Origin of the sequence: Glutamicibacter sp. HZAU (assembly GCF_004100365.1) — a bacterium.
Taxonomy (GTDB): Bacteria; Actinomycetota; Actinomycetes; order Actinomycetales; family Micrococcaceae; genus Glutamicibacter; species Glutamicibacter nicotianae.
In genome coordinates this window covers 1-54595 of the sequence record NZ_SCKZ01000011.1, presented here as the reverse complement: position 1 = coordinate 54595, position 54595 = coordinate 1, and the positions used below count along the sequence as shown (strand labels likewise).

At 64.2% G+C, this 54595-nt stretch carries 58 protein-coding genes, 1 tRNA gene and 1 pseudogene (1 of these 60 cut by a window edge); 23 read left to right on the top strand and 37 right to left on the bottom strand.

The genetic code is table 11. The annotated features are described in order from the left end of the window. The 4 genes in view from EKH49_RS15175 to EKH49_RS15160 are tightly spaced (at most 57 nt apart) and all read right to left on the bottom strand, a layout consistent with a single transcriptional unit that may run on beyond the window. A protein-coding gene (locus EKH49_RS15175; protein ID WP_066144536.1) for an iron chaperone crosses the window boundary here: on the bottom strand, window positions 1-443 show its 5' portion. 4 nt of this gene lie to the left of the window's left edge; 443 of the gene's 447 nt are visible here — the first part of the coding sequence; the start codon lies at window positions 441-443; its stop codon lies beyond the left edge, outside the window. 11 nt (window positions 444-454) lie between these two features. Continuing rightward, entirely contained in the window at window positions 455-862 is a 408-nt protein-coding gene (locus EKH49_RS15170; protein WP_128471507.1) for a VOC family protein, read from the bottom strand. 48 nt (window positions 863-910) lie between these two features. Continuing rightward, entirely contained in the window at window positions 911-1255 is a 345-nt protein-coding gene (locus EKH49_RS15165; RefSeq protein WP_052254094.1) for a helix-turn-helix domain-containing protein, read from the bottom strand. A 57-nt stretch (window positions 1256-1312) separates the two neighbouring features. Then, window positions 1313-2530 (bottom strand): MFS transporter, encoded by a 1218-nt coding sequence (locus EKH49_RS15160; protein WP_201739628.1) that lies wholly within the window; start codon window positions 2528-2530, stop codon window positions 1313-1315. Between the two features lie 127 nt (window positions 2531-2657). Here EKH49_RS15160 and EKH49_RS15155 point away from each other — a divergent pair, with 127 nt between their 5' ends. Then, window positions 2658-3167 carry an amino-acid N-acetyltransferase gene (locus EKH49_RS15155; RefSeq protein WP_128471506.1) on the top strand — a complete coding sequence of 170 codons (510 nt, stop codon included), beginning with the start codon at window positions 2658-2660 and terminating at the stop codon, window positions 3165-3167. A 5-nt stretch (window positions 3168-3172) separates the two neighbouring features. Here the strand turns inward: EKH49_RS15155 and EKH49_RS15150 are convergent, their stop codons facing one another. Together EKH49_RS15150 and EKH49_RS15145 are read right to left on the bottom strand one after the other, a co-directional pair. Then, entirely contained in the window at window positions 3173-3973 is an 801-nt protein-coding gene (locus EKH49_RS15150; RefSeq protein ID WP_038993590.1) for a DUF1206 domain-containing protein, read from the bottom strand. Between the two features lie 64 nt (window positions 3974-4037). Beyond that, entirely contained in the window at window positions 4038-4946 is a 909-nt protein-coding gene (locus EKH49_RS15145) for an A/G-specific adenine glycosylase (RefSeq protein ID WP_128471505.1), read from the bottom strand. A gap of 112 nt (window positions 4947-5058) precedes the next feature. Here EKH49_RS15145 and EKH49_RS15140 point away from each other — a divergent pair, with 112 nt between their 5' ends. Then, window positions 5059-5676 (top strand): hypothetical protein, encoded by a 618-nt coding sequence (locus tag EKH49_RS15140; RefSeq protein ID WP_128471504.1) that lies wholly within the window; start codon window positions 5059-5061, stop codon window positions 5674-5676. 4 nt (window positions 5677-5680) lie between these two features. Here the strand turns inward: EKH49_RS15140 and disA are convergent, their stop codons facing one another. From disA to EKH49_RS15125, 3 genes are read right to left on the bottom strand one after another with little or no spacing between them, the layout of a single operon-like run. Then, the gene (gene disA / locus EKH49_RS15135; RefSeq protein WP_038993593.1) at window positions 5681-6754 is read right to left on the bottom strand and encodes a DNA integrity scanning diadenylate cyclase DisA; all 1074 of its coding nucleotides are present in this window, start codon (window positions 6752-6754) and stop codon (window positions 5681-5683) included. Between the two features lie 34 nt (window positions 6755-6788). Then, on the bottom strand, window positions 6789-8183 hold the full coding sequence (radA, locus tag EKH49_RS15130; protein WP_128471503.1) for a DNA repair protein RadA: 1395 nt from the start codon (window positions 8181-8183) through the stop codon (window positions 6789-6791). Window positions 8184-8218: 35 nt separating this feature from the next. After that, window positions 8219-9334, bottom strand: coding sequence for an FUSC family protein (locus tag EKH49_RS15125; protein ID WP_236641194.1), 1116 nt, complete (start codon window positions 9332-9334; stop codon window positions 8219-8221). Between the two features lie 239 nt (window positions 9335-9573). Here EKH49_RS15125 and pstS point away from each other — a divergent pair, with 239 nt between their 5' ends. The 6 genes from pstS (at window position 9574) to EKH49_RS15095 (ending at window position 14670) form a co-directional block, all read left to right on the top strand. Beyond that, on the top strand, window positions 9574-10689 hold the full coding sequence (pstS, locus tag EKH49_RS15120; RefSeq protein ID WP_038993596.1) for a phosphate ABC transporter substrate-binding protein PstS: 1116 nt from the start codon (window positions 9574-9576) through the stop codon (window positions 10687-10689). Window positions 10690-10808: 119 nt separating this feature from the next. Further along, window positions 10809-11744 (top strand): phosphate ABC transporter permease subunit PstC, encoded by a 936-nt coding sequence (gene pstC / locus EKH49_RS15115; RefSeq protein ID WP_038993597.1) that lies wholly within the window; start codon window positions 10809-10811, stop codon window positions 11742-11744. After that, window positions 11744-12883, top strand: a complete 1140-nt coding sequence (gene pstA, locus EKH49_RS15110; protein WP_128471502.1) for a phosphate ABC transporter permease PstA — start codon at window positions 11744-11746, stop codon at window positions 12881-12883. The genes pstC and pstA overlap by 1 nt, the downstream gene beginning before the upstream one ends. A 48-nt stretch (window positions 12884-12931) precedes the next feature. Next, window positions 12932-13711 carry a phosphate ABC transporter ATP-binding protein PstB gene (gene pstB, locus EKH49_RS15105; protein ID WP_038993599.1) on the top strand — a complete coding sequence of 260 codons (780 nt, stop codon included), beginning with the start codon at window positions 12932-12934 and terminating at the stop codon, window positions 13709-13711. 202 nt (window positions 13712-13913) lie between these two features. Continuing rightward, a complete protein-coding gene (locus EKH49_RS15100; protein ID WP_128471501.1) occupies window positions 13914-14390 on the top strand; it encodes a hypothetical protein in 477 nt (158 codons plus the stop codon). Window positions 14391-14472: 82 nt separating this feature from the next. Continuing rightward, the gene (locus EKH49_RS15095) at window positions 14473-14670 is read left to right on the top strand and encodes a helix-turn-helix transcriptional regulator (protein ID WP_128471500.1); all 198 of its coding nucleotides are present in this window, start codon (window positions 14473-14475) and stop codon (window positions 14668-14670) included. Here the strand turns inward: EKH49_RS15095 and EKH49_RS15090 are convergent. The 4 genes from EKH49_RS15090 to EKH49_RS15075 all read right to left on the bottom strand — a co-directional run bounded on the left by EKH49_RS15090 (window position 14667) and on the right by EKH49_RS15075 (window position 18493). Further along, a complete protein-coding gene (locus EKH49_RS15090) occupies window positions 14667-15695 on the bottom strand; it encodes an inorganic phosphate transporter (protein ID WP_128471499.1) in 1029 nt (342 codons plus the stop codon). The genes EKH49_RS15095 and EKH49_RS15090 overlap by 4 nt on opposite strands. A gap of 4 nt (window positions 15696-15699) precedes the next feature. Next, window positions 15700-16314 carry a hypothetical protein gene (locus EKH49_RS15085; protein ID WP_236641193.1) on the bottom strand — a complete coding sequence of 205 codons (615 nt, stop codon included), beginning with the start codon at window positions 16312-16314 and terminating at the stop codon, window positions 15700-15702. Window positions 16315-16552: 238 nt separating this feature from the next. Further along, complete coding sequence (locus EKH49_RS15080; RefSeq protein ID WP_236641192.1) at window positions 16553-17719, bottom strand: MFS transporter; 1167 nt, start codon at window positions 17717-17719, stop codon at window positions 16553-16555. 108 nt (window positions 17720-17827) lie between these two features. After that, window positions 17828-18493, bottom strand: coding sequence for a hypothetical protein (locus EKH49_RS15075; protein WP_128471496.1), 666 nt, complete (start codon window positions 18491-18493; stop codon window positions 17828-17830). Window positions 18494-18653: 160 nt separating this feature from the next. Between EKH49_RS15075 and EKH49_RS15070 the strand changes: the two genes are divergently transcribed. After that, window positions 18654-18726, top strand: a tRNA-Lys gene (locus tag EKH49_RS15070). Between the two features lie 58 nt (window positions 18727-18784). Here EKH49_RS15070 and EKH49_RS15065 read toward each other — a convergent pair. Beyond that, the gene (locus EKH49_RS15065; protein WP_128471495.1) at window positions 18785-19351 is read right to left on the bottom strand and encodes a TetR/AcrR family transcriptional regulator; all 567 of its coding nucleotides are present in this window, start codon (window positions 19349-19351) and stop codon (window positions 18785-18787) included. A gap of 293 nt (window positions 19352-19644) precedes the next feature. On the opposite strand from EKH49_RS15065, the gene EKH49_RS15060 reads away from it, so the two are divergent. Beyond that, the gene (locus EKH49_RS15060; protein WP_128471494.1) at window positions 19645-20556 is read left to right on the top strand and encodes an alpha/beta fold hydrolase; all 912 of its coding nucleotides are present in this window, start codon (window positions 19645-19647) and stop codon (window positions 20554-20556) included. Window positions 20557-20595: 39 nt separating this feature from the next. On the opposite strand, the gene EKH49_RS15055 is transcribed toward EKH49_RS15060, so the two are convergent. From EKH49_RS15055 to EKH49_RS15025, 7 genes are all read right to left on the bottom strand, one after another. Next, window positions 20596-21183, bottom strand: coding sequence for a dienelactone hydrolase family protein (locus EKH49_RS15055; RefSeq protein ID WP_128471493.1), 588 nt, complete (start codon window positions 21181-21183; stop codon window positions 20596-20598). A gap of 18 nt (window positions 21184-21201) precedes the next feature. After that, window positions 21202-21453 (bottom strand): hypothetical protein, encoded by a 252-nt coding sequence (locus EKH49_RS15050; RefSeq protein WP_128471492.1) that lies wholly within the window; start codon window positions 21451-21453, stop codon window positions 21202-21204. Window positions 21454-21528: 75 nt separating this feature from the next. Continuing rightward, window positions 21529-23133: an ABC-F family ATP-binding cassette domain-containing protein gene (locus EKH49_RS15045; protein ID WP_128471491.1), complete on the bottom strand. Its 1605-nt coding sequence runs from the start codon at window positions 23131-23133 to the stop codon at window positions 21529-21531. Between the two features lie 247 nt (window positions 23134-23380). Then, the gene (locus tag EKH49_RS15040; protein WP_128471490.1) at window positions 23381-23818 is read right to left on the bottom strand and encodes a hypothetical protein; all 438 of its coding nucleotides are present in this window, start codon (window positions 23816-23818) and stop codon (window positions 23381-23383) included. A 180-nt stretch (window positions 23819-23998) separates the two neighbouring features. Beyond that, entirely contained in the window at window positions 23999-24700 is a 702-nt protein-coding gene (locus EKH49_RS15035) for a demethylmenaquinone methyltransferase (RefSeq protein ID WP_128471489.1), read from the bottom strand. A gap of 56 nt (window positions 24701-24756) precedes the next feature. Then, a complete protein-coding gene (locus tag EKH49_RS15030) occupies window positions 24757-25740 on the bottom strand; it encodes an SRPBCC family protein (protein WP_128471488.1) in 984 nt (327 codons plus the stop codon). Between the two features lie 11 nt (window positions 25741-25751). After that, the gene (locus EKH49_RS15025) at window positions 25752-26090 is read right to left on the bottom strand and encodes an ArsR/SmtB family transcription factor (protein WP_128471487.1); all 339 of its coding nucleotides are present in this window, start codon (window positions 26088-26090) and stop codon (window positions 25752-25754) included. A 211-nt stretch (window positions 26091-26301) separates the two neighbouring features. Here EKH49_RS15025 and EKH49_RS15020 point away from each other — a divergent pair, with 211 nt between their 5' ends. Then, window positions 26302-27522, top strand: a complete 1221-nt coding sequence (locus EKH49_RS15020; RefSeq protein ID WP_128471486.1) for a GAF domain-containing protein — start codon at window positions 26302-26304, stop codon at window positions 27520-27522. Between the two features lie 9 nt (window positions 27523-27531). Here the strand turns inward: EKH49_RS15020 and EKH49_RS15015 are convergent, their stop codons facing one another. Next, window positions 27532-28431 carry a LysR family transcriptional regulator gene (locus tag EKH49_RS15015; protein WP_236641191.1) on the bottom strand — a complete coding sequence of 300 codons (900 nt, stop codon included), beginning with the start codon at window positions 28429-28431 and terminating at the stop codon, window positions 27532-27534. 84 nt (window positions 28432-28515) lie between these two features. On the opposite strand from EKH49_RS15015, the gene EKH49_RS15010 reads away from it, so the two are divergent. The 5 genes from EKH49_RS15010 to EKH49_RS14990 all read left to right on the top strand — a co-directional run bounded on the left by EKH49_RS15010 (window position 28516) and on the right by EKH49_RS14990 (window position 33224). Beyond that, window positions 28516-29427 carry an EamA family transporter gene (locus tag EKH49_RS15010; protein WP_236641190.1) on the top strand — a complete coding sequence of 304 codons (912 nt, stop codon included), beginning with the start codon at window positions 28516-28518 and terminating at the stop codon, window positions 29425-29427. Window positions 29428-29550: 123 nt separating this feature from the next. Beyond that, the gene (gene adh, locus EKH49_RS15005; protein ID WP_128471484.1) at window positions 29551-31074 is read left to right on the top strand and encodes an aldehyde dehydrogenase; all 1524 of its coding nucleotides are present in this window, start codon (window positions 29551-29553) and stop codon (window positions 31072-31074) included. Between the two features lie 165 nt (window positions 31075-31239). After that, complete coding sequence (gene adhP / locus EKH49_RS15000) at window positions 31240-32265, top strand: alcohol dehydrogenase AdhP (RefSeq protein ID WP_128471483.1); 1026 nt, start codon at window positions 31240-31242, stop codon at window positions 32263-32265. Between the two features lie 71 nt (window positions 32266-32336). Continuing rightward, window positions 32337-32750 (top strand): DUF779 domain-containing protein, encoded by a 414-nt coding sequence (locus EKH49_RS14995; RefSeq protein WP_128471482.1) that lies wholly within the window; start codon window positions 32337-32339, stop codon window positions 32748-32750. 21 nt (window positions 32751-32771) lie between these two features. Further along, entirely contained in the window at window positions 32772-33224 is a 453-nt protein-coding gene (locus EKH49_RS14990) for a pyrimidine dimer DNA glycosylase/endonuclease V (RefSeq protein WP_128471481.1), read from the top strand. Here EKH49_RS14990 and EKH49_RS14985 read toward each other — a convergent pair. From EKH49_RS14985 to EKH49_RS14950, 9 genes are all read right to left on the bottom strand, one after another. Continuing rightward, window positions 33221-34204: a diaminopimelate dehydrogenase gene (locus EKH49_RS14985; RefSeq protein ID WP_128471480.1), complete on the bottom strand. Its 984-nt coding sequence runs from the start codon at window positions 34202-34204 to the stop codon at window positions 33221-33223. The genes EKH49_RS14990 and EKH49_RS14985 overlap by 4 nt on opposite strands. Before the next feature lie 295 nt (window positions 34205-34499). After that, entirely contained in the window at window positions 34500-34661 is a 162-nt protein-coding gene (locus EKH49_RS16740) for a hypothetical protein (protein ID WP_162989147.1), read from the bottom strand. Window positions 34662-34696: 35 nt separating this feature from the next. Continuing rightward, complete coding sequence (locus tag EKH49_RS14980; protein ID WP_038993621.1) at window positions 34697-34975, bottom strand: metal-sensitive transcriptional regulator; 279 nt, start codon at window positions 34973-34975, stop codon at window positions 34697-34699. Window positions 34976-35017: 42 nt separating this feature from the next. After that, window positions 35018-35389 carry a thioredoxin gene (trxA, locus tag EKH49_RS14975; protein ID WP_128471479.1) on the bottom strand — a complete coding sequence of 124 codons (372 nt, stop codon included), beginning with the start codon at window positions 35387-35389 and terminating at the stop codon, window positions 35018-35020. A 25-nt stretch (window positions 35390-35414) separates the two neighbouring features. Continuing rightward, complete coding sequence (locus EKH49_RS14970; protein ID WP_128471478.1) at window positions 35415-36302, bottom strand: sulfite exporter TauE/SafE family protein; 888 nt, start codon at window positions 36300-36302, stop codon at window positions 35415-35417. 9 nt (window positions 36303-36311) lie between these two features. Beyond that, the gene (locus EKH49_RS14965; RefSeq protein ID WP_128471477.1) at window positions 36312-36917 is read right to left on the bottom strand and encodes a rhodanese-like domain-containing protein; all 606 of its coding nucleotides are present in this window, start codon (window positions 36915-36917) and stop codon (window positions 36312-36314) included. A 32-nt stretch (window positions 36918-36949) separates the two neighbouring features. Further along, on the bottom strand, window positions 36950-38347 hold the full coding sequence (locus EKH49_RS14960; RefSeq protein WP_128471476.1) for an MBL fold metallo-hydrolase: 1398 nt from the start codon (window positions 38345-38347) through the stop codon (window positions 36950-36952). A 189-nt stretch (window positions 38348-38536) separates the two neighbouring features. Then, window positions 38537-38983: a hypothetical protein gene (locus EKH49_RS14955; RefSeq protein WP_128471475.1), complete on the bottom strand. Its 447-nt coding sequence runs from the start codon at window positions 38981-38983 to the stop codon at window positions 38537-38539. Between the two features lie 2 nt (window positions 38984-38985). After that, window positions 38986-39636 (bottom strand): GntR family transcriptional regulator, encoded by a 651-nt coding sequence (locus tag EKH49_RS14950; protein ID WP_128471474.1) that lies wholly within the window; start codon window positions 39634-39636, stop codon window positions 38986-38988. A gap of 130 nt (window positions 39637-39766) precedes the next feature. Between EKH49_RS14950 and EKH49_RS14945 the strand changes: the two genes are divergently transcribed. Further along, window positions 39767-42598, top strand: a complete 2832-nt coding sequence (locus EKH49_RS14945; RefSeq protein ID WP_201739627.1) for an FAD-binding and (Fe-S)-binding domain-containing protein — start codon at window positions 39767-39769, stop codon at window positions 42596-42598. A 123-nt stretch (window positions 42599-42721) separates the two neighbouring features. On the opposite strand, the gene EKH49_RS14940 is transcribed toward EKH49_RS14945, so the two are convergent. Continuing rightward, window positions 42722-44182, bottom strand: a complete 1461-nt coding sequence (locus EKH49_RS14940; RefSeq protein ID WP_128471473.1) for an HNH endonuclease — start codon at window positions 44180-44182, stop codon at window positions 42722-42724. A gap of 358 nt (window positions 44183-44540) precedes the next feature. Here EKH49_RS14940 and EKH49_RS14935 point away from each other — a divergent pair, with 358 nt between their 5' ends. Further along, the gene (locus EKH49_RS14935; RefSeq protein WP_128471472.1) at window positions 44541-46022 is read left to right on the top strand and encodes an amino acid permease; all 1482 of its coding nucleotides are present in this window, start codon (window positions 44541-44543) and stop codon (window positions 46020-46022) included. A 21-nt stretch (window positions 46023-46043) separates the two neighbouring features. Here EKH49_RS14935 and EKH49_RS16735 read toward each other — a convergent pair whose 3' ends face one another. After that, window positions 46044-46286 carry a hypothetical protein gene (locus tag EKH49_RS16735; RefSeq protein ID WP_201739626.1) on the bottom strand — a complete coding sequence of 81 codons (243 nt, stop codon included), beginning with the start codon at window positions 46284-46286 and terminating at the stop codon, window positions 46044-46046. 171 nt (window positions 46287-46457) lie between these two features. Between EKH49_RS16735 and EKH49_RS14925 the strand changes: the two are divergent. Together EKH49_RS14925 and EKH49_RS14920 are read left to right on the top strand one after the other, a co-directional pair. Beyond that, window positions 46458-46706, top strand: a pseudogene (locus EKH49_RS14925) (enolase C-terminal domain-like protein); the annotation flags it as partial. Continuing rightward, a complete protein-coding gene (locus tag EKH49_RS14920) occupies window positions 46703-47248 on the top strand; it encodes a gluconokinase (protein ID WP_236641189.1) in 546 nt (181 codons plus the stop codon). The pseudogene EKH49_RS14925 and the gene EKH49_RS14920, both read left to right, overlap by 4 nt. Window positions 47249-47311: 63 nt before the next feature. Here the strand turns inward: EKH49_RS14920 and EKH49_RS14915 are convergent, their stop codons facing one another. After that, complete coding sequence (locus tag EKH49_RS14915; RefSeq protein WP_128471471.1) at window positions 47312-47593, bottom strand: hypothetical protein; 282 nt, start codon at window positions 47591-47593, stop codon at window positions 47312-47314. 312 nt (window positions 47594-47905) lie between these two features. On the opposite strand from EKH49_RS14915, the gene EKH49_RS14910 reads away from it, so the two are divergent. Together EKH49_RS14910 and EKH49_RS14905 are read left to right on the top strand one after the other, a co-directional pair. Beyond that, window positions 47906-49576 carry a thiamine pyrophosphate-binding protein gene (locus tag EKH49_RS14910; RefSeq protein WP_128471470.1) on the top strand — a complete coding sequence of 557 codons (1671 nt, stop codon included), beginning with the start codon at window positions 47906-47908 and terminating at the stop codon, window positions 49574-49576. Between the two features lie 73 nt (window positions 49577-49649). After that, window positions 49650-50687, top strand: coding sequence for an endonuclease/exonuclease/phosphatase family protein (locus tag EKH49_RS14905; RefSeq protein WP_128471469.1), 1038 nt, complete (start codon window positions 49650-49652; stop codon window positions 50685-50687). On the opposite strand, the gene EKH49_RS14900 is transcribed toward EKH49_RS14905, so the two are convergent. Further along, window positions 50684-51985 (bottom strand): D-arabinono-1,4-lactone oxidase, encoded by a 1302-nt coding sequence (locus EKH49_RS14900; RefSeq protein ID WP_236641188.1) that lies wholly within the window; start codon window positions 51983-51985, stop codon window positions 50684-50686. The two genes, EKH49_RS14905 and EKH49_RS14900, sit on opposite strands and share 4 nt — an antisense overlap. Then, on the bottom strand, window positions 51982-53172 hold the full coding sequence (locus EKH49_RS14895; protein ID WP_128471468.1) for an alanine racemase: 1191 nt from the start codon (window positions 53170-53172) through the stop codon (window positions 51982-51984). The genes EKH49_RS14900 and EKH49_RS14895 overlap by 4 nt, the downstream gene beginning before the upstream one ends. 113 nt (window positions 53173-53285) lie before the next feature. Between EKH49_RS14895 and EKH49_RS14890 the strand changes: the two genes are divergently transcribed. After that, window positions 53286-54050, top strand: a complete 765-nt coding sequence (locus EKH49_RS14890) for a hypothetical protein (protein ID WP_038993642.1) — start codon at window positions 53286-53288, stop codon at window positions 54048-54050. Between the two features lie 93 nt (window positions 54051-54143). Here EKH49_RS14890 and EKH49_RS16950 read toward each other — a convergent pair. Further along, on the bottom strand, window positions 54144-54595 hold a 452-nt coding region (locus EKH49_RS16950; protein WP_236641187.1), incomplete at its 5' end, for a hypothetical protein.

Here is a 54595-nt window from a genome sequence, read left to right as displayed (position 1 = left end):
CGGCCTACCGCCTTGGCGACCAGCGCGGCAAGCTTTTCCTCCAGCTGCTCATCAAGCGCGGTAATGGCGAATGACGTGGGCCAGAGCGTGCCCTCATCGAGCTGCGCGACATCGTTGAACCCGAAGGTCAGATAGCGGGTGCCGAATTTCTTGGCATCCTGCATGAAGCACAAGATCTTGCCGTCCAGGGCGTAGGCGGGCATGCCGTACCAGGTTTTCGGTTCCAGTCCAGGAGCCGTGGAGGTGACGATCCGGTGCAGCTTCTCGGCGAGAACCTTGTCGTTCCCCTCGAAGGAAGCAATCTTCTCTTCAACTTCCCTGCGCGCCTGCTCGGCCTTCTCGGCCTTGGTCATGCGCTTCTTCGGAGCTCGCACCTCGGCTGCGCGCTCTTTCATCGCGGCCTTCTCAGCGGCCGAAAAACCCTCTTGTTCCGTACTGCTCATGCTTCGGCTCCCTATGCTGATTGGTTGATGCGGACCATATTTCCCGAAGGATCGCGGAATGCGCAATCGCGCGGACCCCACGGCTGGTCCATCGGCTCTGACAGGACTTCAGCACCCGAGGCGCTCACGGTTTCGAAGACCTGGTCCAGGTCGGCCGTGGAAAGCACCAGCGGACCGATGGTTCCCTTGGCTACCAGCTCGGCCAGGGTCTGCGCATCGGCGTCGGAGCGGCCGGCGCCCGGAGCCGAAAGCACCAAGCTGGTGCCGGTGCCATCGGAGCCCGCAAGCGAGACCCAGCGGAAGCCGCCGTTGGCGACATCTGAAATTACCGTGAAGCCCAGCGCATCGCGGTAGAACGCGAGCGCCTCATCTACATCGAGCACGGTCAACGGGACATGATTGATTGAAATATTTGCCATGGCTCCAGCCTAGGCAGTGCCGCGCAGCGCGCGCTTCTTCAAAACTGCTCAGAATCTCTCGGGACGCAAAAGGATCTTGGCAATGCAGGCAGGGATCTGCTCCGTGGCCGAATGATCCCGTTCCCGGTAGGCGGACGGGGTTTCCCCCACCACTTCGGTGAAGCGTGTGCTGAAGGAACCCAGCGAAGTCCAGCCCACTTGCATGCAGGCATCAGTGACCGAGACTGACGCGCGCAGCAGATGCATGGCACGCTCAATGCGGCGGGTAAGCAAATAGGAATGCGGCGTCTCGCCATAGGCCCGCTTGAACTCCCTGGAAAAGTGCGCAGGAGACATGGACGCCCGCTGGGCCAATGCCGGCACATCCAAAGGCTCGGCATAGTTCCGATCCATCAGGTCCTTGGCACGGCGCAAATGCGCCAGTGTCTTCAGCGCTTCGGCATCCACTGGCTAACCTCGATTCCTGGCCCGCAGCACCAGGATTGCACCGAGCGCAGTCGAGCACAGGTAGATCCCGATGACCGCGATCCAGCCCGCGGTGAATCCACCGGCCGATCCCACCAGCAGGCCCATGGCCAGCGGCCCGACGGTGAATCCGCCGAACTGGCCTGCCGAGACGATTCCGCTGGCGCTGCCCAAGCGGCTTGCCGGGATCGCACGCAACAGGCCCGCCATGAGCACCACCGAAACTCCCAGGGCCGAGGCACCATGCAGGACAACCGCCAGCCAGAGCAGCGCCACCGAATGCATTTGCTGGGCCAGAAGGAAGCTGGCTCCGCCCGCAGTGGCCAGCGATGCCAGCAGCAGCAGGAGCTTGGGCGCTGAAACCCCGCGGGCCATCATCTGCCCCCAGCCGACGCGGGCACTGACCCCAATGACTCCGGCCACCGCAGCGGTCAGGCCGCCGGCCACCAAGGAGAAATCCAGTTCGCGGACCGCAAAGAGCGCCAGATAGACATTGGTTGCCTGCACTCCGACGCCGTTGATGAAACCGAACAGGGCCAGCGCGAAAATGACGAACTTCGTCGAGGGGGCTGCCGCGGCGATCGGCTTGTCCGCATCCGTCTTCGGCTTTTTCGGTGCAGGCACGCTGAGCATTGGGGTGGTGCGGACAACTCGTACGGCGATGAGCGCGAGCACTGCGGCGAGTACCGCGCCAGCCAGCGACGCGCCATGCCAGCCGATGAACGCCGCCAGCAACGGGAACCCCACGCTGCCTACGAGCTGTGAAACCTGCACGCCTGACTGCTTGATGCCGGTCCACGTAATGCGCTGGGCGCTGGGAACCCGCTGGGCAAGAATGCGGTTGGTGACGCCGTTGGGGAATGACTGGGCCAAACCGGCAAGCCCGGATGCCACCAGCAGCAGCACATAGCCGGCTGGGATGGCCGCCAGGCCCAGCGCAACCGCGGTGGTGCCGAAAATCAGCAGCATCAGCCTGGTATCCGGTTGCCTGTCCGAGAACTTCCCGAAGACGGCGTTGCCCAGTGCGGCGCAGCCAAAGCAGGCCGTCGCCAGCAGGCCGAACTGGGATTCGGTGATTCCCAAATCCCTGATGACCAGGTCGCTGGTGGCGCTCAACCCGTAATTAAGCAGGGGAGCGATGCCCACTGCGGAGAGCAGGATGGCAAGCAACCCGAATCCGGGGCGTGCTGTTCTAGCTGTCATCCTCATCCTTGCTCCCGGGGCTTCAATGTTCCCGCTTATTGTGGCAGTTCTGCGTGCAGGATGTTCCTTCCATGACATATCCAGCGACTTCTTCGATTCTGCAAACTGGGAGGCATAGGATCTAAACGTGAACTCTTTTACCGTCCGCTCAGCCAAAACCAGTGATGTCAACGCGATCCGCAATCTTGTGCGTCCGCTGGCCGAGGAACGAATCCTGCTGGATAAGGAAGCGGTCACCTACTACGAGTCCATCCAGGAATTCCTGGTAGCCGAGGATCCGGAGGGCAGCGTTGTCGGCTGCGGCGGGCTGCACGTCATCTGGGAAGACATCGCCGAAATCCGCACCCTCGCCACCTCCGATACGGTTCGCGGCATGGGGGTCGGGCACCTTTTGCTGGGAGAACTGCTCAAACGCGCCAAGGCTGTCGGGGTGTCGCGTGTTTTCTGCCTGACCTTCGAAGTTGCATTCTTCGAACGCCAAGGCTTCAAGGTGATGGCTGACCAGAGCGCCGTGGATCCCGCGGTGTACCAGGAGATCCTGCTCTCCCGGGATGAAGGCGTCGCTGAATTCTTGGACCTTGCACGGGTGAAGCCGAATACCCTGGGCAATACCCGCATGATCATTACGCTGGACTGATATTCCTACTCCATCCGGTCATAGCGGGCGCGGAACATCAGGAAGACCGCGTAGCAAACCAGGCCAGCACCGATGGCAATCAAGGCAACGGGCCCGAAGGGCTGGTCCTGGATGGCCTTCAACGCGCCATCGATGCCGCTGGCCTCTTCCGGGTCGCGCTGCACCGTGGCCACGATGAACAACAGGCCAACTGCACCCAGGACTGCGCCCTTGGCCGGGTAGCCGAGCATGCCTGAGAACTTCACCGCGCGGGAAACCTCCTTGTTTCCAGAACCCCGCAGATCCTCCAGGAACTTCTTGGCGGCTCCCTTGTAGATGTAGTAGCCGGCCATGACCAGCATGCCGAGGCCGATGGCGATCAGCAAGGCTCGGCCAAGGCCTGTCTGCATCAGTTCGCCGCTGAAGCTGCTGGCGGTCTTTCCCGAATCGCTGGGATTCCCCGCGGCGAATCGTCCAAAGGTGAATCCGACGGCCAAGAACGATATCGAAGTAGCCGCGGACTTGAGCCTTTCCTTCAGCTTCTTCTCGGGCAAGAAGGCCTGCGCCATGGACCACAGGCCCAGCAGCAGGGCGCCGATTGCGCAGATCCACAGCAGAACCATGCCGAAGGGCTGGTTTGCCAGTGCGCCCATGGCTCCGCCCTGGTCGGCTTCCGCCTTGCGGCCGGCGGCGACAACAACTGCAAGGACTCCCAGGGTCGCATGGAGAATCCCGTTGGCGACGAATCCCAAGCGGGCGGCGCCCTCGAACCATGGATGCTCGGCTACGTGGCGAACCGTGCCGGCAGGGTCAACTGAAGCGTTCATGGGCTAAGCATAGGTACGCGCTGGCAGATAAAGCCAGCAGGCACCCGCGTGTTCTTTGCCGGTCTCAGGAAGGCAGGCGGATGCCGTTATCCTCGGCGATCGCCAGGCCATCTTTCAGCAGCCCGGCCAGCGCGCGTTCACGCTGGTCCAGCGGAGACTGCAACCGTGCAAGTGCCACATATCCTGCGTGCGATTCCTGGGCCAGATCGGCCAGGAAAGACTGCTGCGGCACAGCCTCCTCATGTTCGCGCAGAATCGCCATGATGGCCCCGCGGACCTGGCGATCGGTACCCTTCCAAGCCTGGCCTTTCGGGGTGTAGTGCGGTGCCGGCTGCCCGCCGGCAACCCATGCGCACTGCTCGAACACCGGGCATTGCCCGCACTTCGGGCTGCGTGCAGTGCATACCAGCGCGCCGAGCTCCATCACGGAGACATTCCACAGATTCGCCGTCCGGTCATCTTCGGGCTGGACCTCCCTGGCCCGGGCGAACTCGCTGGCCCGCGGGCTTGGTTCGGGCAACGCCATGCCGCCAAAGAGCCGGGCATGCACACGGCGGATATTCGTGTCCACGACGACGGTGCGCTCGCCGAAGGCGAAGCAGGCAATGGCGGCTGCGGTGTAGTCGCCGATGCCGGGCAAGGCCAACAGCTGCGCTTCGGTGCGCGGGACCTCGCCGTTGTATTCGGTGGTGATCTCCACGGCGGCGGCATGCAAGCGCTGCGCGCGCCGCGGATAGCCAAGCCGCCCCCATGCTTTCAACGCCTCGGACAGCGGTTCCGCGGCCAGATCCTGCGGCCGCGGCCAGCGGCGCATCCATTCCTCCCACACCGGCAGGACACGAACCACGGGGGTCTGCTGGAGCATGAACTCGCTGACCATGACTTCCCATCCGCTCACGCCAGGACGGCGCCAAGGCAGGTCGCGGGCGTTCTCTAGGTACCAGTCGTTGATGGTGGTGTGGATTTGCTGCACCCCACCACTCTAGGCCAGCGCACGGAAGACCCGGAATCCGAGGGGAACGCGATGCACCCCGGATCCTACGCCATTACCGGGTTCGGGCAGTGCAATGAATTAGCCTTAATCCATGAGCAACGCATCAGGGAGGAAACCATCGGCCAGCGTCTACCGGCGCCGGCGGATTACCGTGGCAGTACTTGCCCTGGTGCTCATCGGCCTGATCGTCTGGGGAGTCGTTGCCCTGGCCGGACTCATTGCCCCCGATGAGAATGAAAGTGCGGGCAATGAACCGAACGCCGGACAATCCCAGCCGGTCCCTTCGCCATCGGCCGAGCCGGAAGAGAATGAAGACTCGGCCAAGATGTGCAGCGGCGACGAGATCGAGGTTACCGCGACGACCGATGCGAAAAGCTACGCCTCGGACAAGAAGCCGACACTGATTCTGGGCATCGAGAATGTTTCCAAGCGCGAATGCGAGGTGAACGTCGGAAGCACGCAGCAGGAGTTCCTGGTTTCCAGCGGTTCGGACCGCATCTTCTCCACCGTCGACTGCCTCGAGAACGCAGAGGACGTAATCCTGCCCTTCAAGCCCGGGCAGAAGGAGAATTCGCGCTTCACCTGGAACCGCGAGCGTTCGGCTCCTGGCTGCAAAGCGGTCAGCGTGCAGCCGCGTCCGGGAACCTACAAGTTCACCGCGGCTGTCGGCGACTTCGTCTCCGAGCCGGTGACCTTCACCCTGGAGTGAGTGCTTAGATGTAGCGGTCCAGCAGCGAGGACTCGGCCATGCGTGCGAGCCCTTCGCGGATGGAGCGTGCACGCTGCTCGCCGACGCCTTCAATTTCCATAAGCTGGCTGGTGGACGCGGACATCAGCAGCTGCAAGTTGTCGAATGCCGCCACCAGGCGATCTCCCACCACCTTGGGAACAGTGCGGATCTGCGAGAGCAGGCGGTATCCCTTGGGGGTCAGCTGGTCGTCCTGGCCAATGCTGGAGTGCGGGAACAGGATCTTGGTCAGCCCGTCGAGCTCGACCAGCTGCGCGTCGGACACTTCATGCAGCGTCTCCAAGGCGTGCTCGATATCCAGCTCCTGGCCCTCGGCGTCGGAATAGTCCCGCAGCAGCAGCTCGTTATCTGCCTGGATGCCGGAGAGCAATTCGGCATGCTGGGCTGCCAGCAGGCGCCCGTCGATGCCCAGCTCCAGCACGTAGCGGGAGATTTCCTCGCTGGTGCGGCGCAGCATCTCGGTGCGCTGCAGCACTGCCAGCACCTCCCGCGCAGTGGCGACATCCTCGATCTCCGCCGCTGACAGGGCGCTGGTGACCTGGTCCAAGCGGTGGCGGTAGCGTTCCAGGGTGGCAATGGCCTGGTTGCCGCGGGCCAGCAGGCGCTCGGCAGGCTCGAGCACATGGCGCTCGCCGTCGGCATAGAGAGTGATGGTCTGCATCGACTGCGACACCGAAATCGTCGGGAACCCGGATTGCGCGGCCACGCGTTCCGCGGTGCGGTGGCGGGTGCCGGATTCCTGGGTTTCAATCTGCGCATCCGGCATCAGCTGCACGCCTGCCTGCAGGATCTGGCGGCCGGTTCCGTCCAGGATGATCGCACCGTCCATCTTGGCCAGTTCGCGGATGCGGGTCGGCGTGTATTCGGTGTTGATCCGGAAGCCGCCGGAGCTGATCGACTCGACGAGCTTGTCGTGGCCGAGCACGATGAGGGCGCCGGTGCGGCCGCGCTGGATCCGCTCCAGGCCCTGGGCGAGTTCGGTACCCGGGGCAATCTGGGCCAGAACGGCAAGGAATCCGGGGGTGGGGTGCGCTTTCAACTGGCGTCCTTTCGGCGGGCGGCAATAATCAAGTTTATCGCGTTGGCTTCTGCCGCTGGTTGAAGGCGATATCCAGGGCCTGGGCGATATTCTCCACCTGGAACACGCGGATGCCCTCGGGGATGTTCTTCAACGGTTCCGGGGTAGCCGGGGCCATTGCGAAGGAGAATCCCAGGCGCTGGGCTTCGGTGATGCGCCGCGAGATCTCGGGCACTTGCCTCACCTCGCCGGCCAAGCCGACCTCGCCGAAGGCCACGAAGTCCTGCGGCAGCGGGAACTCGTTCATCGACGAGGCCAGGGCCAGCGCGCAGGCCAGATCCGATGCCGGTTCGGCGATCTTGACGCCGCCCACCGTGGCGATATAGGAGTCCATGGACGACAGATCCATATGCGCGCGGGCCTGCAGCACCGCCACGACCATCTGCGCCCGTGCCGCATCCAGGCCGCTGGTGGCCCTGCGGGCGGCCGGGGCATTGCTGCGGGAGAGCAGGGTCTGCACCTCGGCCGCCAGCGGCCGGCGGCCTTCGAGGGTGACGGTGATGCAGGTGCCCGGAACCGGGTTGCGGGTTCGCGTGACGAACAGCTTGGAAGGATCGGTCAGCGATTCAATGCCGTCCTCATTAAGGTCGAAGCAGCCCACCTCATCGGTGGCGCCATAGCGGTTCTTCAGCGCGCGCAGGATGCGCAGCCGCGAATGCTTCTCGCCATCGAACTGGCAGACCACATCCACCAGGTGCTCGAGCAGCCGCGGGCCGGCGACCGACCCTTCCTTGGTGACGTGGCCGACCATGATGGTGGACATGGCCCGGGTCTTGGCCGCGTTGATGATCGACGCGGCGACCTCGCGCACCTGGGACACGCCGCCGGCCGCGCCGTCCACCTCTGCCGAGGAGAAGGTCTGCACCGAGTCCAGGATCAGCAGCTGCGGATCGATCTCCTGGATCTGCCCCAGCGCCAGGGCCAGGTCGGTTTCGGCGGCCAGGAACAGCGTATCGGCGATGGCGTTGATGCGTTCGGCGCGGGACTTGACCTGCGCGGCAGATTCCTCGCCGGTCAGGTAGAGCACGCGCAGGCCGGTCTGCGCCGCTTTCGCTGCGACGTCCAGGAGCAGCGTGGACTTGCCTACGCCGGGTTCTCCGGCGAGCAGGATCGCGGCTGCCGGGACCAGTCCGCCACCGAGCACGCGGTCCAGCTCGGACACCCCGCTGGGGCGGAAGGCGGCTTCGGAGCCGTCGATCTGCGCGATCGGCTTGGCCGGGTGGGCGACTTTGGCCGCGGCCACGGTGCGGGCGGAAACGACACCCACTTCTTCGACGGTGCCCCAGGCCTGGCATTCGCCGCAGCGGCCCACCCATTTGATCGTGGTCCATCCGCATTCGGAGCATTTGAACGATGCGCTGGATTTGCTGCGGGTGGAAGTTTTGGCCATGGCTCAATGCTATCGAGCCATGCGGACATTTTTGTTCAGGAGAGCTTGGGCAGCACTTCGATGGCTTCCTCGTGCACGCGGCCGGCTGCCTCGAGCAGATCCACCACCATCGGGCGCAGCAGCAGGACAAGGCCTTCGCCCTGGAGCCCTTCGACTCCCAGTGCGCGCGGATCCAGCTGGGCGGCGACTCCTTCCAGCTGCTGCTGGGCGGACTTCTCGTATTTGCGCTGGCCCGCCACCGTGGTCTCGCGCACCGAGTGCGCCAAGGTGTTGACCGCCTCGGACAGCTCGCGCATCAGCGGAGCCAGGGTTTGCGCGCCTTCCGGGGTCAGCGCGCTGTTACTGAGCACGGAAGCCAGCCGCCGGGCGAAAACCCGCGAGTTGCGGGCGGCCCAGTCGTAGTGGTTGAAGCGCTTGGACAGCCGGTTCAGCTCGTGGCGGTGGCGCCGCCCGGCGGGGGAAATCGTGGCGATTTCCTTGGACGCGCGGAAGGCGGCTGGCAGCTTGTCCAGATGCTTCTGGGTGCCGCGTGCCTTGATCAGCGCGTGGAATGCGGAGCGCCGGTCATCGTCGCGGATGGCCCAGGAGCATTCCAAAAGCGCTTCGGAAAGCTCCTTGAACAAATCCGATAATGCGGAAACCGGACTGCGCCTCGGGTCGGTGGGCCAGAAAATAATGACCAGCAGGGCGAGCAGGGAACCGGTCAGGGCATCGATGGAACGGGCAAATGGGCCGTCGGCGCTGATCGGCAGCAGCACCACCAGTGCCGATTGCATACCCAGCTGGGTGGAGAAGATTGCACCTGAATCCAGGTAGCGGGCTATGACCAGGCTGAGCGACATCACCAGCGCGGCCTGCCAGATACCCTGCCCGAACCAGTGCATGAGGGTATCGCCCAGGGCCACGCCCAGGGTGCATCCCAGGGCGACCTCGGCGGTTTTGCGCACCGTGGTGGAGGCGCCGAAGCCCAGCGAAACCAGCGCGCTGGTGGCCGCGAAAATCGGCTGGGAGTGCCCCCAGATGCTTTCGGCGATCCAGAATGCGCCAATGGCGCCCAGGGTCATGCGCAGGATTCTGGGCAGGGAATTGCGCGAGCGTATCAGCCCGGCGCGATTGCGCTGCGCCAAGAATCCGAATAGTTGCGCTGGCATGCGCTTCACTTTCCGCCCAGTTGCCATGGCTTCAGTCTTCCATGGGTTGGGCGGGCGGCGGCAGAAGCTGCCGGGATATTGCGCTGGTGAGCAGGATCACCTGCCTGTGGATAAGTTGTTAACCTTCTGTTCACCTTTGCCGGGGGAGCTGGTTACTTTCGATCTTTAACGTCGTAGATGAAGCGGAGAGAAGCCGCTGAAAGTTTTACATCGATCTACCAACATGGGGAGTAAATCTCGTGAAGCTCAACCGCTTTGGCAGCGCAGCTGCCGTTCTTTCCGTCGCAGCACTCGCACTGACCGCCTGCGGCTCGGATAACCCAACCGCCGCTGCCGGTTCCGAAGGCGCAGAGACCTCTGCTGCATCCGGTGTCACCGGTACCCTGACCGGCATCGGCGCATCCAGCCAGAACTCGGCCATGGAAGCATGGGCCACCGGCTTCAAGGCTGCCAACCCGGACGCCAACGTGCAGTACTCGCCAGACGGCTCCGGCGCAGGCCGCGAAGCATTCCTGGCAGGCGGCGCGCAGTTCGCCGGCTCGGATGCCTACCTGAAGGAAGACGAGGCCGCCAAGGCCAAGGAAGTTTGCGGCCCAGAAGGCGCATTCAACATCCCGGCTTACGTCTCGCCGATCGCGATCGCCTTCAACCTCGAAGGCGTTGAAGAGATCAACATGGACGCAGCCACCATCGCCAAGGTGTTCAAGAAGGAAATCACCAAGTGGAACGATGAGGCCATTGCCAAGCAGAACCCGGACGTGGAGCTGCCTGATACCGCAATCACCGTTGTGCACCGCAACGACGAGTCCGGCACCACCGAGAACTTCGTCGAGTACCTGAAGGCCGCAGCCGCTGATGTCTGGACCTACGATGTCTCCGGCGACTGGCCAAGCGACATCCAGTCGGAGAACGCCAAGGGTACCTCCGGCGTGGTTTCGACCACCACTTCGACCAACGGCGCCATCACCTACGCTGACTTCTCCGCAGTGGGCAACCTGTCCACCGTGAACGTCAAGGTTGGCGATGAGTACACCAAGATCTCCGCCGAGGCAGCTGCCAAGGCCCTCGAGACCGCAACCCCGGTTGAAGGTGCGGCCGAGAACGACCTGGCCCTGGATCTGGAGCGCGACACCACCGAAGCAGGCACTTACCCAATCGTCCTGGTTTCGTACCACATCTTCTGCAGCAGCTACAAGGACCAGGCAACCGCTGATCTGGTCAAGGCCTTCGGCAACTACGTCATCTCCGAAGACGGCCAGAAGACCGCCCAGGCTTCGGCAGGCAACGCCCCAATCTCGGCATCCATCGCCGAGAAGGCCAAGAAGTCGATCGACGGCATCACCGTCGCCGAGTAGTACCCCGCCGGGCAACCGGCAACAGGTGCGGGTGGCCGAACTCAACCACCCGCACCAGCAGTACCCCTCCACCCCCGCAGTGAAAACTGCATCACCCCCGTTTCGTAAAGGCTCTAGCCATGACTACCAATGCTTTGACAAGCAAGTCATCGACTTCCGGCCGCGCTGGTGACAAGGTCTTCTCCGGCGCCGCACTGGCTGCCGGTGTCCTGATCCTGATCACGCTCTTCGCGGTCGCGGTCTTCTTGCTGATCCAAGCCCTGCCGACGTTCTTAGCCGATCCGGCTGAGATTTCCGGCGGCGAAGGATTCTTCGCCTACATCTGGCCGATTGTCATCGGCACCGTTATCGCAGCGGCTATCGCGCTGCTGATCGCCACCCCGATCGGCATCGGCGTGGCACTGTTCATCTCGCACTTCGCTCCACGCAAGGTCGCCGGCCCGCTGGGCTACCTGATCGATCTGCTCGCCGCGATCCCCTCGGTGATCTACGGCGCGTGGGGCTACATGGTGCTCGCTCCGGCTCTGGTTCCAGGCTACGAATGGCTGGCCAAGAACCTGGGCTTCATCCCGCTCTTCGAAGGCCCGGCCAGCCAGACCGGCAAGACCATGCTCACCGCCGGCATCGTGCTGGCAGTGATGGTGCTGCCGATCATCACCTCGCTGAGCCGCGAAATCTTCCTGCAGACTCCGAAGCTGCACGAAGAGGCCGCCCTCGCCCTGGGTGCAACCCGCTGGGAAATGATCACCACCGCGGTGATCCCCTTCGCCCGCCCGGGCATTATCTCCGCCGTCATGCTGGGCCTGGGCCGCGCCCTGGGCGAAACCATGGCCGTCGCGCTGGTGCTGTCCACCGGTAACCTGATCCCATCGCTGATCAAGACCGGCAACCAGACGATCGCCGCGGAAATCGCCTTGAACTTCCCTGAGGCCTTCGGCCTGCGCCTGGCAGAGCTGATCGCCGCCGGCCTGGTCCTGTTCCTGATCACCCTGGTCGTGAACATGATCGCTCGTGGAATCATCGCCCGCCACAAGGAATTCTCGGGAGCCAACTGATGAGCACCATGACAACCAACCAGAACAGCACCTCGGGCAACCCGACTCCTCCGGTGCGCAAGCGCAACTCCCTGGCCAAGGGCAAGCTGCCGAAATGGGCCATCTGGGCCATCGCCGCAGGCTCCATCATCATCGGCGCGGCAGCGTCCACGCTGACCGGCTTCAACGTGGCCTCCTTCGCCATCTACTCCGCGATCATTTTCCTGGTGGCCGCCTCGGTAATCACCACCGTTGCCGAAGGCAAGCGCCGCGGCAAGAACGCGATGTGGACCTACCTGATCTACGCCGCCTTCATCGTGGCAGTGATCCCGCTGGTATCCGTGCTCTTCACGGTGCTGGAAAAGGGCATGCCGGGCATGAACAGCCACTTCCTGTTCAGCTCCATGAACGGTGTGACCGGCGCGGTGGACAACGAAACCGTCGCCAATGGCACCCCGGTGGTCGGCGGCGCGTACCACGCGGTGATGGGCACCTTGCTGATCACCCTGTGGGCTACCCTGATCTCCGTTCCGGTTGGCATGCTGACCGCTGTCTACCTGGTGGAATACGGCCAGGGCAAGGCGCTGTCCAAGGCGATCACCTTCTTTGTCGACGTGATGACCGGCATTCCCTCGATCGTCGCCGGCCTGTTCGCGGCGGCCTTCTTCGGCATGATCCTGGGCCCGAACGCCCGCATGGGCATTGTCGCAGCGGTCGCGTTGAGCGTGCTGATGATCCCGACGGTGGTCCGCTCCACCGAGGAAATGCTCAAGATCGTCCCGAACGAGCTGCGCGAGGCATCCTACGCACTGGGCGTGCGCCGCTGGCGCACCATCCTGAAGGTGGTCATCCCGACCGCGATCTCCGGTATCGCCTCCGGTGTCACTCTGGCCATCGCCCGCGTGATCGGCGAGACCGCACCGATCCTGGTCACCGCCGGCATCGCAAGCAACATCAACCTGAACGTCTTCGCGAACTGGATGTCCACGCTGCCGACCTTCATCTACTACCAGATCCTGACCCCGACCAGCCCGACGAACATCGACCCGTCGGTGCAGCGCGCCTGGGCCGCAGCCCTGCTGCTGATCCTCATGGTGATGGCGTTGAACCTCCTCGCCCGCCTGGTCGCTTCGATCTTCGCCCCAAAGAAGGGCCGTTGAGCCTAGGCTCCGGTCCGGACAAACCCAAACTTTTTCAAGGATTACATCATGGCAAAACGCATCGACGTCAATGACCTGAACGTCTACTACTCCAAGTTCCTCGCCGTTGAAGGCGTCTCGATCAACATCGAGCCGAAGTCGGTTACCGCATTCATCGGCCCATCGGGTTGCGGCAAGTCCACTTTCCTGCGCACCCTGAACCGCATGCACGAGGTCATCCCCGGAGGCCGCGTCGAGGGCCAGGTCCTGCTGGACGGCGACGACCTGTACGGCGCGGGCGTTGACCCGGTGACCGTGCGCAGCCAGATCGGCATGGTCTTCCAGCGTCCTAACCCGTTCCCGACCATGTCCATCAAGGACAACGTGCTGGCCGGCGTGAAGCTGAACGGCAAGAAGATCTCCAAGTCCGACGCCGACGCGCTGGTGGAGAAGTCGCTGCGCGGGGCAAACCTCTGGAATGAGGTCAAGGACCGCCTGGACAAGCCGGGCTCGGGCCTTTCCGGCGGCCAGCAGCAGCGCCTGTGCATCGCCCGCACTATTGCGGTCAAGCCCGACGTGATCCTGATGGACGAGCCGTGCTCGGCACTGGACCCGATCTCCACCCTGGCCATCGAGGACCTGATCAACGAGCTGAAGAACGACTACACCGTGGTGATCGTGACCCACAATATGCAGCAGGCCGCCCGCGTGAGCGACAAGACCGCGTTCTTCAACATCGCCGGCACCGGCAAGCCGGGCAAGCTCATCGAGTACAACGACACCGCAGCCATCTTCTCCAACCCGGAGCAGAAGGCCACCGAGGATTACGTCTCCGGACGCTTCGGATAAAGATTTCGGATACCGCCGCTCCTTGAGCGGATGGTAGACGGACCGGAAGGGGGGTCTTCCGGGGATCCTGGAGGGGATCACCGCCAGCGGCGCACCGATTGCGGTGCGCCGCTGCACTTTAACCATTCACGTAAAGCTCCCTTGACTGTAAAGCGACCTTGTCAGTAAAGTGAGGTTTACATTTATCGGAAAGGGGGCAGTGGTGGATTCAAAAGAGTCAGTTGGCCAGAGTAAATGGGGTCGTTCGCGATTCGGCGGATCGACAGCCCTGCTGATCATCCTGTCACTGCTCGGGGGGCTGGTGCTCTGCGCTGCCATGACGCTGATCTGGTGGACATTCGGCCCCGAAGCCGATCAGCAGCGCAAGATGCTGTCCGGACTGGTCTTTGCACTGCTGATGCTGCCCGCTGCGTCCGCCTTGTGCTGGGTATTCATGCTGGACAGGGATACTCTGGCCGGAGCCGTGCGGGATCCGGAATCATCCATCGAGGGAAAATGGTACGAAAAGGCGGTTTTCGGAGCATTTCATGATCTGATCGCCCTGTGCGGATTGGGCGCCATGGCGCTGGGTTTGCTGCGCATTGACGTAGAACCAGTGATGCTGCTTGTCGGGGTCGTTCTGCTGGCTGCCGTAGACGTGCTCGTGCGCTACCTGGTGATCAAGAAGGTGGAAGGCTGATGCACAAGCGCGATTCCGATTCCCGCGCCGTAGCATCGGCCCGCTCGCGCTTCGTGCAACCGAGTAAGCGAGCCGAAAGCTAATGGAGAACAATCTCAGTGAATACCGCAGGGAACGCGGGTTCTCCCAGCAGGCATTGGCGGATCTGCTCGGCGTCTCGCGCCAAACTGTCATTTCGCTCGAAAAGGGCCGCTACGACCCGTCCTTGCCGCTGGCCTTCAAGCTATCTGCGGTCTTCGGCTGCAGGATCGAAGACCTCTTCGTTCCGGGTGAAGACTAGGCGTTGCCCAGCAGCGGGTGCACCGCCAGCGTGAGGATCGCGCCGCAGGCAACGCAGACCACCGGGGTCAGCACCCAGTGCAGCAGCACCTTGGTGACATTGCGCCACACCACCGATTCGAAAGCCTGGTTATTGCCGGCTCCGACGATGCCGCTGGTGACCGCCTGGGTGGTGGACAGCGGCAGGTGCAGAACCAGCGAGCCGAGGAACAGCATCGCCGCGGCAACACCCTGGGCGATCATGCCGCGCAGCGGATCGAAGTTCACCAGGCGGCGGCCGAGCGTGTAGGTGATGCGCCATCCGCCCAGCAGCACGCCAAGACCCAGAGCGGCGCCGGCGGCCAGCTGGATGGCCCAGGTCATCGGTCCCGGGTCCATCGCATGCCCGGTGATCAGCACCAGTGCGATCATCGCGCCGGTGCGCTGGCCATCTTGCAGCCCCAGCCCCAGCGCTACCGCACAGGCGGCAATGGCCTGGCCTGCGCGCGAGCCGTTGTTGACCGAACGCGAGGAATTATGTCGCATCAGCCAGGTCGCCGGAATCACCAGCACATAGGACAGCAGGTAGGCAATCACCGGGGTGATCAGCAGGGGCAGCAGCACCGAGCCGAGCAGCAGACCCCAGGCTCCGGACATCGACAGGTCGCCCATGAAGGCTGAAGCGCCGCTGGCGCCCACCAGTCCGGAGAACAATGCATGGGTGGAACTGACCGGCAAGCCGCGCCACCAGCAATACAGGCCCCAGGCTCCGGCGGTCAGCAGGCCGCAGATCAGCAGCTTCAGTCCGACGACGCCATCGGGGACGTTGAAGTTCAGCTTGTCCACCAGCGCCACGCTCAGCCCCGAGGTGGCTAGGGTGCCGAGGAAGGCGAAGAGCGCCGCCACGGAGACCGCTATGGCCGGGCGCAGCGCCCTGGTGCGCACCGAGGCCGCAACCGCGGTGGAGGCATCCCTGAAGCCGTTGAGCACGCCATAGCCCAGCGTGAGGACGATCGCGATTCCGGTGAGGACCGAAAGGATGGTCATGTCCCTAGGACTCCTTCACCAGCACGCGACCGAGGTGGTCGGCAAACTGGCGCAGGGTGTTGGCCGTGAGCATCAGGTGGTCGGCCACGCGCTGGTGGCGGTGGATCGTGCCTGCCTTGGCAAACTTCGAGATCTCGTTGACCCACACCAGGTGGGTGCGCGCCGCGCGCTTGGAGAACTGCAGCATCTGCAGCCAGTTGTCTTCCAGGTCATCGAGGTTGTGCAGGCGCTGGACCGAATCGGAGGCCAGCTCGGCCAGCTGCGAAATGAGTTCGAGCTGCTCCGAGGAACGCTCGGAGAGCGGGGTGGAGCCAACGGTCATGATCAGCTCGCCGGTGCCGCGCAGCTGCTCCATGGTTTCGTGCAGCAAGCGCGAGAGGGTGTACATGTCTTCGCGGGGCAGCGGGCTGATATAGCTGGTTCGCAGGTGGGTGAGCACCGCGTGCACCAGGTCGGAGGCCTCGGCTTCCGCGGCGGCCAAATCCCGCAGCTGATCTGCACGGGTGTCGGGTGAGCCGATCATTTCGGCGACATTGGCAACGGAGGTGCGAATGGTCGTCGCCAACCCGCACAGCAACTCGATGCCGCGCGAGGCGGAGGGAAAGATCTGGAACTTCACGTTTTGGCGCACCATTCGATTCGACTGCTATTGGTACCAACGCAGAACAGTTTACGACGCGGAAGTGAACGCCGGGTACTTGATGGTGCCGGACCGGGAACGCCTCTCGGCGGAAGGCCGCTCGAAGCGGCAGAATTTTGGAGCCCGGGGTTACCAGCAGCCCGGCACCGGTATCTAGTGTTCTCGCCTGACCGGTGCGCTGTCAACCGCCGGGGCGGTGCTCGTGCGGTTTCTCACGCTACCGGCGCAGGCCCTTTTCCGCTCCGCTCAAGCAGAGCAGCGCGCAGCAGAACCAGATCGCGCCAGCTGGACCCAACCCGGCGGCGACAGTGCTTGAGATAACCGGCAAAGCTACTTGTCCGACCCGGTTTCCCATGAGCCTGACGGCCAATGCGGCGCCGCGGTCCATCGCCGGCACCGACGTGGAAATCATCGTCATGGTCATCGGCTGGCCCAGTCCCAGGAAGAAGCCGCCGACCAGCAGTGCCACCCCGGCGGCCCACAGCGAATCGATGAACGCCGGAGCCAGGGCGATGGCGATGCCCGAAGCCCACAAGCTGGTGACCAGCAGGTGATTGCGCTCGAAGTGGGCCGAGAGCTTCGGGATGAACAGCCGCGAAATAACCGAAGCGAAACCTCGAATGGCCAAAAGCACACCAACATTTTCCGGTGTGACGCCATGTTTCTCCGCCACCAGCGGCAAGAACGCGGTGAGAATGTCCAGCATCGCCAGCAAGGTCATCGAGGCGAACATGTGCGAGGCCATGCCCTTGATACGCAGCACCGAGGGAATGGAGGCCTTGGACTTCGGCGGACGGGTCTGCGACGCCGTTTTGGAGATCTTCGGCTGCCAGCTCGGAAGCAGGAAGGGGATAGCCAGCAGTGAGCAACCGGCGGCAATCCACAGCGACAGGCTGATATCGGCGACACGCTCGGCGGAGAGCGCGTCGGTGCCGGAACCGAGCACCATTCCGCCGATCAGCGGCCCGATGAATTGCCCAGCGGCATAGGCCGCAGTGAACCAGCCGAAGCCCTTGTCCAGATCGCTGTCGGGGAAGAACCGGGCAATCGACGATTGCCCTCCAATGGTGAACATCAAGTGCCCAAGCCCCAGCACGGCGCTGGCCAGCGCCACGGTCAGCGCATTCGGCGAGAAATTGATGCCGATGCCGCCGGCGGCCAGAAGGGCGACGCCGGCAACCATCAGGAAGCGGATCCTGCGGATGCGCGAACTGACCCGGCCCAGCATCATCGCGGTGAACAGCGGAAGGATCGCATAGGCGGCAGTCACCACGCCGACGGTAAACGCGCCGGAGCCGAAGGAGATGAGCTTGTAGGTGGTGACCGGCCGGATGAGGTTCAGCGCTGTTTGGGATAGCAGCGCCGTCGCGATCAAGATCAGCAACCAGCGTACGAGTCCTGAAGAGTTGGTCCTCGATGCGGCGCCCACACCCACCTGCCTAGAATTGAGGGGTAACTTCCTCAATCCATCCTAATGGCGCGGGAGCGCCTTTCAGTCCAATGCGTCCTGGCGCCACAGCCGGGCGCAGACTTCCAGATCAGCGGCCGTAGACGTCAGCGCCTTGGCCTGCTGCGTCAGCTTCGTTCCCCGGTCGCTGTTGGAGAAATCTGCGGCATCGGCATGCTCGGTCATGCCCAGGGCCACGACCCGGCAATAGGCGGCAGTGCGTTCCAGGGCGTGGGCGAAGTCTCCGTTGAAGGCGCCGGAGAGAATCGACCCGGTCATCTTCTTCATTTCTTCGGCGGTCGGCGGTTCGGCCACCCCGGCGACGATGCGTTCGACCTGGGCACGGTGGGCTCCGGCCTGGAACCGTGCCGCGTGCACTTCCGGCTTGCCCATGGTGGCCGCGCGTACCGCATACAGGCGCCACAGCGCACCGGGCAGGGAGTGGGCGGGAGCTTCGCTCCACAGCTCAGCGAGAACTTCCAAGCCCTCTTCCTCGGCAACGGCGATCAGCCGGCGTGAAACTTCGGGATCGTTGTTGGCAATGCCGCGTTGCACGAAAGCCTGGGCGGACAAATGGGCGGCCTCGGAGACGCGCGCCGGGTCAGCGCCTCCTTCGTAGGGCTCGAAATCTGCCGGGGCGAAGGGGCGTGGCTTGTGATGGCGGAACCCCGCATCCTGGGCTACTTTTGATCCTGCACGTGCACCTCTCATGCGCTCCAGAATACTCGCTGAACCTGAGTTCTCAGCCAACAGGTGATTTAGCTTGCAAACCGCAAGATCAAGCGGGAATTACGGGCTGCCACGGTGCGGATTACGCCGATTAATGATCATGCCGGTCCATCGGGTAGTATGGATTTTGGCCTTGTGCCGTGCGCCTTTAGCTCAGCTGGTAGAGCACTGGACTTTTAATCCATTGGTCGCGGGTTCGATCCCCGCAGGGCGCACAGAAGACCCCTTCTGGTTTGGAATCATCCACGCCAGGAGGGGTTGCTTTTTGCCGCGCTAGCCATCGAGGCAGGCAGCCAGGGCGCGGCGGACGACAGGCGCGAAATCCATTGAGTCGTCGACGGTGATCCGATGCAGCAGCGCGCCGTCGAGCGTGGCCATGATGAATCTCGTGCAGCCCAGAGGGTCTTTGGCGCCCAGTGCGGCCAGTGTCGCGGTTGTCCAGTTTTCGAAGATTTTCCGATTGTCCTTCAGCGGTGCGACGAGTTCCGGGGAATGCGTCAGGTCGATGAACAGCGTATAGCGCGCCAGAGTCCGGGTGCGGAAGGGCCCGCTTTGGACTTCCAGAAGCCTGGTGAAGGCTTCCTCGGCCGCCACCCGGTCGAGCAGCGGAGCGGCCTGCCCGAAGTCTTCGCGCTCACGTTGCGCCAGATGCGAAGCGACACCCTCGATCAGCGCCTGGCGGGTGCGGAAATAATTCGAGGTGGATCCTTGGGGCAACCCGGCGGTGCGGTCGACGCGCGCGTGGCTCAGCGCCCTGACTCCCTGTTCGCCGAGGATCTGGAGCGCGGCGTCCAGCGACCGTTCTATGCGCGGCCGTCCGCCGGAATTCGAGGTATCCATGCACCTATTCTGCTTTACTATAAAAGTAGTGACAAGGCACTGTGAACGTAGTATCCTGCGAGGGTGGGATGAAAACCCAGCGCTGAGGATGACCTGCGACGTGATTTGCCGCGGTGCGCATCCGGCCGCAAGATGCCGAGCCGACGCACTTGCACTGCCGTCCCGAACCCGGCCCGACGCGGGCCCCGGATACGGGATGGAGCAACCTTTCAGGACCTTCACGCTCCCTGCAATTTGGGCTCGATGGCGAGCCCGCAGGGTTCGCGTGGATCGAGCTGTGGCGGGGATGCAGCATGAAAACACAAAACCAGGCCATGCCGGCCTTGCCGGAGGTGCAGGGCGTCGAACACGAATATGTCGAGCTTGCCGACGGGCACATGCATGTGGCAACCATGGGGGCCGGTGCGCCGGTGCTCCTGCTGGCAGGATTCGGCCAGACGTGGTGGGAATGGCGGGAGGTGATGCCCGCCCTTGCGGCCGCCGGATACCGTGCCATCGCCCCGGACCTGCGCGGTGAAGGCTGGAGCCAGCTGCCGTACCGGAACATCGACCGGACGAGCCGGTACCGGGACCTGCTTGAGCTGTTGGAACGGCTCGGGTTGGGCGCAGTCCGCGTGGTCAGCCACGACATGGGGTCGATTTCCGCATTCCAGCTGGCTTTGGAGCATCCCGGGATGATCCAGAGCCAGGTCATGATCGCCGTGCCGCCGCTGCAGATGCGCTTCCAGCTGGGCATGGTGCCCGGAATGCGGCACCTGTGGCACCAAGAAGCGCTCTCGACACCAGGCCTGGGCCCATGGCTCATGCGTTCGGGACGGATGGCCCGCCACTTCTTCTCTCCGGTCTTCATGGTGAAACCGCTGGACCCCGACGTATTCGAGCAGTATGCCTCGGTGATGCGCTGCGAGGCCAACGCCGGAGCGGCTGAACTGCTGTGCCGCCGGATGGTCCTGCCCGAGCTGGGGAGGATCATCAGCGGAAAGTACCGCGCGGACCGGCTGGCCATGTCCACGCTATTCGTCTTCGGCGCCGATGATGCCGGTTTCCCGCCGGCTATCACGCAGCGGATTTTCTCCGGCACCACCGGTTACGGGACTGACGTGCGCCTGGCGACGATCGATCAGGCCGGGCATTTCGTGGTGGACGAGCAGCCGGCGGCGGTTTCTGCGGCGATCATCGGCTTCTTCGCTGCGCTGGGAGAATAGCTGCTGCAGCAGTGCCAGCTACTTGGCCGGCGGGCGTCCTCAGACGTCGGCCAAGAACTTCTTGATGCGCTCCATCACCAGTGCGCGAGCCTGCGGGTCGTGGGACGGAAGGGAGCTGTCGGTGAACAGGTGCTTGTCGCCGGGGTAGGTGAACAGCTCGGCCAGTCCTGCGCCCTCGTTGCTGGCGAAGCGCTGCGCCGCTTCCAGATCGCCTTCCTTCGCGAAGAACGGATCCTGGTCCATGCCGTGGATCTGCACCGGCACACCTTCCGGCCACGGCCCGAAGCTCCACTCGGCGTCCAAGTCCACAAAGGATTCCAGCAGGACCGCGGCGACGGCGCCGGGGCGTTGCTGCGCGCACTGCTGGGCCAGTGCGGCACCCCACGAAGTGCCGATGTAGACCAGCTCTGAGGGGAGGTTCTTGAACAGCTTGTCCACGCGTTGCTGGATCTTGTCCTCGCCGACCTTGTTGGCCAACTGGATGCCGGCTTCCACATCCTTGGGAAGCTTGCCCGCGAACAGGTCCACCGGGTGTACCGTGTGGCCGGCCGCGCGCAATTCAGCGGCCATCTGCTGCACCCCAGGCGTCAGGCCCTGGACGTGATGGAAAAGAACGATCGTAGCCATGGGTGCTCCTATTGGTTGCTAGCGTTCGTCGACCAGGTTCTCAATGCGCCGCGGCAGGTGCTCAATGGCCACGTCCCAGCCGGGCATCTGGCTATTGATTTCCACGCTGTAACCCTCAACCAGCATGAATTCTGCGCAGGTGAGCGTCTCCTGGCCGGAACCCGTTTCATAGATGAAGGCGCGTTTGATGTCCTGCCAGAGCAGGGTCGCGGACTGGTCGATCACGAGGCCGGTGTTGACGACTTCGACGGTGCGCTGGGGATAGGACATGTTCAACTTGCTTTCGGGGTCCTCGGCGGTGTGCTTTGAACAAGTCTAGACCGGCAGCGCACCGCCGTGGGGTTATCAAACCGGATCCGGATAGGATTTCGCCAAGGTTCCCCCGGGGCCGGTTTCCAGCAAATAGTCCAGATCCAGCTGCGACAGGAAATGCTGATCGTGGCTGACCACCAGCAACGCACCCTTGTAGGCACCGAGCGCCTCGCTGAGCTGGCGAACGCTGTCCACATCCAGATTATTCGTGGGCTCGTCGAGGACCAGCAGCTGCGGCGTGGGTTCCGCGAGCAGCAGCGTCGCCAGATAGACCCTGAAGCGCTCGCCGCCGGAGAGCGCCGCCAAGGGACGGTCGGCGCTGGCTCCGCGCAGCAGCAGCCGGGCAAGCATCTGGCGCACGTCGTTCGCGGTTGCCGTTGGCGCCACCGACGCCACATTCTCCATGGCGCTCAGTTGTCCGTCCAGGCCTTCCAGGCGCTGTGGCAGATACCCGACCCGGTCCACGAAAAGCTTTCCGCCCAGACCGCTGCCCGGAGCAACGCCTGCGAGGATCTGCCTGAGCAGCGTGGTTTTCCCCGAACCGTTGGGTCCGACAAGTCCTACGCGCTCGGCTCCCTGGATGATGAACTGGTCTTGCGCTGAACCCAGCACGGCAACCTGCTTGCCGGCGGGCAGCTTCGGATCTGGCAACTCGATATTGATGTGCTCGACCTGGCGTACCCGCTGATCGGCTTCGTCGAGTCGTGCTTGGGCGGAATCGACCTTGCCATCCAGGTGCGATCGCATTTTCCCGGCGTTTGCCTCGGATTTCTGGCGAAGATGGTTCGCCAGGATCTTCGGCATGCCCCCGGAAAGCTGGGTGGCCCGTCCCTTGCGCTTGGCACGGGCCAACTTGGTTTCGGCTTCGACGCGCTGGCGCTTTTCCACCTTCAGCGAGGCTTGGGCGGTTCTGGCTGCCTGCTCGGCTGCCAGCTGCTCGGTTTCCAGCTGCTCGCGATATGCGCTGTAGGGTCCTCCATAAACCCTGAGCTTCCCGTCGTAGAGCTCCACCGTGTGCTCCATGAGCTCGAGCAGCTCGATATCGTGGCTCACCACGACCAGCGTGCCCTTCCACGTGCGGACCAGCTCGTAGAGCAATTCGCGGGTGGGACGATCGAGGTTATTCGTCGGCTCGTCGAGCAAGGTGATGGGTGAATCGGCGATGCGCAGCCCGGTCACTGCCAGCAGCATCGCTTCGCCGCCCGATAGCGTGGATGCCTTCCGGCCCAGATCCAGGCCGCTGAAACCCAGCGGCTCCAGTTCGGCGCGAACCCGGGCTTCCACATCCCAGTTGGCGCCCACTGCATCGAAATGCGCGGGGTCCACACTGCCGGACTCGATGGCTTCCAAGGCTGCAAGGATCCGCTGTATCCCGAGCAGCTCGGCGACGGTAGCGTCCTGTTCCAAAGCCAGCGTTTGCGGAAGGTAGCTCAGCGGTGCGCTCGATTCCGCCGTTCCGCTGGTTGGGTGCAGCTGCCCGGCGATCAGTTTCAGCAACGTCGATTTGCCGCTGCCATTGGCGCCGATCAGCCCGGTCCGTCCGGAGGGAAAAGTGACGTCCAAGTTGGCCAGGGCGATTTCTCCCGAGGGCCAGGCGAAGCTGAGATGGTTCAGGGTAATGGGTGGTGTCAAAGGCATGCAGGTTCCTCCCGCTAATGCGAAGGGGCTGCCGACTTGGGGGATCACAGAAATGGCTCAACCTCGAAGAGGGGCCGGAAAAGAAAAGGATACCGAAGCCGGTAGCCGAAATGAACAAGGTGCACCGGTCAGAATCGGTGCGGGGTCATCGGCTGGCTTAGTAGGTATCCATGCCCACAAGTGTAGCAGGGCGGAGAACAGGAATTAACCCCTCAGCACCAGAAGGTCGGGAGCCGTTCGGGAAGTCCTAGATCTCAAATGTCCGGATCACTTTGTCGCTGAGCAGGACCTGGTACGGCAACTGCTTCAACTGCGCAGCGTCGATTTCGATGCCGCGGCTTTGGGCCGCAGCGGCAATTTCGTCCCACGGATGCTCACCAGGGTTTTCCGGGTCGTCGACCCGCACCAAATCGAGAATTTCAGCAATCAGCTCATCTGACGACCGCCTCCACCTGGCAGGTCCGGGCCCATGGGATATGGCTGTGAAACCACGAGCCAGATCCAAACTGATCATCGACCCATCGCTCATCAAAATGCACTGCGTGATTTTCACGCTGATGCTTGGCCTCAAATTGTCCGTCAGGGTCTCATCCATGTCGCAGACTGCCGCCAATGCTATCGGCCTCAGCTCGCGGTCCCCGTGCAGCGGAGCATAGTGGAATTCCATGTCTTCGAAATCGCTCATGATCGAACCGGCCTTTAGTCGCAGTGGGTGCATTTTGGAAGGCCGCGGATTCCGGCTCACGGACACAAGCATGTCAGCTGAGCTGGAAGAATAACACCATCCAGGTTCGCGCATGAGTTGCTTAAAGTCGTTTGGCCCGCATCCGGTGGATGCGGACCAAGAAGAAATTCTGCGGAAGCCCTACTTCCAGGCGCGGTGAACGGCGACGATGCCGCCGGTCAGGTTCCGGTATTCCACGTTCTTCCAGCCGACGTTGACGAACTTGGCGCCCAGCTTTTCCTGGTCTGGCCAGGCGGCAATGGACTCAGCCAAGTAGGCATAGGCGGAAGGGTTAGGCGACACCAGGTAGCCCAGCGCAGGGATGACGCGCGGCAGGAACTGCTGGTAGGCCACCTTGATCGGGGTGACGGTCGGGGTGGAGAACTCGGCGACGACGATGCGGCCGCCGGGCTTGGTCACGCGGCGCATTTCCGACAGCGCCTTCTCGGTGTCATCGATATTGCGCAGGCCATAGGAAATGGTCACCGCGTCAAAGGTGTCATCTTCGAAAGGAAGCTCATGGGCGTCGCCGTACACGAAGTCCAGCTGCGGGTAGCGCTTGCGGCCCTCGGCGAGCATGCCGTTGGACATGTCGCAGGCGGTCACCTTTGCGCCGGCTTCGGCCAGCGGGACCGAGGAAGTCCCGGTACCTGCGGCCAGGTCGAGAATGCGCTCGCCGGGCTTCGGCGCGATCGCCTCGGTGGTGATCTTGCGCCAGTAGTTCACGATGCCGCCGGTCATCAACGTATTGAGCAAGTCGTAGCGAGGAGCCAGCTTGTCAAACATGTCCTGAACCTGATCGGCCTGCTTATCCAGGCCTGCGCGCGCATTCTGAGAACTCATGGGTCTAAGTCTTTCATATATGCGCGCGCCAAGGCGCCGGATGTGGGGCGAATCGCTTAGAGAATCGATTCCAGCCGGGCGTAGCTGGCTTCCATGCCATCAGCCATTCCGGTGGCGAGCATCGCGTCGCGAGCGGCCTTGTCGCGGTAGGTGACCAACGTGGTCACCAAGGTGCCGCCGGTGGTGCTGGTGAACGTCAGCTGGTTGACGGATCCGGGTACGCCGGAACCGAGCATTTCCTCTCCTCCTTCGAGCTGCTCGGTGCTCGCTTCGTAGTGGCCCTCAACGCGTTCGAGGATCTTTCCGCTGAATCCGAATCCCTTGCCGCCATCGTCAGGGACCCACCACAGCAGGTAGCTCTCGCCGAGGCCGGAGGCCAATTCGCATTTGGTCATCTTCCAGCCATCGGGACCGTATTGCCAGCGCTTGACCAGTTCCGGATCGTGGTGGGCGTCCCAGACCTGCTGGCGGGTGCCGCGAACCAGGCGGCTGACGCGAACCTGCGTGTCGTTGAGCAGTTCGGCTTCGGTGGAGAAGTTCTGCGCGTAGTCGCGCAGGTCGATGAGCACCTGCTCGATCTGGCTCATTGCCGAGCGGGTTCCGTCGATCATTCCCATGGCGACGACCTGTTCCAGGTCCGCCGCCGAAGCGTAGGTTCCGGTGACCGTGAGCTTCGTGCCTTCGGGCAGCGGGTCGAAGGTGAAGACCAGCTTCGAGGTGGGAAGGTCGACGTTTGGGCTGCCGTCATTGTGCGCGAAACCATCGATGACCTCGAAGAACTTGTGCTCGACTACTTCATTCCATTTCCAGTATCCGTGGAATTCCTCTCCATCCGGAGAGGTCATGTGGTAGTTCGAGCGGCCGCCGGCAGCGGCATCGTGGCGGGTGAAGGTGGCCGGGTACTCTACCGGGCCCCAGAACTTCTCAATCTGGCGCGGGTCGAGGTAGGCGTCCCAGAGCCGGGCCACGCTGACCGGGAATTCGGCGTGGACGGTGAGGGTCAAGGACTGGGCATCTTTGTCAATGGAGGTGGCGGGCATGTGAATGCTCCTTAGGTGTCCTCGGTGGCAAGGAAATCGTCGAGCCGGCCAATAGGCTGGCGCCAGATCTTCTCCAAGGAAGAGAGTAGTTCTTGTGCGTGCCGGATGGTGTCCGGCTGCCCGCGGACGACGCGTTCGCGGCCACGTGCGATTTTCCTGACCAGGCCTGCGGCTTCCAGAACGGCAACGTGCTTCTGCACTGCGGCAAAAGACATGTTGTAGCTTGCCGCCAGATCCGAAATGCTGACCTCGGCGTGAAGCGTCCGCCGCACGATGTCCCTTCGTGTGGCGTCTGCCAAGGCGCGGAAGACCTTGTTCACCTGTTCTTCGCTCAACTCATATACAACCATTTGGTTGTATATTACCCCCTTCCGTGCATCAGGTAAAGGGGTAACGGGGAAAAGGATTTATAGTCTACTTTTCATCTATTTTTTGCCTGCAAATAAGGTGAATTATCCACTAATAATCCTCGTGTGGCAGGACGGGCTCTTCTCAAGGCCTCGCCCGTCGCCTACGCTTGTGGGAACTGCGGAAATCGAGCCTTGCTAGCGAGGAAATTGCATGAGTGGGTTTGCCATTGATTGGCCTGGCGCATCGCGTCGCGCTCAGCATGCCCATGAGCTCTTGGGCTCCAGCGGAGCCGGAGTTGCCGACCTCCCATTGCGTCAGGATGTGCGGGATTCCTGGAAGCGATCGCTGGAAAGCTCCGCTGACCTGCGCGTCCCGTCGGTACTTAGCGATGACCATCTGCGTCTGGCACGCGAACGAAGCGAACTCCAGCGGATCTGGCCAGTTTTCGAAAAGCTCTTGGTCCCGTCCGCCATGGACGCCAATCTCCTGGTGGCCCTTGCCGATGCCGGCGGAACCTTGCTGTGGGTAGCGGGTGGAAATGGCGCCAAGAGCCAAGCTGAAGGCGTGGGCTTCATGGCGGGTGCCGACTGGGCCGAGAAGAGCGTGGGCACGTCCGCGCCGGGGATGGCGTTGGCAACGGGCGCCGGCTCGCAAGTTTCCGGTGCTGAGCACCTCTACGAGCAGGCCCACCGCTTCAGCTGCTCCGCGGTGCCGATTCGCGATCCGCGCACGGGGCAGGTGATTGGCGCAATAGACCTGACTGGCGGCCCGGAGGCCATCGCCACGCACTCGCTGCCGTTGCTGCAAGCAGCGGTCATGGCCGCGGAAACGCAGCTGCTCTTGCCCGGCGCCGGCGTCGTGGCCGATCCCGACTACCTGGACTTGGGGCGCTCCGACGGAGCCCACCTCGGCTCGACGCCCGTATCCCTGCGCCATGCGGAGATCCTGACGCTGCTGGCGCATTATCGCGAAGGCCTGAGCACCGCGCAGCTGGTCGAGGAGCTGTTCGAGCGCCCCGATGCCGCGGCCGAAGGCACCGTCCGCGCCGAAATCGTCAGGCTGCGCAAGGTGCTTGCGGGTTCCCCGGGTCGCAACCTGACCTCGCGCCCCTACCGCCTGCAGTGGGACCTGCAGACGACCTTCGGCCGGCTCAGGCAAGCGCTGGAAGGCGGCGACCTCGAATCCGCCCTGCCGCTGTACTCGCCGGGACTGCTGGCCCGCTCCCAAGCACCTGGCATCGTGGCGCTGCTGCATCGGACGGAAGCGGCGCTGCGCGAGATGGCGCTGGACCGCGGCACCGCCCGGCAGCTGCTGAACCTGGGCCGCCAGCTGGCCGACGCGGACCTGTTGCGGGCAGCCCTGCGCGAGCTTCCTGCGCAGTCGCCGGCGCGCTCCTTGATCGTCGCCGAGGTCGAGGACCTCGAATCCTGAGCTCCCGGATTATCGCAGTTCGCGCATCTTCTGCAGGACCAGGGCCAGTGCCGGCCACGCGCTGCGTCCGGCACGGGTCCGGGCGAAGGCCCGCAGCCGCAAATCTGGCCGGTGCAGCGGCAGGATCGACAGCCCTTCGCGTGCGGGACGGTTCTCGGGCAGCAGCCCTACCCCCATCCCGGCAAGGACCAGGTCCTCGACCAGATCGAGGCTGTCGGCGTGGTGGCGCACCCGCGGGCTGAAGCCGGTCATCGAAGACAGCAGGCGCAGCACCGTCTCGTCAGCGATATTGCGCGAGTTGCCGATCCAATCCCGTTCCCGGAAGGCTGCCAGCACGCCGGCCGCTTCTGGCGGCGCTCCCGCGCCCAGGCGCGCTGCATCGGCCGCGGGAACACCCAGTCCCCAGGGGGTGCTCCACAGCTCAAGGGTGTCGACTTCCGGGCCGATCGTGTCCGGGGCCAGGTTGTAGTCGTAGGTCAGGGCCAGGTCGATGTCGTCGGCGGCCAGCCGTTGGAGCGCCTCGGCAGGTTCCAGTTCAAGCACCACGATCTGCACCGCCGGGTGGCCGCTGGCCAGCTGCTGGATGATCGGCATCAAGGTGGTGCGGATGGCCGTGGCGAAACCCGCAACCCGCACCGTGCCCGACGGGGCCGCCTCGGGATCCAGATCCAGCCGGGCGGCATCCACTGCACCGAGGATGCCGCGGGCATGCTCGGCGAGCCGGCGGCCGGCTGGCGTCAACCGCACCCCGCGGCCGTCGGGAGCCAGCAGCTTGACGCCGACCTCCCGGGAGAGCTGTGCGATTTGCTGGGAGACCGTTGAGGTGGTGGTGCCCAGCACGTCGGCCACCGCCCGCATCGAACCGGTGCGGGACAGCTCGTACAGGTATTGCAGGCGGCGGGTTTCCATGGAGAACATTGTCCATGAATCCTGAACGATATGTCGATAATTCTCGCGTGGACATGGATGGCCTGGGTGGTCTCTACTGGATCCATGACTTCAACCCCTGTGCGCGCCGTGAATTCAGCTGGTGCCGGATCGCTGATGGCCGTGGCCTCGATGAGCTGCGTCCAGCTCGGGCTGGCTGCCTCCATCGGCCTGGCCGCAACTCTGGGCTCCGACGGCGTGGCATGGCTGCGGCTGGCCTGGGCCGCGGTGATCCTTGTGGCCTTCGCCCGGCCCTGGCGGCTGCGCTTCAGCCGCTCCACGCTGGTGATGTGCGCGCTGCTGGGGCTGGCTACCGCAGGCATGACGCTCTCCTTCATGCGTGCCGTCGAGACGATCCCGCTGGGCACCGCCAGCGCCCTGGAATTCACCGGGCCGCTGGCCGTGGCGCTGGTCCAGGGGAGGGGTGCCGGGCGCTGGTGGGCCTTGGCCGCGGCGGCCGGGGTGCTGGGCCTGACCGAACCCTGGAGCGGATCGGCCGACCTGGTCGGCGTGCTCTATGCCCTGGGCGGGGCCGTCTGCTGGGCGGCATATGTGCTGCTGACCCAGCGCGCCGGAGATGCGGTGGACGGGGTCGGGGCCCTGTCGGTATCGATGCCAGTCGCGGCACTGGCTGCCACGCTGGTGGTTGGCCCAGGGGTAGCGGGGCGGCTGGACCTGCCGGTGCTGGCCATCGGCCTGGGCTTGGCCCTGCTGCTTCCCGTCGTGCCCTTCTGCCTGGAGCTGCTGGCCCTGCGCCGCCTGGCCGCCTCGGCTTTCGGCACCCTGATGTGCCTGGAACCGGCAATCGCCGCCACCGTCGGCGTGGTCTTCCTGCACCAGGTGCCCAGCATGGCGGCCCTGGCCGGGCTTGTGCTGGTGATCGCCGCAGGCATCGGAGCGGCGCGGACCGGGCGGCGCGAGAAGGCTGGCGCCGAGCGCGAACTGCAGCCGGCAGCGCCGGCTCGCCAGCCCGTCTGAGGCCCGTTCCGCCGGCCCGGAACGCTGCAACCTTCCTGCAACCTTTGAGTGACTAGAGTCACATTCAAGGTTCCGCGATGAGGCAATCGCGGCCAGGACATCCGATGAAGGAGACGTGGAGCAATGGCGGTTTACGCAAATCCGAATACCGATGGGGCGCTGGTAGATTTCAAGCCACGCTACGAGAACTACATCGGCGGCGAATGGGTGGCCCCGGTCAAGGGCATGTACTTCGAGAACATCACCCCGGTCACCGGCAAGGTCTTCTGCGAGGTGGCCCGATCCACCGCGGAAGACGTCGAAGTCGCGCTGGACGCGGCGCATGCGGCGGCACCGGCCTGGGGCAAGACCAGCCCGGCAGAACGCGCAGTCATCCTGAACAAGATCGCCGACCGCATCGAGGAGAACCTCGAAATGCTCGCCGTCGCCGAAACCTGGGATAACGGCAAGGCGATCCGCGAGTGCCTGAACGCCGACCTGCCGCTGGCGGTCGACCACTTCCGCTACTTCGCCGGCGCCATCCGCGCCCAGGAAGGCAGCCTCTCCCAGCTTGACGACAACACCACCGCCTACCACTTCCACGAGCCGCTGGGCGTGGTCGGGCAGATCATCCCGTGGAACTTCCCGCTGCTCATGGCAGTCTGGAAGCTCGCACCGGCCCTGGCCGCCGGCAACGCGATCGTGCTCAAGCCAGCCGAGCAGACCCCGGCCAGCATCCTGGTGCTGATGGAACTGATCGGCGACCTGCTGCCGGCCGGCGTGCTGAACGTCATCAACGGCTTCGGCGTGGAATGCGGCAAGCCGCTGGCCTCCAACAAGCGCATCCGCAAGATCGCCTTCACCGGCGAAACCACTACCGGCCGGCTGATCATGCAGTACGCCTCGGAAAACCTGATCCCGGTCACCCTGGAACTGGGCGGCAAGTCCCCGAACATCTTCTTCGAGGACATCGCCGCCAAGGACGACGCCTTCTACGACAAGGCGCAGGAAGGATTCACCCTGTTCGCGCTGAACCAGGGCGAAGTCTGCACCTGCCCATCGCGTGCACTGGTCCAGGAAAGCATCTACGACCGCTTCATGGGGGACGTCGTGGCCCGCACCAAGGCCATCAAGCAGGGCAACCCGCTGGACACCGGCACCATGATGGGCGCCCAGGCATCCAACGACCAGCTGGAGAAGATCCTCTCCTACATGGACATCGGCAAGTCCGAGGGGGCCAAGGTGCTGCTCGGCGGCGGGCGCGCAGATCTGGGCGGGGAACTCTCGGGCGGCTACTATGTGCAGCCGACCATCTTCGAAGGCACCAACGAGATGCGCATCTTCCAGGAGGAGATCTTCGGTCCGGTGGTCGCGGTGACCAAGTTCAAGGACTACGACGACGCGATCTCCATCGCCAATGACACGCTGTACGGCCTGGGATCGGGCGTGTGGAGTCGCAACGGCAACGTGGCCTACCGCGCCGGCCGAGCCATCCAGGCAGGCCGCGTGTGGGTCAACCAGTACCACGCCTACCCGGCGCACTCCGCCTTCGGCGGATACAAGTCCTCGGGCATCGGACGGGAAAACCACCTGATGATGCTGGACCACTACCAGCAAACCAAGAACCTGCTGGTCTCCTACTCGGAGGACAAGCTCGGCTTCTTCTAAGCCGGGGAAGCACCATTCCACCCGAACCGCCCGGTTCGGAAATCCATCCCACGAACTTCAAAGGCGCGCGGTCCGCCCAGGACCGCGTCCGGGGCACGATTGGCCTCATTTCCTGGACCCGCAAGGGTGTCGCGCGCCTTTGAAGCCATGCAAAGGACAACGTACATGAGTACCATGAAAGCCGCAATAGTCGAGAACTTCAGCGATGACCTGAAGGTAGGGGAGATCCCGATCCCGCAGCCCGGACCGGGCCAGGCCCTGGTCAAGCTCATCGCCTCCGGCGTCTGCCACACCGACCTGCACGCCGCAGAGGGCGACTGGCCGGTCAAGCCGAAGCTTCCGCTGATCCCCGGGCACGAGGGCGTGGGCACCGTAGTCGCCGTCGGCGAGGGCGTCACCGAGGTCGAAGAGGGCGATGTGGTCGGCAACGCCTGGCTGGCCAGCGCCTGCGGCAGCTGCGAATACTGCCGTACCGGCTGGGAGACGCTGTGCGAATCCCAGTCCAACGGCGGCTACTCGATGGACGGCTCCTTCGGCCAGTACATGCTGGTGGACGCGAAATTCGCCGCCCGCATTCCCGAGGGCTCGGACCCGCACGAGATCGCCCCGGTGCTCTGCGCGGGGGTGACCGTCTACAAGGGGTTGAAGATGACCGGGGTGCGCCCGGGCCAGTGGGTCGCGATCTCCGGCATCGGCGGGCTGGGGCACATCGCGGTGCAGTATGCGGTGGCCATGGGCATGCGCGTGGTCGCGATCGACGTGGCCGACGACAAGCTCGCGCTGGCCACCAAGCACGGGGCGGAGCTGACGGTGAACGCGTTCGCGCAGGACCCTGCCGCGGTGATCCAGGAGAAGGTCGGCGGGACCCACGGGGTGCTGGTCACAGCGGTGCACCCGGCAGCGTTCGGGCAGGCCATTGGCATGACCCGGCGCGGGGGAACGATCGTGTTCAACGGCCTTCCCGCCGGCGACTTCCCTGCCCCGATCTTCGACATCGTGCTCAAGGGCCTGACCATCCGCGGCTCGATCGTCGGCACCCGCCAGGACATGATCGAGGCACTGGACTTCTATGCGGCCGGCAAGATCAAGCCGACCTTCCACACCCGTCCGCTGGAGGACATCAACGCCGTATTCGACGAGATGCGCCACGCCAAGATCGACGGGCGCGTCGTCATCGACTACACTGCATAGCCCGGTGCGCGGCCCGGCGGGAGCTTCCTGCCGGGCCGCGCGCATCGGCCCACCATGAACAGGAGCAGGCCATGAGCACCGTCACCGAAACGCGCGCCGCCATCGAGGGAGAGGATTTCTCCCGGGTGGCTTTCACCTCCGACGCCCTTCAGCTGCTGCGCAAGCTGTGGGGGATCCATGGCCCGCTGATGTTCCACCAGTCCGGCGGCTGCTGCGACGGGTCCTCGCCGATGTGCTATCCGGCCGGCGAATTCCGCACCGGCGGATCGGACATCCTGCTCGGCGTGCTCGCCCTGGACGATGCCGAGGGTGCCGCTTTGGGCGAGATCGAGTTCTGGATGTCCAAGGAGCAGTTCGAATACTGGAAGCACACCAAGCTGACCGTCGATGTGGTCAACGGGCGCGGCTCCGGCTTCTCCGTGGAGGCCCCTGAAGGCAAGCGCTTCTTGATCCGCAGCGAGATCATCGAGTTCCCTGCCGGCTAGCACTGGCACTAGTCTGGGCCTATGCGCCTCTGGTCCCTGCACCCTTCATTGCTCGACCCCAAAGGGCTCGTCGCCTGCTGGCGTGAAACCCTGCTGGCGCAGAAGACGCTGGCGGGCCAGACCAAGGGGTATACGGAGCACCCGCAGCTGCTGCGGTTCAAGGCGCAGCCCGCTCCGCTGGTGCATCTGGGCGGCTATCTGCAGGGCCTGCTAGACGAGGCCGATGCCCGGGGCTATAGCTTCGACGCCTCCAAGATCCTGCATCCGGCAGCACCCGCGCAGCTGCAGAAGATCCCGGTCACCGGCGGGCAGGTGCGCTTCGAGCGCGAACACCTGCTGCGCAAGCTGACCGTCCGGGATCCTGCGCGCATCGTCCGCCTGGAACCAGCCGGCCAGCTGGCCCTGCATCCGCTGTTCGTGCAGGTCCCGGGACCGGTGGAGTCCTGGGAGAAGGACCCGCTGGCCGCTTCCTAGAGCAGTTCGGCGCGCAGCTGCGCTGCCGACTTCGGCGAGAGCAGCCCCGGGGCAACGTCGAAGACGGTCTGCGCGCCGGTGATCCCGGCCTGGTTCATGCGGTGCACGGCGCGGGCGTAGGCAACCAGAACGCTGGAGGTGAACTCGGGGTTCGAACCCAATGCCAGCGAGTACTCGATGACCTGCTTCTGCTCATCGCTGGTGTTGCCGGAGCGGATCACGAACCCGCCGTGCGGCATGTCCGCATGCTCGGCCGCCAGGGTCTGCTCGTCGATGAATTCAACCGTGGTGTCGTACTGGTCGAAGTAGTGCTCCATGGTGACGATCGCTTCGCGCACCGCCTCGGCGTCCGCGCCGTCCTCGAGTACCACGAAGCATTCGCGCTGGTGCTTTTCGCGGGTGCCCAGGGCCGGGCGCTCGCCGGCCCGCACGCGGTCGATGGCTTCCTGGCTGGGGATTGTGTACTGCACGCCGGCGGCGACACCCGGCACGCGGCGCACCGCATCCGAGTGACCCTGGCTCAGGCCGCGGCCCCAGAAGGTGTAGGTTTCGCCGTCGGGCAGCAGCGCCTCGCCGTACACGCGGTTGATCGAGAACATTCCCGGATCCCAGCCGGCCGAGATCAGCGCGGTCTTGCCGGCGGCCTTGGCCGGGACTTCCACGGTTTCGAAGTATTCCGGGATGCGCGCGTGGGTGTCGAAGCTGTCCACCGTGTTGTACAGCGCCGCGTACTTCGGGCCCTGCTCCGGCAGGTCCGACTTCGAACCGCCGCACAGGATGAGCACGTCGATCTGGCCGGTGTGCTGCTGAAGCTCGGTGATGGCGAAACGCGGTGCCGGGCTGGCCAGCTGCAGGTCCTGCGGGTCGCGTCGGGTGTAGACGCCGACCAGCTCCATGTCCGGGTTCTTCGCGATCGCGGCCTGCACGCCGCGGCCGAGGTTGCCGTAGCCGGCGATGCCAATACGGATTCTAGAGGTCATGATGATGGGATTCCTTTGGGGTCAGCCGGAGCGCGGTGCCGGATGCCTCGCTGACCCGCGGAGCATCCGATCTGCAGCACGCGCATGGTCATTACCTCGGATTATTCCAAAGAACTCTGACACTAGGTAAATGCGAGCTGACTATGTCGCCTGGGTATCCTGAACGGGCAGGCAACTGCCACGGCTCATCGTTGCCACAATGGTTGGCTTATCGGAACCATTGTGTGAACAACGCGAGCTGCTGCGGCCCCCGCGCAGGCATCTGTGGTGGATGGGCGGGGGACGAAGGCCGGATCTAGCGGCCGAACAGGCGGCTGAAGAAGCCGGTTTTCTGCTCGTTCTCGTGGCCCTGGCAGCGGTCGCGGGCGGGAACGCCGCGCATGACCGAATCAACGTGCTGGCCGCAACCGGCCCATGTGGTCTTGCCGCATTTCTTGCAGGAAACCTGTCGGCACATCGGGTGCCTCCTTTTCTGGCGTGATAGCCGTAGATCTATGAAAGTGAAAGGAAGAGCTTTTCCAGCTCCTCGATGGTCAAGCCGTCTTCGGCTTCGGCGGTCTGCTCCGGATCAACCAGGCAGTGCTGCATGGCCGAGGAAACGATGGCGAATCCTGCGCGGTCCAGAGCGGTGGATACGGCGGAAAGCTGGGTCACCACATCGCGGCATTTGCCGTCGCCCTCCACCGAGTTGATGACGGCATCTAGCTGGCCGCGGGCCCGCTTCAGGCGGTTCAGGATTCGCTTGCGTGTGGCTTCATCCGCATTGCGCATGATCTGCTCCATTCAAAAATGACCGTGGGGCGGACCCCGGGGTTATGGCTCGGACGTCTGAGCGGCGGCCAGTTCGGCGTGGACGGCGTCCATGTCCAGGTTCTTCAGCGAGGCGACCAATTCTTCCAGGCCTCGGGAGTCCAGTGCGCCGGGCTGGGAATAAACCAGCACGCCGTCCTTGAACGCCATCAGCGTCGGGATGGAAGTGATCTGGGCGGCGGCCGCCAAGTCCTGCTGCGTCTCGGTGTTGACCTTGCCGAAGACCACGTCCTCGTGCAGGCCGGCCGCGGTGTCGAAGATGGGCGCGAAGTTGCGGCACGGGCCGCACCAGGCTGCCCAGAAGTCGACCAGCAGCATCTGGGAGGACTTGACGGTTCCAGCGAAGTTCGTCTCGGTCAATTCTAGCGGTTTCATGGGTATTCCTATGGGTAGATGCGAGCTAGCCCGCAGTCGGGGCCGGGCCAGCGGGGGCTTTGCGCCAGGGGCAGATGGCGGCCAGCGCCGGGATCTTGGTGCACAGCACCCAGGCGATGACGGCAACGGCGGCGGCACTGGCAAGGACGAGTCCTGCCGGATGCGGCAGCTCCTGGGACAGGACGAAGATGCCCATGGCCAGGACGAAATAGCCGAATCCCCGGCGCAGCTTCTGCTCCGGAACCCGGGCGGTCAGCCGTGCCCCGACCAGCGAGCCGATGATCGTCGCCGCGGTAATGGACAGCGCCAACGGCCAGTTGACCGAAGTGGAATTCAGGTGCCCCAGCATTCCGGAGGCCGAATTCAGCGAGATGACCAGCAGGGACGTGCCGACCGCGTGCTTCATCTGCACCCCTGCCAGCAGCACCAAGGCCGGGACGATGAGGAATCCGCCGCCGGCTCCCACCAATCCGGTAACCATGCCGACTGCCAGTCCGACGGGAATGTACAGCAGCAGCGACCGCCCCTTGGCCGCGGCATCGTTGTCCTTCTTCCGTCCGCGGATCATGTTCCGTGCGCTGGCCAGCATGATGATGGCGAAGGCCGCCATCAGAACGCCACCGGGAATGGCGGCGCTGGCCAGGCCGCCGAGCAGCGCGCCGCTCATGCTCGAAGCGGCGAAGACCAGGCCTGCGGCCCAGCGGACATTGCGGGCCCGCGCATGCGGCAGCAGACTGGCCAGCGAAGTCACGCCCACCACGAACAGCGAGGTGGTGATGGCCTGCTTGGCGTCCATCCCCGCCACGTAGGTGAGCAGTGGAACCATCAGGATGGAACCGCCGCCACCGAACAGGCCGAGGGCCAGGCCGACGACGACCGACAGGGCCAGGACCAGAATCAATAAGGGTTCCACTGCCGGCGCCTACTTGCCGTGCGGGTTCAGCTGCTGTCCGGCGTCGGGGATCTGCGCCAGCGGGTTGGCCTTGCCATGGGCGCTTGCCTTGTTCCACGGCATCTTGGACAGCACGCTGGCCATGGCGCAGGAGTTGCTGGCCGCGGAGTAGACCAGGCCCGCTCCGATGCCCGCGGACAGGTAGCCGAGCTTGGGGCTGGCCAGCTTGGAGCCGATGAAGCCCAGCAGCACCAGCGAGCCTGCGGTCATGCGGACCTGGCGGTCCATGGCCCAGCGCTGGGTGCCGCGCACCACCTCGCCGCCGGACTTCTCCCAGGCGGAGATGCCGCCATCCAGCACGCTGCCGGATTCGATTTGGAGGTCGGCCAGCTTCTGCTGCGCCTGCCCAGCGCGGGTGCCGGACTGGCAGACCAGCACGATCTGCTTGGCCAGCTTGCGGGTCACGTCGTGGGCGTGTTCCGCTACCAGGTCCAGCGGCAGGTTGTACGAGCCGGGGATGTGCACGGATTCGAATTCCGCGGGGGTGCGCACATCCAGGACTGCGACGGCCGAATCCTCGGTGGCCAGCAGGTTCTTCAGGGTCGCGGCGTCCATGACGTTGATGGGGGCGCTCATATTTCGGGTGCTTCCTTGGGGTTCGGGATGGGTCAGGCGTTGGTCTTGTGCATGGCTGCGGCCCAGCCGGCATAGCTTCCGGCCAGCTCGATTACGTCGTAGCCGGCATCGCGCAGGGCGCTGGCGACGATCGAGTTGCGCAGTCCGCTCTGGCAGTAGGTGACGATCTTGCCGTCGGCCGGCAGTACGTCGAGGGACCACAGGGCGCGGCCGCCGGAGATGTGCTTGGCGTTCGGGATGGCGCCGGCGGCGAACTCGCTGCGGTTGCGCACATCCAGCAGCAGCGCGTGCTCGAAATTCTCCAGCTCGGCCGGGGCCACGCTTGGCGGGGTGAAGGCCGGCAGCCCCTCGAGGCTGGTCGCGTAGCCGGACACCGCGTCGATGCCCACGCGCATCAGGTGATCGCGCATCTGCTGCGCGGCTTGGAGGTCCTCGGCGAACAGGATCAGCTGGCGGTCATCGGCTTCCGGGTCGAAGGCCCAGGCTCCGAAGTTCGCCATCTTGGCGATGGCGGGGATGGCCAGCGCGCCGGCGACGGTGCCCTCGGCCACTGCCAGGTGTCCGCGGGTGTCGACGAAGACCGCGTCATTCGCGGCAGTCTGCTCGATGATCTGCTCCGCCGTGAACTCGACGAGCTCGGGCAGGGGGCCGAGCACCTTGGCGCCATCGCGGTTCTGGCGCTTCATGCGGGCGAAGTAGGCGTGGGCGTCGGGCTGGCCGTCGAGCAGCTCGGCGATGAAGCCTGCCTCGTCGTTGCTCGCCAGGTAGCTGCCCCACCAGGCGAAGTTGCGTTCGTAGCCCACGGTGGTGGAGGGCACGGCGCCCAGCGCCTTGCCGCAGGCGCTGCCCGAACCGTGGCCCGGGTAGACCTGGATGTGGTCGGGCAGCTGCAGGAAGACGTTCTTCAGCGAGGCGAAGAGCTGCTTGGCCCCGGCGAAGCGGGTGTCCACGCCGCCGGCCGCCTCGTCCAGCAGGTCCGGGCGGCCCAGGTCGCCGGCGAAGATGAAGTCGCCGGAGAGCATGTAGCCGGGCTGGTCGCTGAAGGCGCCGTCGGTGATGAGGAACGAGAGGTGCTCCGGGGTGTGGCCCGGAGTGTGGCGCGCGGTCACGGTGATGTTTCCCAGGGTGATGGTGTCCTTGTCCATCAGGCGTTCGGCCTCGAAGCCGTACTGCCAGTCGGCCCCGCCCTCGCCCGAGACGTAGGTGGCCGCTCCGGTGGCGGCGGCCAGTTCGCGGGTGCCGGAGAGGTAGTCGGCGTGGATGTGCGTTTCGGTCACCGCAACAATGCGCATCCCGTGCTTGGCGGCCAGCGCCAGGTACTCGGAGATGTCGCGGCGGGCATCGACGACGATCGCCTCGCCCTTGGCCTGGCAGCCGATGAAGTAGCTGGCCTGCGCCAGGTCTTCGTCGTAGAAGCGTTCCAGAAGCATGGGATGTCCTTTCGTGGGGGTGTCTGGAACTACCCTAAGCTATACCCCCGGGGGTATGTCAAGAATAGGGGTGGGGGTATGCGTGAAGGCGTGTCGAATGACTGTGCTGATGGTGGTGGAATCTGGTGGAAAATCCCGCGTCAGGTTGCGGCACTCAACGCGGAGCCTTCCTGCCTGCCAGGCAGGGCGCTACAGTCTCGGGAAGGTGCGCATCCACCGGTCCAGCTGCCCCAGCTGCACCGGGTCCAGGGTGGCAAGAAGCTGAAGATTTCCGTCCTCGCCGGGATGCAGGATGCCCGCGTGGTCTTCGGGAACGCCGGCCAGCGCTTCGCCGGCTGCGGAATCCGCCGGAGCGCTCGCCGGGGTGGAGATGAAGAACAGTGCGGGCGAGCCGGTCCAGGTTTCATGCACCGACAGCGTGCCCTCGGTGAAGCGCAGGGTTTCTTCAAGCTCCAGCCAGCCGGTCAGCCCGCACGTAGTCAGGTCGATGCCCGGTTTGGGAGTGGTCTTCCTCCAGCCGGCTGCGAGCGTGTGCGCCGAGAACTTCACCGCGCCCAGTTGCAGATCCGGGATCCGCGACAGGAGCGAGTCGATCTGATCGAAGCTGACCTGCGGCTTCCGGCTGAACAGTCCCATGCCTACAGGCTCTCCAAATGCTCGGCCAGCTTGTTGCTGGCGGTGCGCAGGTGTTCTTCCAGCACCTTCGCGGCGGCGGCCGCCTCGCCCTCGGAGATCAGCTGCAGCAGCCGTGCGTGCTCGGCGGCAATGTCCTTGGTGGACAGCAGCGTGGCATCCTGCACGTGGGTCATGCACAGGCGGATCTCGTCGGTCAGCTGCGCGTAGATTGCGCTGGTGCGCCGCGAGCCGAGCGCCTGGACCAGGGCGGCATGGAAGCGGATGTCGGGATCGATGATGTCGATCGGCGAAGCGCCGACCAGTTCGGTGATTTCCGCATTGGCTTCCCGTGCCTCGGACGGGACCTCGCGTTGGGCGGCCAGCAGGCGCACGGCCTCTGCTTCGATGATGGCGCGGGTGCGGTAGATATCGAGCGCATCGCGCGCGGAGAGCAGCGTGACCCTTGCGGTCTGGTGCGCATTGCGGGTCAGCAGGCCGCTTGCGACAAGGTTCTCCAGTGCGGCCCTGGCGGTTGGACGGGCAACTTCGTATCGCGCGGCGACATCGACCTCGGCCAGCGGGGTGCCGGGTGCCAGTTCGCCGCTGAAAATCCGGGCGCGCAGTGACCGGATGACCACCTGGACTACGGAAACGACACCTAAACGGGCTGCCACAAGGGTCCTTTCGAGCCGCGAAAAATATGCCTAACAAGTATCCCACGAATCGTACTACTATGGCATGTGTACTTGTAAGACAATTTCCGTATTCGGCAAGCGCCGCTTGCCAACTGCACAGGAGCGCACCATGGCATTGAGCACGCCAGCACTCGGAGAAACGACGGTTTCATCCGGAATCCTCGACTTGGTCGGCGACCAGGACCGTGTCAAGACCCGATCCATCGATCGCGTCGCCTATGCCTCGGATGCCTCGCACTACCTGTACACCCCGCAAGCTGTCGTGCTGGCCAAGGACGCAGCGGAGGTCTCCGCGCTGCTTGCAGCGGCCACGCGGAACAACCAGCCGGTCACCCTGCGCTCCGGCGGCACCTCATTGGCCGGACAGGCCAGCGGCGACGGCCTGATGATCGACGTGCGCCGCAACTTCCGCGGCATTACCGTGCTCGACAACGGAGCACGCGTGCGCGTGCAGCCAGGCGCCACCGTCCGCCAGGTCAACGCCCGCCTGGCCGTCTATGGCAGCAAGCTCGGGCCGGATCCGGCCAGCGAGGCGGCCTGTACCATCGGCGGCGTGATCGCGAACAACTCCTCGGGCATGGCCTGCGGAACAGAGCTCAACACCTACCGCACCCTGGAATCCATGACGTTCGTCCTGCCTTCGGGCACCATGATCGACACCGCGGATCCCGAGGCCGACCGCAAGCTGGCCGCCGCCGAGCCGCAGCTGGTCGCCACCCTGGACAAGCTGGTCAAGCGCGTGCGCAGCAACCCTGCATCGGTGGCCAAGATCCAGAAGCACTTCGGGTTGAAGAACACCATGGGCTACGGCATTAATGCCTTCCTGGACTACGACACCCCGGCCGAGCTGCTGGCCCACCTGATCATCGGGTCCGAGGGCACCTTGGCCTTTGTCGCCGAGGCGGTCTTCCGCACCGTGCCGATCCGCAAGCTGGCCATCGCCACCCTGGCGGTCTTCGACAACCTGGATCTGGCCACCCGCGCACTGCCCGAACTCGTGGATTCCGGCGCAGCTACGCTGGAGCTGATGGACTCCACCTCGCTGCGCGTGGGCCAGTCGCTGCCCGGCGTGCCCGATGCCATCATGGGCTTCGAGGTCGACCAGCAGGCCGCCTTGCTGGTCGAATACCATGCGGACTCAGAAGAGGAGCTGGCAGGGCTGCGCACAGCTGGCCAGTCGCTGCTCGACGCCGCGGCCTTGCGCGCCCCGGCGATCCTCTCCCCGGATGCCAAGAACCGCCAGGCCGCGTGGAAGTTCCGCAAGGGCCTGTATGCATCGGTGGCCGGCGCCCGCGCCACCGGTACCACCGCGCTGCTCGAAGACGTCGTCGTCCCGGTCGAGACCCTGGCTGAAACCTGCGGCAGCTTGCAGGAGCTGTTCACCGAGTACGGCTACGAGGATTCGGTGATCTTCGGCCACGCCAAGGATGGCAACATCCACTTCATGCTGACCGACCGCTTCGAAGGCGATACGGCGCTGAACCGCTACAACTCCTTCAACGACAAGATGGTCCAGCTGATCCTGGACAAGGACGGCAACCTCAAGGCGGAGCACGGTACCGGTCGCGCCATGGCGCCATTCGTCCGTGCGCAGTACGGCGATGAGCTCTACGAGGTGCACCTGGAACTGAAGGCAGCCTGCGATCCGCGCCTGATGATGAACCCCGGGGTGATCATCGACGAGGACCATGCCGCGCACATCCGCAATATCAAGCTCAACGAGACCATCGAGGTCGAGGCCGACCATTGCGTGGAATGTGGCTACTGCGAGCCGGTCTGCCCGTCCAAGGACCTGACCTTGACCCCGCGCCAGCGCATCGTCGTGCGCCGCGCCATCGCCAAGGCCGAAGCCGAGGGCAACACCGAGCTGGCTGCCGAGCTTGAGCGCGACTACGAGTACAACGGCGTGCAGACCTGCGCCGTTGACGGCATGTGCGTCACCGCTTGCCCGGTCGGCATCAACACCGGCCTGCTGGTCAAGCGCCTGCGCCGCGAAGACGCGCACCCTGTGCTGGAAGCCGGCTTCAAGGCCGCGGCCAAGGGCTGGGGCGGGGCCACCCGGGCTGGTTCGCTGGCCCTGAGCGTCGCCGACAAGTTCCCGACGTCGCTGGTCCGCGGCGTTACCGATGTTGCCCGCAAGGTGGTCAGCACCGACGTCATGCCGCGCTACGACGCTGAACTGCCTGCCGGCGGCAAGGCTCGCAAGCCGATGGCCGGGAACCTGGGGGCCGCGGGCACCGAGCCGCTGGCCATTTACCTGCCTGCCTGCGTGAATTCGATGTTCGGCCCGGCCGGCGACGGTGAAGGTGTTGCATCGTCGTTCACCCAGCTGCTGCACGCCGCCGGAGTCTCGGTTTACGTCCCCGAGGGCATTGAATCCACCTGCTGCGGCACCCCATGGACTTCCAAGGGCTACGCGCAGGGCCATGAAATCATGGGCCAGCGCGTGCTGGAAGAAGTCCGCGCCGCCATGCCTGGCAAGAACCTGCCCATCATCTCGGATGCCTCCAGCTGCACCGAAGGGTTTGCGCATACCCTGGCCGAGCACGGCTATGAAGTGGTTGACCTGCTGGCGTTCACTTCGCAGCACCTGCTGGACAAGCTGCCAGAGCTGCAGAAGATCGCCTCGGTCACCTTGCACCCGACCTGCTCGTCCACGCAGATGGGCCTGAACGCGGATATGCAGAAGATCGCCGAGGCTGTGGCGGATACCGTGAATACGCCGGTGAACTGGGGCTGTTGCGGTTATGCCGGCGACCGCGGCATGCTGCATCCAGAGCTGACCGAGTCGGCTACCGCTCGCGAAGCCGCTGAGGTCCGTGAACTGGATGCGCAGGAACACGCTTCATGCAACCGCACCTGCGAACTGGGCATGACCCGGGCGACGGGCAAGGAATACCGCCACATCGTTGAACTGCTGGCAGAAGCCGCCAGCAAGTAGATTCCGGAACCAGGTCGCCTGGGAGGCAACTTCCAGGCGGCTTCGCCATGTCCTGCTACCCGACGCCAGCGGGTTCAAGCGCATTGCGAGCCAGGAGCGTGCGCAATAGTTGCCTGCCGCGTCTCAGGCAGCGGCACATTCTGGGCCATCAGGCGGTCTCAGCCGTTCTTTGAGTTTTTGCAGCCACGTGCCGTCGCGCATCAGTTGCGGGAACGGCTTGTGCGCGTACCCGGTGGCTGGGGGTGCGGTGGATTTGTAGGACATGGCCGAGCCGGGGCAGATGGTGATGCTGTGCCCGTTGCCGTAAGTCGTGTATTCGTACCATCCGGCGGCTTGCTTTGCCTTGTTGCAGGCCGCGCAGCGGCCATCGCCGTTGGACACTGTGGTTTTGCCGCCGCGGGCGTATTGCTTGACGTGGTCTATTTCTTCCACGATGCCGTCGCAGAACGGGGTTCGGCAGTGCCGGTCGCGTACGGCGATGAACTTCTTGAGCTTCTCCGGGAAGATCCGCGCCTTGGAATCCATGGAAATCAGTTCCTGGTCGCCCGGCGCGGTGTAGAAGCGGGCGAGTTCGGTGCGCACTTCGATTTGCTCGATGTTTTCGCGGGTGAGTTTCGCGTCCATCTGCTCGAAGGTCAGCTCGTTAGGGATCTGGTGCCCGCCGATCCATTCGCGCACGCTTTGGGCAGGGATGTAGCCGTAGCCTTCCAGGAGTGCTGGTTCGCGTTCGCCAGCGAACAGGGCGCGGTCGGTCATGATCACCCCGATGTTCAGGGCGACGGGCATTTTGGAGGGTTCGCCGATCATCATGTAGCTGAAGAGCAGGTCGGCGCGGATCTGGGTGCGGGTGCGCGGGTCGCCTTTCTTGCGCAAGGTCTTGGATTCCTCGTCCAGGTAGCGCTTGAGACACATGCCGGGCAACAGGGGGTATTCGCCACGGATCTTGATGCAGCCGCGCTGCTGGTCGATTTCCAGGGTGAGGTTGCGGTCTTCCTCGACGGTTTTCTGCTTGATGGATTCCTGATCAGAGGTGTAGGAAAGGACGAACTTGCGCACGGTTTGAGTGATTTGGCGGGTGCCCATGGAGTCGAACATGTCGGGGTTCTGGGCAAAGTACTGGTCGAATTCGGTGCGGCGCTGGGCTCTCAGTTCCTGGAGCGGGGTCAGGATGGCTTGGGCTTGCGCTTCGGTGAATTCTCCGCGGGAGCAGGCGGCGGCCAGGTGAGGGGTGTCTTCGAAGAGGATGCGGCAGTTGACCAGGTAGTTGCGCATGCCGTGCGGGGATTGCTTGCGGGCCATGGCGACGCAGGCGGCGGCGCCGCGGGTCTGGTCATCCATGTGGACGCCGCGTTCCTCGTGGTCGCGCACGAAGTCCTTCTCGATCTGGTGGGAGAGGCAGGCCTGCCGGTAGCGGATGTAGGAGGCGAGTGCTTCGAGGCCTTCGATGGCGTGGGCGCATTCGGCTTTGGTGCCGTGTTCTTCGAGCTGGACGAGGTCGTCGTTCAACTGCTCCAGATGCAGGTCGAAGGCATCTGGGGGTGCTGGTGGGGTCTGGCCGTTTCCGTGCGCCTTTGCTTCGGACATGTTCTAATTATACTTCTCCTATTCGAATATGTCTTCTAATATTGTGGAAAACCTCGGTGGTTTTCGATGTACGCAGGGAGGATTGGGGTGCCTGCGAAGCGGGTAACGGGCAGCGATTCGTGCATAATTATGCACTCCAGATAATGAATTCCATCTCAGTGCACGCGTTCCGCCTGGACCGCGAATTCAGTTAAACCCCAAGAAGGGGCCGCAATTGGCGAGAAATTGGTGGATTCTGGAAAAGCTGGACCCGATCCGGCCGTGACATGATATTCCAGTTCAGAACTTCCACGCGCAGCGTCCGTCCGCATCCAAGGCCGGGGCGAGGCGGCAAGACCACCCCCATTGAGGATCCGCGATGAATCGCAAACCATTCGTGAGCGCCGGCCCGGCGACTATGCTGGGCGCGCAGCTGCGCCGCCGCAAGTCGATCACGAATATGATCGCCGAGGCAGAAACCAATGCAGGAGCAGGCCAACTGCGCCGCACCCTGGGCATGTGGCAGCTGACCATGATCAGCGTCGGCGCCACCATGGGCACCGGAATCCTGGTGATCCTTGGCGATACCGTGCCGATCGCCGGTCCGGCCATCTGGATCTCGTTCGTGATCGCGGGCATCACCGCGCTGCTTTCGGCGATGTCCTACGCCGAAATGGCCGGCATGGTCCCGGTATCCGGCTCCAGCTACTCCTATTCCTATTCGACCATGGGCGAAGGCATCGCCTGGATCTGCGGCTGGTGCCTGGTGCTCGAATACGCCGTGTCCGTGGCCGCGGTGGCCGTCGGCGCGGGCCAGTACGTGAATGAAACGCTGCGCGCCTTCGGCATGGAGCTGCCTGCGGCGCTGGCCGGCGGCCCGGCCGAGGACGGGGTGGTGAACCTGCCGGCGCTGATCGTCGTCGTGCTGGCCACCGTGCTGCTGGTGCGCGGGGCGCGCGAATCGGCCATCGTGAACTCGATCGTCGTGGCCATCAAGGCAGGCATCCTGATCTTCTTCTCGGTCGTCGCCTTCAGCGCCTTCAACGCGGGCAACTTCGAGCCACTGCTGCCGATGGGCGCGGCCGGCGTGACCGCGGCGGCATCGAGCGTGTTCTTCTCCTATATCGGCTTCGACGCCGCCTCGACGGCCGGCGAGGAAGCGAAGAACCCGAAGCGCGATCTGCCCCGGGCCATCATGCTCTCGATGCTGATCGTGACCATCACCTACGTGCTGGTGGCAGTTTCGGCGATCGGCGCACGCGAATGGAACTGGTTCGAAGGCGCCCAGGCGCCGCTGGTGCAGATCGTCGGCGACCTGACCGGCCAGCCGATCTTCGTGCTGGCCTTCGCGGTGGCCGCCGTGCTGGCCATCGCCTCGGTGGTGCTGACCGTGCTCTACGGGCAGACCCGCATCCTGCTGGCCATGTCGCGCGACGGGCTGGTGCCGCCGGTGTTCGGCAAGGTGTCGAACCGCACCGGTACCCCGGCCGCCGGCACCTGGATCACCGGCATCCTGGTGGCGATCACCGCCGGGTTCATCCCGCTGGGCGCGCTGGCCGACGCCACCAGCATCGGCACGCTGTTCGCCTTCGCGCTGGTCGGCGCCTCGGTGATCTACCTGCGCCGCAAGCAGCCGCAGGCCCCGCGGACGTTCAAGCTGCCGCTGTATCCGGTCACCCCGATCCTGGGCATCTTCGCCTGCCTGTTCCTGATGAGCCAGCTGGGCTGGCACACCTGGCTGGTGTTCATCATCTGGATGATCGCCGGCGCGGCGCTCTACCTGGGCTACGGACGGCGCCATTCGCGCCTGGGGCAGCTCAGCGCGCAGGACTACGCGGCCAGCCACGCAAACGCGCGGTAGCCGCACAGCACGCTTCATTACCTAGTAGCTGAGCCCGAAACCGTACTCGAACAGCGCGTCGTCGGCGGTTTGCGCATAGCCAGGCAAGTCGCTGAACTGCTCGGTGATCGACTCGCGGGTGCCGGCCAGCGCGAACGGCATGCGTCCCTGCGGGGCGAACTTGCCCGAGAGGCTATCCATCAGCGCGGTGTCGGACGTGCCGAAGCCGGCGACCATGGCGCCTGCATCGCGCAGGCCGCTGGCCTCGTCCATGACGAATGGCATCGGAAGTACACGTGCAGCACGACCTTGCTCGAGTCATCGACCTCGCTCATGACCTGCTTGATGGTATCCAGCGAGGGGCCGATCTCCCAGGACTCGGACGGCCATCCCGGAGAAGTCCAGGATGCTCGATTCCCATGGCAGCGAGCCGCCGAAGCGCAGGCCGTCTTCGGTGGATTCGCCGCCCAGCTGCACGTGGGCCTGGCCATCCACAACTACGGCATCCAGGAGTACATGCAGCACTCGGACGCCACCAACACCGTCTTCGAGCAGTCGATGACCTTCAAGGACGGCTACCTGCACCCAGGCGACAAGCCTGGCCTGGGCGTCGAGTTCAACGAGGAAGCCGCGCTGTCCTACCCGTACCAGCAGGCCTACCTGCTGTACAACCGCCTGGTTGACGGCACGGTGCACGACTGGTGAGCGAGGCGATCATGGACAAGCCGCTGTCGGCGCCATCGGGCACCGGGGCCGGACGCATCGTGGTCATGGGGGTCTCCGGCTGCGGCAAATCCACCGTGGGCGAGCTGCTGGGCCAGCGGATCGCCGCGGAGTTCCTCGACGGGGATTCCCTGCATCCGCAGGCGAATATCGCGAAGATGTCTGCCGGCATCCCGCTGGATGATGCAGACCGCGAACCGTGGCTCGGCGACATCGGCAAGCGGCTGGCCGCCGAGGATGGCAAGCCGCTGATCATTGCGTGCTCTGCGCTCAAGCGCAAGTACCGCGACCAGATCAGGGCGCAGGCGCCGGATACGGTGTTCATCCATTTGAACGGCAGCTTCGAGCTGCTGTCCCAGCGCATGGCCGAGCGCACCGGGCACTTCATGCCGGTGGAGCTGCTGAAATCGCAGTTCGAGACGCTTGACGAGCTGCAGGCTGACGAGCGCGGCGTGGTGCTGGATATTTCGGCCTCGCCTCAGCAGCTGGTCAACGACGCCGCCGATTGGCTGGGCAACGCCTAGCCGGTTGGCGCGAAGCTGGGGGAAGATCCGGGTTGCCCGTATCTTCCCCCAGCTTTTTTGCGCCTAGATGCCGCCGGTTTCGGCCGGCTGGTTGCTGATCATCGAGCGCTCGGCCACCAGGGTGCTGATGAGCAGCATGGCCGCGGCGGCCAGCCAGGGAACATAGGGCAGGGAGTGCTCCGGCGGCAGGCCCGAGAGCAGCCAGCGGGCCGCCAGGAACGCGGCCGATGCCAGCGCCAGCGACACGGCGAAGGCGATGCCCCGGTGCTTGCGGTCCACGCCCTGCCATGCGCGGACTTTGCCGCCGGCCGGTGCGCCAGTGGTGATCCCGAAGAACTTCAGCATGCGTTCCCTCTCGATAACGTTCGATGGTTGCCTTATAAGGTTCAAGTCAACTAAGAGTTATCTCGATCGTATCGTGAATGGAATTTGCAGTACATGGTACTTTTGGAGGAGTTCGCCTCCCTGGCTTTCCGGGTCGCGGTCACCGGATCCTAGCGCCGAGCAGGGTTCCTGCCTTATCATCAGTGAGTCAGGAACACGGCTCCAGCTGGTTCCGGCGCTCTCAAAAGGGGCGATACCCGTTGCGGTAAAGCAACCGGTAACGGCAGACATATATGGAATTTCTTCAGCACGATTTCTTGAAAAGAGTCCATAATGTCCAGCGTTTCAGCTGCCATTGCCCATGCCCTCAAGCCCCTGGCCCCGCGAATTTTCGGATTGATGGGCAACGGCAACGCCCACTTCCTCGACGCCGCGGTGCGTGCAGGCTTCGACTACACCGCAGTGCGCCATGAATCGGCCGCCGTTTCGGCCGCCGACGCGTACTTCCGCATCTCCAACAAGCTGGCCATCGCCTCCACCACCTACGGTGCCGGCTACACCAACACCACCACTGCCCTGGCCGAGGCCGCCGCGGCGCGGACCCCGCTGCTGTTCGTCACCGGCGACGCGCCGACGTCGGGCCTGCGCGGCTGGGACGTGGACCAGGCCGCGATCGATGCCGCGGTGCGGGCGCCCCGCTACGTCGTCGACCGCAACACCCCGGGTGCGACCGCCCTTGAGGCGGCGGCTCATGCGCTGCGCGAGCAGCTGCCGGTGGTCCTGGCCATTCCCTACGACCTGGCAGCGCTGGATTCCCTCGAAGAGCAGCTTCCCGATTTCGCCTCCCTGCGCAGCACCCCGCCGGCGCCGCAGCTGAACTCCACCCAGCTGGAGCAGATCGCTGCCAAGCTCAACGCCTCGCAGCGCACCCACATCCTCTATGGCCGCGGCGCAATTGATGCCGCCGAGCAGGTCCAGGCGCTGGCTCAGAAGCTGGGGGCCACCGCCTCGGGCACGCTGCTGGCCCGCGACCTGCTGGACTACGAGTTCGACCTGGGCATCACCGGAGGGTTCTCCACGGAGGCCAACGCCGCGATCATCGCGCAGGCAGATACCGTACTGGTGCTCGGCGCCTCGCTGAACCAGTTCACCATGCGCTTTGGCGAGCTAGTGGCAGACGATGCCACCCTGATCCAGATCGATCTGGGATGCGCGGCCACCAATCCGCGCGTCGACTACTTCGCCACCGGCGATGCGGCCCTGGCTGCCGCGGACCTGCTCGGTGCCGTGGAGCAAGCCGATGACGCATGGCGCGCAGGCCTTGACCTGTCCGAGCTGCGCAGCCGCCCCGCCGGCGACGAGCAGGCCTCCGACGGGCAGCTGGATCCGCGCCGCGTGGCCAGCGAGCTGCAGGGCATCCTGCCGGCCAACCGCGTGCTGGTGCAGGATGGCGGGCACTTCATCGGCTGGGGTCCGATGTACTGGTCGACTTCCGGTGCGCGCTCCCTGGCCTGTGTGGGAACCGCCTACCAGTCCATCGGCCTGGGCATCGCCTCCATGGTGGGTGCGGCCCCGGCGGCGGAAGGCCGCACGGTCGTGCTGGCCGCCGGAGATGGCGGATTCCTGATGGGCCTGGCAGACCTCGAATCGATCGTGCGCACCGTGGAAAGCGGCGTCATCGTCATCTACAACGACTCCGCCTATGGTGCGGAAATCCACCAGTACGGATCCGTCGGCCTGCACGAAGATCCGATGCTGATCCCTACCGTGGATTTTGCCGGCATTGCCAACTCCATGGGAGCGACCGGAATCCGCGTTGGCTCGCTGGAAGACCTCGCCGCCGTGCAGCAGTGGGTTGATGCAGGCGCCCGCGGCGTATGCCTGGTGGACGCCCGGGTATCCACGCATGTGCGTGCCCCGTATATGGAAGAAGTCCTTTCCGCGAACAAGAAGGCCGCTGCGGCTGCGGCATTACAATCCGGTAAAGGTGCTGGAAAGCGGTAGCTGAACGTCGTAGGGTGGATGGGTGCGCAAGTTATTAGTCGGAACAGCGAGCCTGGGTTTAGGGGCACTTCTGATGCTCCCCGCAACCGGCGCACTTGCCGCACCCACCGGACCCGGCGACCCAGCAGGCGCCAATGCCGCGCAGCTTTCGGAGACCTCGCTGCGCGTGGCAACCATCCAGGCAAATCTCACCGGCGAAACCCCCGAAGAGCTGCCCGCGGCCCTGATGCGCGGAACCGACCGGCAGGCAGCCCAGGTTGCGGACAAGATCAGCAGCGCCAACGCGGACGTGGTGGTGCTGACGGATATGGACGCCACCCAGGAGGCAGTTGACGCGCTCAATGAGAACTATCTGAACAATCTGGGCGACGACCGCGCCGACGTGGACTACGGGTATTCCTATCTGGCGGTGGGCTCCAAAGGCCTGCAAAGCGGCGCCGACTTGAACGCCGACGGCGTGATCGGCAGCGCCGAGGACGCGTGGGGCCAGGCCGCATTCGCGGAGCAGGGGTCGATCGTCGTGCTGTCGAAGTACCCGATCGCCCAAGAGCAGGTCACCAGCGTCTCCCAGCTCAAGTGGCAACACGTTGCCAACGACATGCTGCACCACACCGACTTATCCGGCGTGCTGGCAGCGTCCATCCCCGTGATGAGCACCGGCCTATGGGACATTCCCATCCAGTACCGTGGCGAGCCGGTGCATATCCTGGCGACGCAAACCCAGCCGGATGCGCAGGATGAGGAATTCGCCAAGGCACGCCAGATGGACGAGCTGAAGGTCATCGACGGCTATCTCTCCGGCGAGAACTATGTTCGCACCGACGACGGCGAACATGCAGAAGGCGTGGGCGAAGACCGCTTTGTCATTGCCGGTGCACTGGGCCTGCAAGATGGCTCCGCTGATCGCGTTGACCCTTTCCTCAAGGAACTCAAGCACGAGAACGCTGTCAATGATTCGGGCAGCTACCTGGTGCCGAGCGAAACCTGGCAGGTATTGGGCCAGGGCCGCATCAAGGAGAACCAGCCGAGCACTTCCCAGGCGTTGCCGGGAACAGTCCCCGACTTCGCGAAGGAATCAAGCCCGCTGATCTGGGCCGACATCCAATTCTAGGCGCCGAGCAAGCTGCGCAGATACGGATTGAGGAATCTGCCCTCCGGATCGGCAGCCTGGCGAACCCGCGTGAAATCGCTGAACTTCGGGTAGAGCTGAGCCAATTCCCCAGCCTGAAGCGTATGCTCCTTGCCCCAGTGCGGCCGGCCGCCCAGGGAGCGGAAGATCTCTTCCATGGCTGCAAAGTATCCCGGAGCCTGATCACGAATGTAGCGGTGCACGGCAATATATGCAGTTTGCCGGCCGCTGGCAGTTCCCAGCCAGGTGGAATCCTCGGCCGCGGTGCGCACCTCGACAGGGAAGAAGACCCCGGTTCCCGAACGCTTGAAGTACGCCCGCACGCTGGCGAAAGCCTCATCGAAGTTGGCCAGCGGGAGCGCATATTCCATTTCGGTGAAACGCACCCGCCGCGCACTGGTGAACACTTCGTTCCACGGTGCGATGCGGCTGCTTTCGGGCAACGCGGCGCACGCCACCGTGGCCAAGGCCGGCGTGGTCTTCGGCAGCGCCGCGCTCACCGAGCTGAGCAGCTGCAATGCGCCATTGGAGACAACTTCATCATTCAGCCAGCGGGCTGCCGCCGGCGGCTGCTCGGTCGGGACTTGGCCGTCGAGGCGGGTATTGATCTTCACCTGGGCCTTGCCGGTGCCCGGGAACCAGAAGAATTCCAGATGGTCTTCTTCCCGTGCGCGCTCGACGAAGCTTTCGGCGATCAGCCCGATGGGTTCGATGATTTCCTCCGCACGCATCATGTAGTGCGGGACGCAGCGCAGCCGCACGTGGGTGAGCACCCCCAGCGCTCCCAGGCCAAGCCGGGAGGCCTCGAATAGTTCGGTGTTCTCCTGAGAGTTGGCACGCAGGTGGGTGCCATCGGCCAGCAGGAGCTGTACCCCGGTGACCGTTCCGCTGAATCCGCTGAATCCCAGGCCGGTGCCGTGGGTTCCGGTGCTGATGGCTCCGGCTACAGATTGCTTGTCGATATCGCCCATATTCTCCAACGCGAGATTGAAGGGCTTGAGCAGTGCGGGGATCTGCCATAGCCGGGTCCCGGCGCGGAAGGTCACCTCGTGGGTGAGGGCGTCGACTTCCTCGATTCCCTGGAAGCCATCCAGGTTCAGCAAGATGCCGTCTGTAGCCGCTAGCGGAGTGAAGGAATGGCCTGCGCCGACGGTGCGCACCGGCTGCTCCAGGTCGGCGGCCAGTTCCAGGACCTGCGCCAATTCCGCGATGCTGCGCGGGGAGCGGATGGCTGCCGGGTGCGCGACAACGGTGCGCGCGAAGTTCTTGAAGGTGCTCACAGGAATGCTTTGCCTTCCCCGCGGTAGGTGGGCCACTGCTCGATGATCTTGCCCTTGGAATACACCGCCATCTTATTAACCCGTTCCGCAGGTTCGCCGGCCTTGGCATGGCGCAGCCAGACCGTTTCGCCAATGGCGATGCGGTGTGCGCTGGGGCCGGTGAGCGGGGTCTGCACCTCGCCGGCTCCTTCCATGGACAGATAGCGCAGCTTCTTTGGGTGCTCGATTCTTGGCAGCCGGTCCTTGCCGGCTGGACCCGATGCGGTCCAACCGCCTCCGAGGATGGTGACTGTTCGCTCATCGGGACGGCGGACCACAGGGAAGCCCAGATACAGGGCAGGGGCGGGTCGGAATGCGCGATAGGAATCGAACAGCGCGGGCGCGAACAGCCCTGAACCCGCGGCAATCTCGGTGATAGCGGGTTCTTGGACAGTGCTTTCCACCGAACCTGTGCCGCCGGCATTCACGAAACGCAGCTCGCCCAGCTCCCGGACCAATTCCACGGTTTCGGCCCGGCGCTCGGCCAGTTCGGCGGCGCTGGCTTGGCGCAGCTTGCGCGCGATCAGCGCCTTGGGGCTGAACCCTCCATCGGGAACCGAAGCGATCTGGGATTCGTAGCCCATCAACCCGTCTAGGATGAAGTTGCGGCGACGGTGCACCTCGGCGGCCAGCGCCGCGACCTGTTCCGGCCGGCTCAGCGGCGAACGTGCGGCGCCGATGCGGATATTGCCGCTGGGGTAATAGGCGGCATCCAGTTCCAAGGCGACCTTCAATGCCGGGTGCCCCGGCGCGATTCTGTCGATCAGGTCCAGCTGCTCTTCGGTATCCACCATGAGGGTGACAGCTTCGCAGGCCTGCTCGCTGGCCGCCCACCGGCTGATCGCTTCGGCATCCGTTTGCGGGTACGCAACCACCAAGTCCTTCAAACCGTGGCTGGCCAGCCATAATGCTTCGGCCAACGTGAAGCAGAGAACGCCCCGGAAGCCTGGCTCGTCGAGCGCCCGCTCCAACGCCTTGCGTACACGCAGGGACTTGGAAGCGATGCGGATCGGCACGCCGCCGGCCCGTTCGCGTAGGGCGATCACGTTTGAATCGAAGGCATCGAGATCGAGCAAAGCGACCGGGTGCTCCGAGATCCCGGCGCTTTTCAAGGCATGGTTATACCGTTTGGCCTGAGCGTTCTTCATAAGCCAACTCTTTCACCAGCATTGGGGAGTTTCAAGGAATTTTTCAAGACGCTTGTGTGAAGGCAGAGCGCTCAAGGCAACTCTCAGGGTCTTGCGGATAAGCTGGAGCCATCATGAAAAACGATCCGATTTCAATGACGTTGCTCGGCAAGGATGGAAAGCCGCGCTCCGGCGTGCAGGATGCCATCATGAAGGGCATCGGCGTGCAGCGCCCGCTGGTGCTTGCCTACATCAAGCGGCTGCGCAAGAAGCACCCGGAAGCCACGGCAGCCGAGCTGGCAGCCATTGTCGAGCGCGATTACCTGCGTGTGGTTACCGGCACCGGTGCAGCCGTGGGTGGAACCGCAGCCGTCCCTGCTGTCGGCACCGGCGTGGCGCTGGGCCTTTCCGTTGCTGCAACGCTGGGCTTCCTGGAAGCTTCTGCGCTGTATGCGCAGAGCCTGGCAGAACTGCACGGCATTGCCATCGAAGACCCGGATCGGTCACGAGTGCTGGTTATGGGCATCATGATGGGCGAGGAAGGCAGCTCAATGATTGCCGGCTTGACTGCCCAAGCCGCAGGCCGCGGCGGAGGACCGGTCCAGGGCTGGGCCAAGTCCTTCGGTGCCGGCAAGTCCACGAGCATCTACTCCGCCATGCAGCGCACCATGCAGAAGAAGTTCTTGCGCAAGATCATCGGCACCCAGGCTGCCAGCACCATGGGCCGACTGGTTCCGTTTGGCGTTGGCGCGGCCATCGGCGGTGTCGGCAATCGGTACATGGCCAAGCGCGTGATCGAGAATGCCGCGGTTGCCTTCGAGGGAATCCCTACGGTGGTGCCCAGCTCGTTGCCGCTGGATGATCCACGGGTCATCGACGCTGAGATCGTCGAAGACTAGCTGTACAGGGATTGCCGACCACCTTGGTGGTCGGCTTCCGTTTTTAAGATGTCTTTTCGTGCGTTGCATGAAATGTTTTCGGGTACCGATCCGCTAGAACTCGCGCTTTAATCGGTGTTGCGAAATTAAGTGTGCACGGTCACCGTCAAAAACCACCCACCCGATTTGCAGGACCCCCAAAACCTGTGTATAGTTTTTCCTTGTCGCCGAGAACAAAACGGAAGAAATAACCGGATGTGAAACGGCGGCAGAACCCCAGAAAATCAAGGTTTTTCCACAGTCTTGTGGATAAGGAATTGAAAAGAATGGGAACTGAGAATACTGGTTCAAATCACAAACAATGGATTTGACTTTCAGGAATTCGAAGTTATAGAATATGAATATAACGCTGGACGAAATTACCGCCTGGAATGGTGGGTAAAGAACCGGTAAGTGTTTGTTGTTTGAGAACTCAATAGTGTGCCAAGTTTGTTGATACCGAATATTTTTATTTGGTGAATACATAACATTTGCTTGAATCATTGCACCCCCGTGTGATGGTTTGA

Excerpts from the sequence above, each read along its gene's own strand:
- adh (WP_128471484.1), top strand. The coding sequence starts at position 29,551 with ATGGCGGTTTACGCAAATCCGAATACCGATGGGGCGCTGGTAGATTTC.
- EKH49_RS15010 (WP_236641190.1), top strand. The coding sequence starts at position 28,516 with ATGACTTCAACCCCTGTGCGCGCCGTGAATTCAGCTGGTGCCGGATCG.
- EKH49_RS14990 (WP_128471481.1), top strand. The coding sequence starts at position 32,772 with ATGCGCCTCTGGTCCCTGCACCCTTCATTGCTCGACCCCAAAGGGCTC.
- EKH49_RS14995 (WP_128471482.1), top strand. The coding sequence starts at position 32,337 with ATGAGCACCGTCACCGAAACGCGCGCCGCCATCGAGGGAGAGGATTTC.
- EKH49_RS15015 (WP_236641191.1), bottom strand. The coding sequence starts at position 28,431 with ATGGAAACCCGCCGCCTGCAATACCTGTACGAGCTGTCCCGCACCGGT.
- EKH49_RS15090 (WP_128471499.1), bottom strand. The coding sequence starts at position 15,695 with ATGACCATCCTTTCGGTCCTCACCGGAATCGCGATCGTCCTCACGCTG.
- EKH49_RS14965 (WP_128471477.1), bottom strand. The coding sequence starts at position 36,917 with ATGAGCGCCCCCATCAACGTCATGGACGCCGCGACCCTGAAGAACCTG.
- EKH49_RS15140 (WP_128471504.1), top strand. The coding sequence starts at position 5,059 with ATGAGCAACGCATCAGGGAGGAAACCATCGGCCAGCGTCTACCGGCGC.
- EKH49_RS14890 (WP_038993642.1), top strand. The coding sequence starts at position 53,286 with ATGAAAAACGATCCGATTTCAATGACGTTGCTCGGCAAGGATGGAAAG.
- EKH49_RS15170 (WP_128471507.1), bottom strand. The coding sequence starts at position 862 with ATGGCAAATATTTCAATCAATCATGTCCCGTTGACCGTGCTCGATGTA.
- EKH49_RS14985 (WP_128471480.1), bottom strand. The coding sequence starts at position 34,204 with ATGACCTCTAGAATCCGTATTGGCATCGCCGGCTACGGCAACCTCGGC.
- EKH49_RS15050 (WP_128471492.1), bottom strand. The coding sequence starts at position 21,453 with ATGTCCTATCCCCAGCGCACCGTCGAAGTCGTCAACACCGGCCTCGTG.
- adhP (WP_128471483.1), top strand. The coding sequence starts at position 31,240 with ATGAGTACCATGAAAGCCGCAATAGTCGAGAACTTCAGCGATGACCTG.
- EKH49_RS15035 (WP_128471489.1), bottom strand. The coding sequence starts at position 24,700 with ATGAGTTCTCAGAATGCGCGCGCAGGCCTGGATAAGCAGGCCGATCAG.
- EKH49_RS14915 (WP_128471471.1), bottom strand. The coding sequence starts at position 47,593 with ATGCTGAAGTTCTTCGGGATCACCACTGGCGCACCGGCCGGCGGCAAA.
- EKH49_RS14910 (WP_128471470.1), top strand. The coding sequence starts at position 47,906 with ATGTCCAGCGTTTCAGCTGCCATTGCCCATGCCCTCAAGCCCCTGGCC.
- EKH49_RS15025 (WP_128471487.1), bottom strand. The coding sequence starts at position 26,090 with ATGGTTGTATATGAGTTGAGCGAAGAACAGGTGAACAAGGTCTTCCGC.
- EKH49_RS14945 (WP_201739627.1), top strand. The coding sequence starts at position 39,767 with ATGGCATTGAGCACGCCAGCACTCGGAGAAACGACGGTTTCATCCGGA.
- trxA (WP_128471479.1), bottom strand. The coding sequence starts at position 35,389 with ATGAAACCGCTAGAATTGACCGAGACGAACTTCGCTGGAACCGTCAAG.
- pstA (WP_128471502.1), top strand. The coding sequence starts at position 11,744 with ATGAGCACCATGACAACCAACCAGAACAGCACCTCGGGCAACCCGACT.
- EKH49_RS14895 (WP_128471468.1), bottom strand. The coding sequence starts at position 53,172 with ATGAAGAACGCTCAGGCCAAACGGTATAACCATGCCTTGAAAAGCGCC.
- radA (WP_128471503.1), bottom strand. The coding sequence starts at position 8,183 with ATGGCCAAAACTTCCACCCGCAGCAAATCCAGCGCATCGTTCAAATGC.
- EKH49_RS15020 (WP_128471486.1), top strand. The coding sequence starts at position 26,302 with ATGAGTGGGTTTGCCATTGATTGGCCTGGCGCATCGCGTCGCGCTCAG.
- EKH49_RS14905 (WP_128471469.1), top strand. The coding sequence starts at position 49,650 with ATGCTCCCCGCAACCGGCGCACTTGCCGCACCCACCGGACCCGGCGAC.
- EKH49_RS14960 (WP_128471476.1), bottom strand. The coding sequence starts at position 38,347 with ATGCTTCTGGAACGCTTCTACGACGAAGACCTGGCGCAGGCCAGCTAC.
- EKH49_RS14980 (WP_038993621.1), bottom strand. The coding sequence starts at position 34,975 with ATGCGCAATGCGGATGAAGCCACACGCAAGCGAATCCTGAACCGCCTG.
- EKH49_RS14935 (WP_128471472.1), top strand. The coding sequence starts at position 44,541 with ATGAATCGCAAACCATTCGTGAGCGCCGGCCCGGCGACTATGCTGGGC.
- EKH49_RS14940 (WP_128471473.1), bottom strand. The coding sequence starts at position 44,182 with ATGTCCGAAGCAAAGGCGCACGGAAACGGCCAGACCCCACCAGCACCC.
- pstB (WP_038993599.1), top strand. The coding sequence starts at position 12,932 with ATGGCAAAACGCATCGACGTCAATGACCTGAACGTCTACTACTCCAAG.
- EKH49_RS15030 (WP_128471488.1), bottom strand. The coding sequence starts at position 25,740 with ATGCCCGCCACCTCCATTGACAAAGATGCCCAGTCCTTGACCCTCACC.
- EKH49_RS15125 (WP_236641194.1), bottom strand. The coding sequence starts at position 9,334 with ATGCCAGCGCAACTATTCGGATTCTTGGCGCAGCGCAATCGCGCCGGG.
- EKH49_RS16740 (WP_162989147.1), bottom strand. The coding sequence starts at position 34,661 with ATGTGCCGACAGGTTTCCTGCAAGAAATGCGGCAAGACCACATGGGCC.
- EKH49_RS15165 (WP_052254094.1), bottom strand. The coding sequence starts at position 1,255 with ATGGATCGGAACTATGCCGAGCCTTTGGATGTGCCGGCATTGGCCCAG.
- EKH49_RS15075 (WP_128471496.1), bottom strand. The coding sequence starts at position 18,493 with ATGAGAGGTGCACGTGCAGGATCAAAAGTAGCCCAGGATGCGGGGTTC.
- EKH49_RS15060 (WP_128471494.1), top strand. The coding sequence starts at position 19,645 with ATGAAAACACAAAACCAGGCCATGCCGGCCTTGCCGGAGGTGCAGGGC.
- EKH49_RS16735 (WP_201739626.1), bottom strand. The coding sequence starts at position 46,286 with ATGCCATTCGTCATGGACGAGGCCAGCGGCCTGCGCGATGCAGGCGCC.
- pstC (WP_038993597.1), top strand. The coding sequence starts at position 10,809 with ATGACTACCAATGCTTTGACAAGCAAGTCATCGACTTCCGGCCGCGCT.
- EKH49_RS15045 (WP_128471491.1), bottom strand. The coding sequence starts at position 23,133 with ATGCCTTTGACACCACCCATTACCCTGAACCATCTCAGCTTCGCCTGG.
- EKH49_RS15150 (WP_038993590.1), bottom strand. The coding sequence starts at position 3,973 with ATGAACGCTTCAGTTGACCCTGCCGGCACGGTTCGCCACGTAGCCGAG.
- EKH49_RS15040 (WP_128471490.1), bottom strand. The coding sequence starts at position 23,818 with ATGAGCGATTTCGAAGACATGGAATTCCACTATGCTCCGCTGCACGGG.
- EKH49_RS14955 (WP_128471475.1), bottom strand. The coding sequence starts at position 38,983 with ATGGGACTGTTCAGCCGGAAGCCGCAGGTCAGCTTCGATCAGATCGAC.
- EKH49_RS15160 (WP_201739628.1), bottom strand. The coding sequence starts at position 2,530 with ATGACAGCTAGAACAGCACGCCCCGGATTCGGGTTGCTTGCCATCCTG.
- EKH49_RS15095 (WP_128471500.1), top strand. The coding sequence starts at position 14,473 with ATGGAGAACAATCTCAGTGAATACCGCAGGGAACGCGGGTTCTCCCAG.
- EKH49_RS15055 (WP_128471493.1), bottom strand. The coding sequence starts at position 21,183 with ATGGCTACGATCGTTCTTTTCCATCACGTCCAGGGCCTGACGCCTGGG.
- EKH49_RS15065 (WP_128471495.1), bottom strand. The coding sequence starts at position 19,351 with ATGGATACCTCGAATTCCGGCGGACGGCCGCGCATAGAACGGTCGCTG.